Raw genomic sequence first — 42,335 nt, 5'->3', positions numbered from 1 at the left:
TTTTAAAACCCCCCCCGCCCCCCGCCGGCGTCGCCCCCCCGGCCCCCGGGGGGCCCCCGCCCGCCGCCCCGCCCCCCCACAGCGGCGGTGTCAGGCCAGTGGGCGGCAGAGCAGCGCGTCCGGGACGCCGGCGTGCAGCCAGCGCCAGGTGAAGGCGACCCCCGCGACGTACTCGTTCGAGGCGCACTGTCCCTTGTAGGCCCCGGGCGCCCAGTCGCTGGCCGCCGAGTCGGCGCCGGTGGCGGCCGGGGGCCGGTTGTCGCCGTGGTCGAACCAGAGCACCCGGTCGGCCGCGGCGGGCGGCGCGGCCGCGGCCGGGGCGCAGAGCAGGGCGGCCATCGCATCGGCGCGGACGCTGTAGCCGACCGCGAACCGGCCGTCCGGGCACTGGAGTTTGTTGTAGCCGGGCGCCCAGTCGCCGCCGGTGACGTAGCGCTCGTCCGTGACGGTCGTCCAGGCGTCCGGCCCGGTGGCGGGCTGCCCGGCGTCGGTGCACAGGCCGCGGCCGTCACCGCGGCCGAGGCCGATCAGGCGCTGGCCGTCCGGGCAGTTCCCCTTGCGGTTGCCGCTGCTCCAGTCGGGCAGGGCCAGCATCCGCCGGGAGGCGTTCTGGTCGGCGTGGTCGAGGTCGAGCAGGTTCCAGCGGGCGGCGGCCGGCACCGGGCCGGTGTACCCGGGGGCGGCGACCAGCCGGTTCCAGTCCGCGGCGCGCCAGTCGCCCGGGTCCTCGACGCTCAGCCGCCGGCCGGCCCGGTCGTAGTGGAGGAGCGCCCAACTGTCCTGCGGTACACCGTCGTTGTGCCACCCGACCAGCGGCCAGACGGCGAAGTCGGTGTCGTGTTCGGCCAGGATCGCGGTGAAGCGGTCGAACCAGGCCTGCTCCTTGGCGTCGGTCGGGCCCCGCCCGCCCGCGCCGAACTCGCTGATCCAGACCGGGGCGGTGAAGTGCTGCCCGGCGCGGGTGACGAAGAGCGCCTCCTCGTCGACCACGGCAGCGAGTTGACTGGGCGTCAAGTCCTGGTAGCGGGGATCGCCGGTGGCGCCCGGACCGCTGCCCGCGCCGGTGTTGGCCGAGCCGGTGTACCCGTAGAAGTGCGCCGAGTAGACCAGTTTGCCCGAGTCGATCAGGGTGTGGGAGAGCGTGGCCACCGGCTTGAGCATCGGACGGCCGTGCGGCAGGCCCGCCAGCGGGACGCCCTGCCAGTTGATGCCCTCCATGATGATCAGCAGGTCGGGGTCGGCCTGGAGGATCCGGTTGCCCGCCTCCTCGAAGGCGGCGTACGCGTCGTGGCCGTCGCCCAGGCCCCAGTTGGGGTCGTCCCAGGTGTCGCGGCGGACCTCGTTGCGCAGGTCGGCGCCGACCACGCGCTTGTTGGCCCGGTACCGGTTCACCATGAACAGCCAGTCCTGCTCCCACGTCTCGGTGGACTGGCCGCTGTTCCACCGCTCGTTGCCGTCCAGGCCGCAGCAGAACCGGTACCCGGTGGTGTGGTTGTTGAGGATCACCGCGAACCCGTCGGCGGTGAGCGCCGCCACCACCGCGTCGTACACCTGCAGCGGGGTGCTGCCGCGCAGCCCGGGGTTGGCGGCGACGGCGGCGTCCGGGACGGCGGCGGTGTCCCGGATCATCGCGTCCGCGAACGGCAGTCGGACGCTGTTGAGCCCGAGGCTGTGGAAGCCCGCCATGATCTCGGACAGCGGCGCCCGGTCGAGGCCGAGCGGCAGGTTGTACGAGACCTGGCCGGCCTGGTTGTTCGCCGGATCGGTGGTCGAGCCGCTGCCCTGCCACGTGCCCTGCGCGCCGGACCAGTTGCCGGACTTCAACTTGAACCGGTCGCCCGACGCGTCGACGACGTACCGCCCCCGGGTGCTGAGCGGTCCCGCCCAGGAGGCCGCCAACCGCGCGCCGCTGAGTGGCACCGGGGCGGCGGTGGTGGCGCTTTCGGTGGCGATGACCGGGGCGGCGGTAGCGGCAGTGGCCGCCGGCACAACGAGCAGCGCGGACAGCGCCGTTGCCGCGGACAGCGCGCGGAGCGCGAGTCTTCTCATGAGGGTTCCCAGCGGTGAGGGTGGGCGGGTGTCCGTACACGGTCACCCGGGATCCTGGCACAGCCGCGCCCCGCCCGGCAGTCCTCCGGTCCACCCCGTCCGCCCTCTGGACGAATACCTCTCACTGAGAGCTAAAATCGGAGGTATGAGTGCGACACCGGAAACGCTCACCCCCGCACCGGCCGTCGACCTTCCGACGACCCCCGATCCCGACGTGGCCGACGAACTCTCCGCCCTGCTGGTCGGCATCCAGCGCCTGGTCCGCCGCCGGCTGCGGCAGGGACTCACCGAGCCGAGGCTGCGCGGGGCCCAGATCGAACTGCTCCGCCTGGTGATGGACACCCCCGGGCTGCGGGTGTCCGACGCGGCCGAGGAGCTGTGCCTCGCCGGAAACTCGGTCTCCACCCTGGTCAACCAGCTGGTCGCGTTGCGGCTGCTGCGCCGCGAGGTGGACCCGGCCGACCGCCGGGCGGCCCTGCTGTACGCCACCGACGAGGCCGTCGAACGCCTCGCGGTCTGGCGGGCCCGGCGCGCCGCGCTGGTGGGGGAGGTGGTGGCCGGGCTGCCTGCCGACTCCCGGGCGGCCCTGGCCGCCGCGGTGCCCGCGCTGCGCGAGGTGGCGACGGGCCTGCGCACCCGACCGGGCGAGCCGGGGGAGGAGGAGCGATGACTTTCCCGGAGAACGGCGGTGACGAGGCGGTGGTCTGCCGCGGCCTGGAGTACACCTTCCACCACGGGCGCGGGAAGGGCAGCAGCACCAAGGCCGTCGACGGTGTCGACCTGACCGTGCGCACCGGCGAGGTGTTCGGCCTGCTCGGCCCCAACGGCGCGGGCAAGACCACCACGATCCGGGCGATCACCACCCTGCTCCCGGTCCGCGCCGGCATGGTGCGGGTCTTCGGCCACGACCCCGCCCGGCAGCGGATGGACGTCCGCCGGCTGCTCGGCTACGTGCCGCAGCAGCTCTCCGCGGACGGCGGGCTGACCGGTCGGGAGAACGTCGCGCTGTTCGCCCGCGTCTTCGACGTGCCGCACGGCGAGCGCCGCGAGCGGGTCGCCCAGGCGCTGGCCGCCGTCGGCCTCGCCGGAGCGGCCGACCGGATGGCCGGCACCTACTCCGGCGGCATGGTCCGCCGGCTGGAGCTCGCCCAGGCCCTGGTCAGCGCCCCGCGCCTGCTGGTGATGGACGAGCCCACCATCGGCCTGGACCCGATCGCCCGCACCGGCGTCTGGGAGTGCGTCGAGGCGGTCAGCCAGGCCACCGGGATGACGGTGCTGGTCACCACCCACTACATGGACGAGGCCGACCGCTACTGCGACCGGATCGCCCTGATGGACCGCGGCCGGATCCGCGCGCTCGGCACCACCGAGGAGCTGAAGACCGTGGTCCGCGCGCAGGATCCGCAGCTCGCCGACCCCAGTCTGGACGACGTGTTCCGCCACTTCGCGGGCCGCGAGCTGGCCCCCGGCGAGGCCCCGGAAGGAGAGTTCAGCGATGTCCGCCGTACCCGCCGCACCGCTTCCCGCGTCGGCTGAGCCCCCGGGCCCCGCCGCCGCTGCCGCCGCTGCCGCCACTGCCGCCGCGACCGCGACCGCCGCCCGTCCCGACCTCGGCCTGCTGCTGGTCCCCCCGCGCGCCCGCACCGGCTGGCGGCTGGTGCCCGCCCGGACGCTGGCGATGTGCACCGTCGAGCTGCAGAAGCTGCGCCACGACCGCACCGAGCTCTACACCCGGGCCGTGCAGCCCGCGCTGTGGCTGCTGATCTTCGGGGAGACCTTCACCCGGCTCAAGGCCATCCCCACCGGCGGCATCCCCTACCTGGACTTCCTGGCCCCCGGGATCATCGCCCAGTCCGCCATGTTCATCGCGATCTTCTACGGCATCATGATCATCTGGGAGCGGGACTCCGGGGTACTCACCAAACTGCTGGTCACCCCCACCCCGCGCGCCGCGCTGGTGACCGGCAAGGCCTTCGCCGCCGGGGTGAAGGCGGTGATCCAGGCCGTCGTCGTGGTGGTGATCGCCGCCCTGCTCGGAGTCGCGATGACCTGGAACCCGCTGCGGCTGCTCGGGGTCGTGGTCGCCGTGCTGCTCGGCTCGGCGTTCTTCTCCTGCCTCTCGATGACCATCGCCGGCATCGTGCTCACCCGCGACCGCCTGATGGGCATCGGCCAGGCGATCACCATGCCGCTCTTCTTCGGCTCCAACGCCCTCTACCCGGTGGACCTGATGCCGGGCTGGCTCCAGGTGGTCAGCCGGGCCAACCCGCTCAGCTACCAGGTCGACGCCCTGCGCGGCCTGCTGATCGGTACCCGCGCCCACCTCCCGCTCGACTTCGCCGTCCTGACCGTGGCCACCGTGCTCGGCATCACCGCGGCCTCCGCGCTCCTCGGCCGCCTGGCCCGCTGACGCCCGCGCCGCTGCGCCGCTGCGCCGCTGCGCCGCTGCGCCGCTGCGCGGCCGCCGGCCCGTGCGGGGTCAGCCGCGCGGCTGGCGGGGCAGGGCGAGGGTGAGGGCCTCGGGGGAGGCGGGCGGGAGGGCGAGGGCGGAGACGGTCTCGGCGGGGAGCGGGCGCAGACCGAGCAGGGCGGTGGCCAGGCGGGTGGTGGCCCGGTGCCAGTCGGGGATGCGCTGGAGCATGGCGTGGCCGCTGCCGGTGACGGTGTAGCCGCAGACGCGGGCGCCGGCGGCCCGGCTGCGGGCGGCGAAGGCCCGGGTCTCGGCGGGCGGGGTGACCTTGTCGCGGTCGCCGTGCAGCAGGAGCACGTCCCGTCCGGCCAGTTGCTCGCACGGGTCCTCGGCCGGGCACCAGGGGGCGAGGGCGACCAGGCCGGTGACGGCCGGGTGGCCGCCGGCCCGCAGGGCCGCGCGCCCGCCCATCGAGTGCCCGATCAGGACGGTCGGCACCTCGCCCAGCTCCCGGGCCAGCTCGTCGAGGGCGGCGAGGGCGTCCAGCGCGGCGTCGGCGCGCTGCCCGTTCCAGCCCCGGTGGCGGTAGCGGACGGTGCCGACGGCCACGTCGGCGCCGGCGGTGTCCTTGGCGAGGGAGCGCAGGAAGCCGCGCATCCGCAGCAGCGGCAGGTTGACCGGGCCGGGCCGGGCGAGGTTGTGCTCCTCGCCGCCGTGCAGCACCAGGACGGCGGCGCGCGGCGCCTCGGGCCGCACCCGCCAGCGCAGTGCCGGGTGCCCGGCGGTGCTGCCGGCCGTGCTGCCGGTCGTCGTGCCGCCGTCCACCCTGTCGCTGCTCACACCCGCACCGTCCTGTCCCGTCCCGCCCCCGTCCCGTGCCCTTGAACATCACTTTACGCGGGGCGTCTACGGGCCCGTTTCACCCGGGGGGAGCAGCCCGGGGACCAGGCGCGCGCGGGCCGGGCGGGGTGCTGCTATCCACGAAGGGTGGGGGGCCGCACGCGCCGCTCGTGGCGCCGTGTCACCGAGTGGAGGACTCCGTGGCTCAGCAGCTCGCACTCTCCGTGGACTTCGGATCGGGTTTCACCGACGCCTGGTCCAAGATCGCGAAATTCGTCCCGCAGTTCATCGCCTTCCTGGCGATCCTGGTCATCGGCTGGATCGTGGCGAAGGCGATCGCCAAGGTCCTGGACCGCGTGCTGCGCAAGGTCGGCTCGGAGCGGGTCGCCGAGCGGGCCGGGATGGCCCGCCACCTGAGCGGGTCGAACTACGACATGACCGGCATCATCTGCAAGATCGTCTACTACGCGATCCTGCTGATGGTGCTGCAGCTGGCGTTCGGCGTCTTCGGCCCGAACCCGATCAGCGTGATGATCCACAGCATCGTCGCCTGGCTGCCCCGGGGCATCGTGGCGGTCGCGATCGTGGTGGTCGCGATGGCCATCGCCAACGGCGTCCGCGACATCGTGCGCAACGCGCTCGCCGGCGCCTCGTACGGCCGGACGGTCGCCACGATCGTCTGGGCGTTCATCGTCGCGCTGGGCGTGATCGCGGCGCTCGGCCAGGCCGGGATCGCCACCGCGATCACCGGACCGGTGCTGATCGCGGTGCTCGCCACGATCGCCGGTGTGCTGGTGGTGGGTGTCGGCGGCGGCCTGATCCTGCCGATGCGCCAGCGCTGGGAGCGCTGGCTGGACCACGCCGAGCAGGAGAGCGCCAAACTGCGCGGCAGCGCCTACCAGGCGGGCCGGGCGGACGTGCTGGCCAACCAGCCGGCCCGGCCGACCACCCAGGCCGCCCCGGGCACCACCCCGCCGCCGCCCGGCATCGACCCGGGCCGCCCGGGTGACCAGCCGAGCTAGGGCGGGCGTGTCCTGGGTCGTAGCGACCCGCAGCGGGTTCAGGCCCGCAGCAGGCCCTGCTCGCGCACCAGCCAGCAGATCGCGGTCAGCCGGTGCACCGCGTAGTCGTACCCCACCGGTTCCCGCCAGCCGATCTCGGTGAGCGCGTCCAGGAAGCCGAGCGCGTAGTCCGACAGTTCCTCACGGTCCAGGGGCCGGGGCGCCAGCTCCGGCCCCTGCGCGTACAGCAGCTCGCGCAGCATCGCGACGTGCTGGTCGACCATCGCGACGAAGCCGGGCTCGAAGGCGAACTCGGACAGCCGGGGCGTGAACGCGGCGACGATGCCGGGCAGCGGGCAGCCGGCCGGATCGTCGGGGGAGCGCCGGAAGGACTCGTCGGGGGTGGCGAACATCCGTCCACCGTAGGCGAGCGGGTCGGCCGGACCGGCGGCTCGTGACGGTTCCGTGCTGAGACCTTGGCCACCTTCGGGAGCTTCGGCGGCTTGGCCGGTTCTCTGCACCGATCCACGGGTGGTCTGTACCAGAATGGTCCGCATGGATCTCCGCATCTTCACCGAACCGCAGCAGGGCGCGAGCTACGACACCCTCCTGACGGTCGCCCGGGCCGCCGAGGACCTGGGCGTCTTCAGTGCCTTCTTCCGCTCCGACCACTACCTGAAGATGGGCGACGTCGACGGCCTGCCCGGGCCGACCGACGCCTGGATCACCCTGGCCGGCCTCGCCCGCGACACCCGCACCATCCGCCTCGGCACCCTGATGACGGCCGCGACCTTCCGCCTGCCCGGCGTCACCGCGATCCAGGTCGCCCAGGTGGACGCGATGAGCGGCGGCCGGGTCGAGTTCGGCCTCGGCGCCGGCTGGTACGAGGCCGAGCACGCCGCCTACGGCATCCCCTTCCCGAAGGAGAAGTTCGGGCGGCTGGAGGAGCAGCTGGCGATCATCACCGGCCTGTGGAACACCAAGCTCGGCGACACCTTCGACTTCGCCGGCGAGTACTACACGCTGACCGGCTCGCCGGCCCTGCCCAAGCCGGCCCAGGACCGGATCCCGGTGCTGGTCGGCGGCCTCGGCCCGAAGCGGACCCCGGCGCTGGCCGCCCGCTTCGCCGACGAGTTCAACCTGCCGTTCGCCTCGGTGGAGGACAGCGCCGCCCAGTTCGGCCGGGTCAAGGCCGCCGTCGAGCAGGCCGGGCGCTCGGTCGGCGACCTGGTGTACTCCAACGCCCTGGTCGCCTGCGTCGGCCGCGACGACGCCGAGGTGGCCCGCCGGGCGGCCGTGATCGGCCGGGACGTGGACGAGCTGAAGGCCAACGGCCTGGCCGGCACCCCGGACGAGGTCGCCGAGAGGATCGGCCGGTACGCGGCCGTCGGCAGCGAGCGGGTCTACCTGCAGATCCTGGACCTGGACGACCTCGACCACCTGGAGCTCATCGCCTCCCGGGTCGCCCCCCAGCTCGGCTGACCCGCCCGCACGGCACGCCCTGATCCGGCACCGGCCGGCCGGGCCCGGCGATCACCGCTCTTTACTCGCTCTTGGGAATGCGTAATGCTCCAAGGGAGGGAACGGCGCGGGGAGGACCGGTGACCAGGACGAGAACGGCGGAGGCGGCGGCACCCCGGGTGCCGTCGCCTCCTGGACAGGGCCCCGCCGGCGCCCCGCAGGCCTTACGGGTGCAGCCCGGCCTGCACGACCTGCGGACCGGCCCCGCTCCGGTGGCGCTGCACTACCCCGCCGGCGACCTGCTGGTCGTCTCCGGGCTGCCCGGCAGCGGCAAGAGCACCCTGATGCGCCGCTGCGTGCGCGCCCCGCTGGTCGACTCCCAGCTGGTCCGCGAGGAGTACGCGGCCAGGCTGCCCGGCCGCCTCCCGTACGCCCTCTACCGCCCGCTGGCGCGGATCGCGCACTACCGGCGGCTGCGGCGCGCGGTGCTGGCCGGCGGGCCGCTCGCCGTCCACGACTGCGGATCGCTGTCCTGGGTGCGGCTCTGGCTGACCCGCACCGCCGCCCGGCAGGGCCGCCGGGTGCACCTGCTGCTGCTGGACGCCGAACCGGCCGAGGCGCGGGAGGGTCAGCAGAGCCGGGGGCAGAGCGTCTCCCGCTACGCCTTCCTCCGGCACCGGGCCGCCGTCGACAGGCTGCGGCGCCGGCTCACCGGGGCCGGACGGGCGCCGGAGGGCTGTGCGTCGGCCGTGGTACTCGACCGGGCCGCCGCGCGCGCCCTGCGGGAGATCGTCTTCGCCGCGTCGTAGTCTCGGCGGGTCCGCGCCGAGCCGGGCGGGCCCGGGGCGCGGCCGACAATCCGCCAACTCCCTTGTCAGGAGCGCAGATGCGCCGTACTGCCCGGGTGCGCTCGCGTACCCCCCGTCTGTTCCCCTGGGCCGCCGTGCTGGTCGCGGCCGCCGGTCTCAGCCAGCTCGCCGCCCCGGCTCCGCACTCCGCCGCCGTGACCGCCGCGGCCGCCGTGACCGCGGCCTGTGCGGGGTCCGACGCCGACGCCGCCGACGCCGACGCCGCCGCCGTCGATGCCGTCGCCGTCGATGCCGCCGCCCGCAAGCCGGCCGGCAGTCAGGCCGGGCAGGACCCGAACGCCGTCACCGCCGCCGAGGCCCGGGCGATGCAGGCGGACCTCGACGACCGGCTCGCCCAGCTCTCCTCCGCACACGCCCGGGTCGGCGCCCCGACGACGGTGCCGGTGTTCGTCCACGTGATCCACGCCGGTGACGCCGGCCGGCTCGACGGGGGCGTCGTCGCCGCCCAGATCGACCACCTCAACGCGACCTACGGCGGCCAGGGCGACGGCAACACCCCCAGCCCGTTCCACTTCGAGCTGGCCGGCACCGACTACACCGACAACGCCTCCTGGTACGACGGCATGACCCCCGGCTCCGGGACCGAGACGGGGATGAAGAACGCGCTGCGCAAGGGCGACGCGGGCACCCTCAACCTCTACACCGCCAAGCTCGGCCAGTCCCTGCTCGGTTGGTCGACCTTCCCGGGCGCCTACCGCTCGAACCCCGCCGACGACGGCGTGGTCGTCCTCGACGCCTCCCTGCCGGGCGGCGCCGCCTCCCACTACAACGAGGGCAGCAGCGCCACCCACGAGATCGGCCACTGGCTCGGCCTCTTCCACACCTTCCAGGGCGGCTGCCTGCCCCCGGGCGACTACGTGGACGACACCCCGCCCGAGCGCACCCCCGCCTACGGCTGCCCCGAGGGCCGCCGCACCTGCACCGGGCCCGGCCTGGACCCGATCCACAACTTCATGGACTACAGCTACGACTCCTGCATGAGCCAGTTCACCCCCGGCCAGGTCCAGCGGATGGCCGACTCCTGGGCCGCTTACCGGAGTTGAGTCGTCGGGGCTGGTCCGATACCCGGGCATCCTCGCAGAACCGCGGGAGCACAGAACCGTAGAACCACAGAACCGCAGAACCACAGATCGGCCAGGCCATGTGTCATCGATCTGAAGGCAAAACGCCGATCACGGCGTGGCAAATACCGACCACACGCCCGATTTGATCTATGTTCGGGGTGTCGGGACCGAGCAGGAACTGAGCGCCAAGGAGTAACGCCATGAGTGCCAACCCCCGGATCGTCGTCGGCGTGGACGGCTCGCCCGCCTCGGAGCAGGCGCTGCGCTGGGCGGTCGACTACGCACGGGCCGTCGGCGGGACCATCACCGCGATCGCCGCCTGGGAGTACCCGGCGTTCTACGGCTGGGCCGCGCCGAGCGTGCCGTCCGCCGAGGTCTTCAACCCCGAGGAACTGGCCGGCAAGACCCTCTCCGACACCGTCGTCAGGGTCGTCGGCGACGACCCGGGCGTGCGGATCAGCGAGAGCGTGATGCCCGGCAACGCCGCCCAGGCCCTGCTGGAGGCCGCCAGGGGCGCCGCGCTGCTCGTCGTCGGCAGCCGCGGCCTCGGCGGCTTCTCCGGCGTGCTGCTCGGTTCGGTCAGCCGCCACCTCACCGAGCACGCGCCCTGCCCGGTCGTCGTCGTCCGAGAGGGCCAGGTGGCCGAGGGCGAGTAGCGCGCCGCCCCGCCGGGCCGCCGCGCGGTGGAGGATGGAGACATGCCAGAAGGTGACTCCGTCTACCGCGCGGCGGCCCGGCTGCACGAGGCCCTCGCCGGGCAGGTGCTGACCAGCGCCGACCTGCGGGTGCCCGCGCACGCCACCGCCGTACTCGCCGGCCGCCGGGTGCTGGAGGTCGCCCCGCGCGGCAAGCACCTGCTCACCCGCCTCGAAGGCGGCCTCACCCTGCACACCCATTTGCGGATGGACGGCCGCTGGGAGGTCTACCGGCCCGGCGAGCGCTGGTCCGGCGGCCCCGCCTGGCAGATCCGCGCCGTCCTCGGCACCGAGCGGGGCACCGCCGTCGGCTACCGGCTGCCCGTCGTCGACCTGCTGCGCACCGCCGACGAGCAACGCGCCGTCGGCCACCTCGGCCCCGACCTGCTCGGCCCCGACTGGGACCCGGTGGAGGCCGTCCGCCGGCTGCTCGCCCACCCCGGCCGCCCGCTCGCCGAGGCGCTGCTCGACCAGCGCAACCTCGCCGGCATCGGCAACGTCTACGCCGCCGAGCTCTGCTACCTGGCCGGCGTCACCCCGTGGACCGAGGTGCGCCAACTCCCGCGCCCCGACCGGCTGGTGGAGCGGGCCCGGGAGCTCCTCGACGCCAACCGGCTGCGCCCCGGCCACGTCACCACCGGCGACACCCGGCGCGGCCACCAGCACTGGGTCTACGGCCGGGCCGGCCGCCCCTGCCCGCGCTGCGGCACCCTCGTCCGGACCGCCCGCCAGGGCGCGCCCCCGCAGGACCGGGTGGCGTACTGGTGCCCCTACTGCCAGCGCGGCCCGGCCCCGGCCGGTACGGGCGTCAGCTCCGCTCGACCAGGGCCGGGTGACGAGGGTCGTCCACCCGGACGGTGACGTCGGCGGCCTCGGTCGGGCCGGTCTCCGCCTCGTAGCGGGCGAAGGCGGGCAGCGTCCACTGCTGGTCGGCGGGCGTGCGGCGGGCCAGGGCGGTCGGGGTGAGCGCGAGGTGGACGGCCAGCTCCAGCGGCAGCCAGCGGCCGAGCAGCAGCGCGCCGTCCAGCAACAGCACGCCGCCGGGCGGCAGTTCGGCGTACGGGGCGCGGGTCGAGCGGTCCGTCGCCGGGTCGCGCAGCGAGGGCAGGACGCGGCCGCTGGCACCGGGCTCCAGCGGGTCCAGCACCTCGCGCAGCAGGGCGCCGTCGTCCAGCCAGAGGTCGTGGAAGGCGTCCGCGTCCTGGTGGCCGTACTCCAGCCGGATCGAGGCCGGGCGCAGGAAGCCCGCCGCCGACACCCGCAGCGCGGGGCGGCCGCGCAGCCGCAGCGGCTCCACCAGGGCGTCGGCGAGCAGGTCGGGGCGGGCGGCGGGCGCGCCGTCCACCGCGACCCGCAGCCACCGGCCGCCGGGGTCGGACAGCGCGGCGATGCGGTCGGCGAGCATTTCGGCCAGCCGGTCGGGGGAGATCGGGTGTACCTGCATCGGGCCATCCTGTCGTGCCGTGGTGGCTGTGGTGCCGGGCGGTCAGGTGAGCGGGAGGGCGTGCAGGACGTCGTCGTGGCCGGCGTAGAGGTGGTTCGCGTCGACGGCGAGTGACCAGACGTCCTTGCCGGGGCCCGAGTCGAGGAACGTCCAGCGCGGTGTGCCGCTCGCGGTGTCGATCGCGCACACCCCGGCGGCCGCCGGTCCGGGGACGAACAGCGTGCCGCCGGCCACCAGCGGATGGCTGCGGCGGTCCAGCAGGAACGGCAGCCGGTAGGACCACTGCAGTGCGCCGGTGACCGCGTCGTGCCCGGTGACCAGGCCGTTGTCGCGGGCCAGGTAGACCCGTGGGCCGTCGGAGACCGCGGGCATCGCCCGCCACGACTCGCCCCGGCCGGGGGAGACCGTCCAGGCCGGCTCGCCGCCGGGGCGCAGCGCGCGGACGCCGCCGGCCCCGTCGGGGACGTAGACGTGCACCGGGCCGCCGACGCACCAGCCCAGGTCCCCGGCGCCGGGGGCCGTCCACAGCTCCCGGCCGTCGGCGGTGTCCCGGACCACCAGCTCGCTGCCGTTGCCCAGGTTGCGCAGGCACGGGAGGCGGCCGCCGGGCGCGGTGACCGGGGTGAACGGCTGCTCGTTGCGGTCGGTGGGGAGGTGCCACAGCATCGAGCGGTCCGCGACCCGGACGGCGAAGAGCCGGCCGTTCGGCGTCGAGCTCTCCCGCGACCAGTCCCAGACGTAGCCGTACAGGGTGCCGTCGTCGAAGCCGGACAGCTGGACGGAGCCTTGCAGGTCGTCGGGCAGCGGCAGGCTCCAGTCGGCGGCGGGGTCGCCGAGGTGGCGGGCGTCCAGGTGGCCAGGGGAGGTGGTGAAGAGCCGGTCCGGCCCGAGCACCACCTTGCCCAGCACCTCCAGGTCGCTCGGCCAGTTCCCGCGCGGCGGGTCGATGGTGAGCAGCCGCGCCGCCTCGCCGGTGGCCGGGTCCAGGACCTGGAGCCCGGCCCGGGACAGGAACACCGGCCGGGTCGGCGGGCCGGTCAGCCGCTCCGGGGTCATCGCCTCCGGCCCCCGGTACGTCCACAGCGGGGTCGGCCCGGACAGCGCGGTCGGCTGCGGCCTCGGCGGCGGAGCCGGCTGGTCCGCACCCGAACGGCCGAACGCCCACAGCGCCGCGCCCGCCGCCAGCGCCCCGGCCCCCGCCAGCAGCCCGCGCCGGCTCAGCCGCGGCCCGTCACCGCCCCCGCCGACCACGTCCGCGGGCTCCCGCGCGGCGCCGTCCGCCTCCCCGTCCCACTGCCACGACGTCTCGCGCACGGGCCCCTCGGACGACGGCGACTGCATACCGGCTCCCACCTCCCCCGCGGCGCCCCACGCGCCACCACTCGCCCGGAGGATATCGAACAGCCCCCGAACCGCCCGAAACCCCGACCCGGGGCGTACTAGGCTGAGGCACAGCACAGGCCCGCCCAGCAGCCCCGGGGGAGGTACGGCGTGACGGCCGAGATGATCGCACCCGAGTGGATGCACCGGCAGATCAGCAGCGAGCAGTACGACTCCTGGACCGTGGAGCAGTGCGCGGGTATCGAGATCGTCGACGGGATGGTGGCCGTGAGCCCGAGCGCCTCCAAACGGCACAACCGGCTCGCACGGTTCCTGGCGAACGCCCTGGACGCGGCCGGCGGCGCCGAGTGGAACGCCGACACGGACTTCGACGTCAGGCTCCAGGACGTGCCGCTGAACAACCGCCGCCCGGACGTGGTGGTCTACCGGGCGGACACGATCGACGAGTCGCCCACCAGACCCGCGGACGTGCTGCTGCTCGTCGAGGTCGTCTCACCGGGTTCGGAGACCACCGACCGGGTGGTCAAGCTGGACCAGTACGCCAAGGCGGGCATCCCGTTCTACTGGCGGGTCGAGCAGGTCGCCGACGGCGTCCCGATCGTCCATACCTACGTGCTGGACGCGGCGAGCCGTTCGTACCGGGCGGGCGAGCTGTTCACCGGCCGGGTCAAGGCCGTGGTGCCGTACGCGGTGGAGGCCGACCTCTCCGGGCTGTGAGGCGCCCGCCCGTCAGTGCTGCGGGGGGTGGTCGGCGAGGTCGGCGAGGACGTCGGCGTGGCAGGGGAGCGGGGCGCACCAGCAGCCGAGGCGGTGGCCGCGCAGGGGCGGGACGAGGGCGAGCAGGTCGGGGCGGGCGAGGAGGTAGGCGCGGTAGTCGGCGACCATCTGCTCGCGGGTGAGGCCGGGGCCGGGGCGGTAGGGGCAGTGCAGCGGGGACTCGGACAGGTGCCAGCCGCCGCGGTGCATGGCGCGGCCGACGTAGACGACGTCGGCGCAGGAGGGGTCGTCGCGGTGGCCCTTGAGGTTGACCACGGTGGTGCGGCCGGAGGTGGTCGGCATGCCGTCCATGCTGGCGCAACCGGGGCCGACGGGCATCCGGGGCCCCGGGGGGCTCGCCTTGACACGCCCCGGGGCCCGGCGTAGCAAAAGAGCATGCGCCATCCGCACGCGGGCGGCCGTGACCGGGCGGCGCCGCCCGGCCCGCACCGGCCGCAGGAGCTTGACGCCGCCCCGGCGGCGGTCGAGCGGGACGACCTGCTGGCGGGCGCCGTCCGCCGGGCGCTCGGCGGCACCGGGGCGTACGGGGCGATGGTGTACCTGCGCTCGCGGGACGGCCGCTCGCTGGTGCTCTGCACGATCGCGGGCGTACCGCTGTCGATCATGAGCCCGTTCCGGCGGATCGCCGCCGCCGGCCCGCTGCCCGTCGCCGTCAGCTTCCGCACCGGGCGGACCATCACCCTCGCCGACACCGAGGACACCATGCGGCGCTTCCCGCAGCTCGCGGTCGGCATGCCGTACGACTTCGCCTCCGCCTGCGTGCCGGTGGCGGGCGGCGGGGAGCGGTTCGGGGTGCTCAGCGTGTTCTGGCCGGCCTCCGACGACGGCGTCCCGGAGGACGCCCAGCCGCGGCTGGCGGAGGTGGCCGGGCGGCTGGCCGCCGGGCTGGCGGGCCTGGCGGCGGCCGGGCACCCCGTGGAGCCGGGCGGCGACGCTGCCGTGGTCGAGCTGCCGCCGCCGTCCGCGCCGACCTGCCGGGTCGGGATGTTCGACTGGAACGTCGCCACCGGGGCGCTGGCCGCCGACGAGCAGTTCCTCGCGATCTTCGGCCTCGCACCCGACGAGTTCGACGGCACGGCGGCCGCCCTCGGCAGCCGGATCGCCCCCGGCGACCTGCCCGAGTTCCGGGCCGCCGCCCGGACCGCCCTGGCCCTGGGCGAGGTGCTGGCGGCCAGGGTCCGGGTGCTCGGGCCGGACGGCCACCCGTACCCGGTGGAGCTCTGGGCGCGGGTGCCCTCGGCGATCTCGGCGGACGGCCGCACCCATCTGGTCGGCGCCGTGCTGGACGCCCGCACCCTCACCGCGGCCGCGGCCGCCGTCGAGCGACTGCGCGAGGGCGTCTTCTCACTCGACCCGGACGGCCGGGTCGGCTACGCCAACCGCGCCACCGAGCCACTGCTCCAGGCGCGCCGCGAGGACCTGGTCGGCCACCACCTGTGGGACGTGCTGCCCTGGCTCGCCGACCCCTTCTTCGAGAACCGCTACCGGGCCGCCCTGCTCTCCCAGCAGCCCACCGCCTTCCTGGCCGCCCGCCCGCCGGACGGCTGGCTCGCCTTCTCGCTCTACCCCGACACGCACGGCGTCACCGGCCGGGTGGTGGCCGCCGAAGCCCCGCCGGGCGCGGCCGAACCGCGGGCCGCGCCCCCGCCGCCCGCGGCCCGCGGCGCCACCCGGACCGACGCCCCCGCCGGCATCGGCGGCACCTACCACCTGCTCCAGCTCGCCAGCGCGCTCACCGAGGCCGTCAGTGTGCGCGAGGTCTGCCGGGCCGTGGCCGAGGAGATCCTGCCGGCCTTCGGCGGCCAGGAGCTCGCCATCTACGGGGTGCGCGACAAGAACCTGCACCTGATCTCGCAGACCGGCTACCCGGACGGCTTCCTGGACGGCTTCGAGGGCACCCCCGTCGCCGCCCGCATCCCCGGCGCGGAGACGCTCAGCACCGGCACCCCGATCTTCTTCGAATCGGTCCGCGAACTCGCCGCCGCCTACCCCGGCATCGCGCTCGACGAGATGGGCGCCTGGGCCTTCCTGCCGCTGATCGCCTCCGGCCACCCCGTCGGCAGCTGCATCCTCGGCTTCGACCGGCCGCGCCCGTTCACCGCCGAGGACCGCGGCCTGCTCACCGCCCTCGGCGGCTTCATCGCCCAGGCCCTGGAACGGGCCCGGCTGTACGACGCCGAGTTCACCCTGGCCCGCGGCCTCCAGCAGGCGCTGCTGCCGCACCGCCTCCCGGACGTGCCCGGCATCCGGATCGCCGCCCGCTACCTGCCCGGCACCCAGGGCATGGAGATCGGCGGCGACTGGTACGACGCGATCGTCACCGGCGGGGACGTCACCCTGGTGATCGGCGACGTCGAGGGCCACAGCGTCGGCGCGGCCGCCACCATGGGCCAGCTGCGCAGCGCCGTCCGCGCCTTCGCCACCGGTGGCGACCCGCCCGACCAGGTGCTCGCCCGCACCAACCGGCTCCTCCTCGACCTCGACCCCGGACTGCTCGCCAGCTGCTGCCTCGTCCGCCTCACCCCCGCCGACGGCCGCGCCCGGATCGCCCGGGCCGGGCACCTGCCGCCGGTGCTGCGCTTCCCGGACGGGTGGGCCGAGGCGCTGTACGTGCCGGGCGGGCCGCTGCTGGGCGTGGAGGACCTGGCCGAGTACCCGGTCAGCGAGCTGCGCCTGGCGCCCGGCACGGTGGTCGCGCTGTACACGGACGGGCTGGTGGAGGATCCGGCGGTGGCGATCGACCAGGGGGTGGACCTGCTGCGGGCCGCGCTCGGGCGCGGCGAGGAGCAGGGGCCGGACGGCCTGGAGCTGCTGGCGGAACGGATCCTGCGCGAGGTCGGCTCCTCGCACCGGGTGGACGACGTGGCGCTGCTGCTCACGGCCTTCGACGAGGACGTGCCCACGGGCGCGTCCACGGAGGTGCCCACGGAGGTGCCCCGAACGCCGTGAGCGGCGACTTTCGTCGGGGGCGGGGGCGACGAACGGTGGCGGCGGACGGGTGGCGCGGCCCGATAGCCTCGACGGGTGGATGCGATGGCGCGGGCCTGGAAGAAGGCGGTACGGACGGCGTTTCCCGGGCCCTGGCCGCCCCGGCGGGTGGTGGGCCAGGGTGCGCTGGCCCTGCTGATGGGCGGGGTCGCGGTCCTGCTGGAGGTGGCCTCCGGTGTCGGCCACCCGGTCCTGGTGGGGCTGGGGGTCGCGCTGCTGTGGGTGCTGCGGCCGGCCTTCCCGGCGACCGTGCTGGTGCTCACCTCGGCCGCGGCCGGCTGGGCCGTCGGCCCGATGCCGCTGCTGGTCTGCGCGGGCTGGTCGGCCGGGGCGAGGCTGCGCCGGGTCACCGCGCTGGTCGGCACCTTCGTGCTGAGCTGGGTGCTGTTCATGGTGACCGGGGTGCTGAAGGACGCCGGCTCGGCCTCGCCCAAGCTGATCGTCGGGCTCTCGCTCGGCGGCTTCCTGCTGGTCGCCGTGCTGCCCGCGCTGTGGGGCCGCTACCGGGCGCAGCGCCGCGCCCTGCTGGACGCGCTGCGCGAGCGCAACGACCAGCTGGTGCGCGAGCGGGTCATGGTGGTGCACCAGGCCCGGCTGCGCGAGCGGCACCGGATCGCCCAGGACATGCACGACAGCCTGGGCCACCAGCTCGCGCTGATCTCCGTGCACTCCGGCGCGCTGGAGGTGGACCGTACGCTCAACGACCGGCAGCGCGAGGCGGTCGGGGTGCTGCGGCAGGCGGCGGTCGCGGCGATGCGCGAGCTGCGCGAGGTGGTCGGCGTCCTGCACGACGAGTCGACGGTGGTGCGGCCGGCGACGGCCGCGGCACCGGCCCGGGGCGGGGTGGACGGGATCGAGGGGCTGGTCGACTCCTCGCGGGCGGCCGGGGCGCTGGTCTCCTTCTCCCGGGAGGGCGAGCCGCGCCCGCTGGCCGCCGCGGTGGACCACGCGGCGTACCGGATGGTGCAGGAGGCGCTCACCAACGCGCACAAGCACGCCCCCGGCGCGCCGATCACCGTCGCGCTCCGGTACGAGCCGGACGCGCTGGTGGTGGAGGTGGTCAATCCGTGCACGCCGGAGCCGGTGGGCGTGCGCGCCGGCGCGGGCCCGGCGGTCAGCGGCGGCCAGGGGCTGACCGGCCTGCGCGAGCGGGCCCGGCTGGTCGGCGGCATGGTGCACGCCGGGCCGACGCCGGATCAGGGGTTCCGGCTGGCCGGCGTGCTGCCGTACGAGGGGGCGGAGGGCACGGGCGACGGGGCCGCGGCGATCGCCGGGGTCGACGACTGGGTGCTGGACGGCCTGCCGCCGGTCGTCGGGGCGGAGGACGGGCGGCGCAGTCCGGCGATCGGCTGCGCGGTCGGGGTGGGGGCGGTCGGCCTGATCGTGCTGGGGCTGCTGGTCTGGGGCGTGGTGGCCTTCGTTCAGGGCACCGGCGACGCGACGGTGCCGAAGTCGGTGTACGACGGGCTGGAGGTCGGCACGCCGGAGGCCGACGTGCTGCACCGGCTGCCGCCGGGGAACACCTTCTTCACCGACGACTACCAGGGCAGCGGGCCCAAGCCCCCGGAGGGCGCGCACTGCCGCTGGTACCTGTCCGGTGACCTCAGCGACGCCTGGGGCCAGGACAACGTGATGCGGTTCTGCTTCAAGGACGGGCTGCTGGTGGAGAAGGAGCACTACCTCACGAAGTCCTGACCGCCGTGACCGCCCTGACCGCCCTGACCGCGCTGACTGCTCTGACCGTCCTGACCGGGTGGGACGCGGGGTTCGGCCGGATGTGAGGATGGTGTTCCTGCCGCAGCACCGTTCGAGGGGAATGACCAGCCGTGATCCGAGTCCTCGTCGCCGACGACGAGCCGCTCATCCGCGCCGGGATCAGGATGATCCTGGGCTCTGCCGCCGACATCGAGGTGGTCGCCGAGGCCGCCGACGGGCGGGAGGCGCTGGAGCTGGCCCGGGCGCACCGGGTGGACGTGGTGCTGCTGGACATCCAGATGCCGGTCATGGACGGGCTGACGGCGCTCGGGGAGCTGCCGAGGGTCGCGCCCGGCGCGCGGGCGCTGATCCTCACCACCTTCGGGGAGCGCGAGAACGTCCTGCGCGCCGTGACCGAGGGCGGCGCCGGATTCCTGCTCAAGGACACGGCGCCGCACGAGCTGATCCAGGCGGTGCGCGCGGCGGCCGGCGGGTACGCCTTCCTGTCCCCGGCCGCCACCCGGCACATCGTCGACTCGCTGGCCTCCGGGCGCAGCGGTTCGGTGGCCGCCCGCAGCGCGGAGGCCCGGCGCCGGCTGGAGGTGCTGACGCCGCGCGAGCTGGAGGTGCTGGCCCTGCTCGGCGAGGGTCTGTCCAACGCGGACGCGGGGGCGCGGATCCACATGAGCGAGGCGACGGTGAAGACGTACGTCAGCCGGATCCTGGCCAAGTTGGGCTGTGAGAACCGGGTGCAGGCGGCGCTGTTGGCGCGGGACGCGGAGCTCGGCGCCCGGGACTGAGCGCGTCCGACCGGTCGCGGAGCGTGTCGGGTGTGGCGGATGCCACCTGATGGCCCGGCGGAACGGGGAACTCCGGCTTCACTGGTGACGGTGCGTCAACTCGTGGTCGCGGTGGGTGGATGGTGTGCTCGGGCTCACAGGTGGACAGAGGTGAAGGGGGGCGTGAAAGTTGATCAGTTGATCTTGAGAATGCGGTCAAACCTGGTCGAACTGGGCACGGCACCTTGATCAATACCGCCGGTAACAGTCAACTGACCTGCGGAGACCAAGAATTGCTTGCTGCACCCCGAGGTGGCCCGTAGCTTCATTGGCGGTGCAACGAGCACCACCCGGGTTCACCCCGACGCACGGCCCGCCGACCTGACCCCCGGCGCGAGGGCCGTGCCCGCCGACGCGACCAGCTCGAACAGGTCGTCGGCGAGTGGAGGTGGCCGGGGCGGCACGGCACGTCCCAGACGTGTCCGGCCGCCCGTCGAGCGAGGTGAGCGTGACTATCGGCCCGTCATGGGTCTGGTTCCGCCTGCCCGCCCGGGGCTTGCCGAGAGGACTTATATGACTTCCCGTCACGAGACCGCCGCTGCCACCGACACCACCGCCACCAAGCGCAACCGCGTGCGGATGGCGGTCGTCGCGGGCGCCGCTGTCGCGGCCCTGCCGGTGGCCGGCCTCGTCACGGCCACCTCGGCCTCCGCCGCGCCCACCTCCAGCTGGGACTCCGTCGCCCAGTGCGAGAGCGGCGGCAACTGGAGCATCAGCAACGGAAACGGCTTCTCCGGCGGACTGCAGTTCACCCCCAGCACCTGGAGGGCGTACGGCGGCACCGCCTACGCCCCCCAGGCCCACCAGGCGAGCAAGGCGCAGCAGATCACGGTCGCCGAGAAGGTCCTCGCCTCGCAGGGGCCCGGCGCGTGGCCGGTCTGCTCGGCCAAGGCGGGCCTGAGCAAGGGCGGCGCCCCGGCCGCCGTCGACACCACCGACACCGCACCCTCGAAGCCGGCCGCCAAGCCGGCGCCCAAGGCCCAGGCACCCAAGGCTCAGACGCCCAAGACCCAGGCGCCGCAGGCCCAGCAGGCGCCGAAGAGCAAGCCGGCGCCGAAGCAGCAGGAGACGTCGAAGCCGCAGCAGTCGGCCAAGCCGGCGCAGTCGGCGCCGTCCTCGGAGAAGAACACCTCCGGTGGCGGCTACACCGTCAGGAGCGGTGACACGCTGAGCGGGATCGCGGCCAAGTTCGGCACCGACACCGGCAACCTGTACGACAAGAACGCCCGCACCATCGGCGGCGACCCGGATCTCATCTTCCCGGGCCAGACCCTGACCGTCTGACACCTCCTCGCACCCGCGCCGAGCGGCCGCCCCACCCCGGGCCCGGCCGCTCGGTCCGGCGCGTTTCCGGGGCCGGGCGCGTTTCCGGGATCGGGTGCGAGGGAGGGAGCGTGCGAGCGGGCGTGAGGGCGTGCACGCAGGCGCTTCGGGAGATAGTTGAAGGTTGAACGCGACGTCTGAATACCGCCGGAGGTTTCCGGCGCCGAGGCCCAGGATCGAGTCATGTCCGAGATCGGAACCGGGGGTTCTGATCGGAACGAGTCGGATCACATCCGAATGAGGAGTTCTGGAGATATGACGATGAACGGTGCGGCGAAGCTCGACGGCAAGGTGGCCCTGGTGACCGGCGGCAGCCGGGGGATCGGGGCGGCGGTCGCGCTGCGGCTGGCCGAGGACGGTGCCGACGTCGCCCTGACCTACCAGGGCGGGGCCGAGCGGGCCGAGGAGGTCGCGGCGAAGATCACCGCGATGGGGCGCCGCGGCTGGGCGGTCCGCGCGGACAGCGCCGACCCGCAGGCGGTGCAGGCCGTGGTCGCGGCGGTCGCGGAGCGGTTCGGGCGGCTGGACATCCTGGTGAACAACGCGGGCGTCGGTGTCCTCGGCCCGATCGGTGACCTGGCGCTCGACGACGTGGACCGGGTCCTGGAGGTGAACGTCCGGGCGCCGTTCCTGTTCGCCCAGGCCGCCTCCGCGCACCTGGCCGACGGCGGGCGGATCGTCACCATCGGCAGCTGCATCGCCAAGCGGGTCGCCTTCCCCGGCGCCACCATCTACTCGCTCAGCAAGGCGGCGATGATCGGCCTGACCAAGGCGCTGGCCAGGGAGCTCGGCCCGCGCGGGATCACCGCCAACGTGGTCCACCCCGGCCCGATCGACACCGACATGAACCCGGCGGACGGTGAGGCCGCCGAGTTCCAGAGCAGCCTGACCGCACTCGGCCGCTTCGGCGCGGGCGCGGACATCGCCGGCGCCGTCGCCTACCTGGCGGGCGAGGAGGGGCGGTACGTCACGGGCGCGGAGCTCGCGGTGGACGGCGGGTTCGCGGCCTGACGGTTCGGGCCTGACGGCTCGCAGCACGTCGCAGCACGTCGTCGTACGGAGACCGGCCCGGTGGTGCGACCACCGGGCCGGTGTCGTGGCGGGCGGTCGTCGACGGACGCGTTTACGATCGCCCGGTCCGAGCGGTGCCCCCGACCGGACCCGGCCACGCCGGCGACGCGCTCCCGACCGAGAGGTGTGCCATGACCGCAGCGGAAGACCCGATCGACCTGCTCGCCCGGGCCCTCGCGCAGACCGCCGGGCTGATCGACGGCGTCGGCGTCGAGCTGGCCGGGCATCCGACGGCCTGCCGCTCCTGGGACGTCGGCGACCTGGTCAGCCATCTGCTGTTCGACCTGCGGCAGTTCACCGTCCGGGCCGGGGGCGGGCAGCCGGACTGGTCGCAGCCCTTCGAGCGGGTGGAGGAGGACTGGCTGCACGCCTTCGAGGCCGGCGCCGAGGAGCTGGTCGACGCCTGGCGGGCGGCGGGCGACCTCACCGGCACGCTGGAGGTCCCCGGCGTCGGCGCCCTGCCGGCCCGCTTCCCGGTGGACCAGCAGATCGCCGAATTCGCCGTCCACGACTGGGACTTGGCCCATGCCACCGACCAGTCCACCGAGGGGCTGGACCATGAGGTGGCCCTCGCCGCCCTGGCCTGGGCCCGCGGCGCCCTCACGCCCGGGTACCGCGGCGCCGAGGAGGATCAGCACGCCTTCGGCCCCGAGGTCGCCGTGCCGGAGGACGCCCCGCCGTACGACCGGCTCGCCGGGTTCCTCGGTCGCGACCCGGAGGCCGTGCGGCCCTGAGCTCCACTGAGCCGGCGGGCTCCACAGGCTGCACTGGCTCCACTGGCTCCACCTCACCCGCCTAGCGGACCGCATCCGGGCAGGTCAGAGGCCCGGTCGGCGCGGCCGGACCGGGGTTGACGACGGTGTGCCCTTCCATCACCCTTCCACTAATCGAATAGTGAAAGGGTACTTTGCCGATGCGCCTGTTCCACCCGCCGCGTCGACCCGCCGTCCTGGCCTGGGGCCTGGCCGCGGGGTTCGCCGCGCTCTACACCTGCGTCGCCGTCAACCGCTACCGGCGCGGCCTGAGCAAGGCCTACGACCTGGGCATCTTCGAGCAGGCCATCCGCGCGTACGCGCACGGGCAGGCGCCGATCGTGCCGCTCAAGGGGCCCGGTTACCACCTGCTCGGGGACCACTTCCACCCGCTGATAGCCGTGCTCGCCCCGGTCTACCGGTTGTTCCCGGGGGCCGTCACCCTGCTGGTCGCCCAGGCGCTGCTGATGGCGCTGGCGGTCGTGCCGCTCACCCGGTGGGCGTACGAGGCGGGCGGGCCGCGGGTCGCCCTGGTGATCGGATGCGTGACCGGGGCGTCCTGGGGGATCGTCCGGGCCGTCAGCGACGACTTCCACGAAATCGCCTTCGCCGTACCGCTGTTGGCCTTCGCGGCCACCGCGCTCGGCCGGCGCCGCCACCTGGCCGCGGCGCTGTGGTCGCTGCCGCTGCTGCTGGTCAAGGAGGACCTCGGCCTGACCGTGGCCGCCTTCGGCCTGCTGATCGCCTGGCAGGCCCGCCGGGGCCGGCGCGGCCCGCTGCCGGGGCTCGTGCTCGCGGGCGTCGGGATCGCGGCCACCGTGCTCACCGTCACGGTGGTGCTGCCCTCGTTCAACCCGCACGGCGGGTTCGACTACTGGCAGCAGCTGGACGGCGGCGGGCAGCCCTCGCCCTGGTCGCTGGCGGCCCGGATCGGCTGGCCCCCGATCAAGTGGCTGCTGCTCCTCCTGCTCGCCGCGACCGCGGGCTTCCTCGGGCTGCGCTCGCCGCTGGTCCTGCTCTGCGTGCCCACCCTGGGCTGGCGGCTGCTCTCGGCCAACCCGCACTACTGGGGCGTCAGTTACCACTACAGCGCGGTGCTGATGCCGCTGGTGCTCGCCGCCCTGGTGGACGCCCTCACCCGCACCGACCCGCGCCGGGCGCGGCGCGCGCTCGCCGTCAGCGCCCTGGTGGCGGCCGTGACGGTGCCGGTCTATCCGCTGCACGAGGTGGTGATGCCCGAGGCGTGGCGCACCTCGCCCCGGCTCGCGTACACCCGGGCGCTGCTCGGCTCGATACCCGACGGCGCGACCGTCGCCGCCTCCAACCGCCTCGCCGCGCAGCTGACCGGCCGGGCCACCGTCACCCTGGTCTGCCAGGCGCCGACCGGGCCGGGGCCCGAGTGGGTGGTCGTGGACCGGACGGACCCGAGCGTGCAGGCCCCGTGCGCGACCGCCGACACCGCCCGGATGCTGGTCGAGTACGAGCGGCGCGGCTACCGGCGGGTCGCCGACCAGGACTCCCTCCTGTTGCTGCAGCGGCCCTGATCGTCCGCATCGCCCGGCACCCCCCGGCCTGGCTTGACCCGGGCGCCACAGTGGGTCACTATTCCACTATTGGACTAGTGAAAGGTCGAATCGCGTGTGATCGAGTACCGCATCGAGCGGCGCAGCGGCGTCTCCACCTACCAGCAGATCGTTCAGCAGACCAAGCAGGCCCTGCGGCTCGGGCTGCTCCAGCCCGGGGACAAGCTGCCGACCGCGCGGGAGGTCGTCGAGCTGACCGCGATCAACCCCAACACCGTGCTGAAGGCCTACCGCGAACTGGAACGCGAGGGCCTGGTCGAGCCCCGGCCGGGGCTCGGCACCTTCGTCCGGCGCTCGCTCGCCCGGCCGGAGGCCGCCGCCGACGGGCCGCTGCGCGCGGACCTGGTCGGCTGGGTGGACCGGGCCCGCGAGGTCGGACTGGAGCGTGAGGACATCGCCGCGCTGATGGCCTCCGTCCTGGAGCAGCGATTCGACACCGGGGTCTCCCCGGAAACACCGAGTTAGAGGACAGTGGGGGGACCGGGTGAACGACCCGATGAACACACCGCCGGCATCGGCGGCGCTCGCGGCCGAGGGCCTGGGCAAGCGCTACCGGGGCGATTGGGCGCTGCGCGACTGCACGTTCGCCGTCCCGGCCGGGCGGATCTGCGGGGTGGCCGGCCCCAACGGTGCGGGCAAGAGCACCCTGCTGGGCATCGCCGCCCGGCTGCTCACCCCCACCGAGGGTGAGCTGCGGGTGTTCGGTGAGCCCGCCACCACCGAGGACCTGCGCGCCCGGGTCGCGTACGTGGCCCAGGACAAGCCGCTCTACCCCGGCTTCACGGTGGCCGAGACCCTGCGGCTCGGTCGGGAGCTGAACCCGTCCTGGGACCAGGACCTCGCCCAACAGGTGATCGACCAGGGCGAATTGAGGACGAGGGCGAAGATCGGCTCGCTCTCCGGCGGCCAGCGCACCCGGGTCGCCCTGGCGCTCGCCCTCGGCAAGCGCCCCGACCTGCTGCTGCTCGACGAGCCGATGTCCGACCTCGACCCGCTCGCCCGGCACCAGCTGATGGGCACCCTGATGGTCGAGGCCGCCGAGCGCGGCACCACCATCGTGGTCTCCTCGCACATCATCCCCGAGCTGGACGGCGTCATCGACTACCTGCTGCTGGTGCAGTCCGGGCGGATCCGGCTCTGCGGCGACGTGGAGGACCTGCTGGACGGACACCAACTGCTCACCGGCCCGGCCGGCAGCGCGCTCCCCGAGGACGCCCTGGTCGAACAGCGCTCCACCGGCCGCCGGATCGACGCGCTGGTCCGCACCGGCGATCCGGTGGACGGCCCGTGGGAGAGTGGCCGGCCGAGCCTGGAGGAGCTGCTGCTCGGCTACCTCCGGACCCCGGCCGGCACCGCCCGGGCCGCCACCGGACCGGGCCCGCAGGCCCAGACGACCGAGAACGGGATCGCCGCATGAGTACCAACGTCCTGGCCGACCGCGCCACCACCGAGGCGCCACCGCGCGAGCCGCGGACCGCGCCCCGCCCGGGCGGCCTGCTCTGGCTGAGCTGGCGCCAGAGCCGCACCGCGCTGTGGGCGATCGCCGCCCTGGTCGTCACCGCGTCGGCCACCCTGCTCTGGCTGCACTTCTCCGTCCAGCCGCTGATGGCGGATCTGCGCCGGGCCGGGTGCTCCGACGGGGCCAGCTGGTCCGACGCCGGCTGCCAGGGCATGGTCTCGCCCATCACCCGCCGCGCCTACCTGTACACCACGTGGCTCCAGCCGGCCCTGGTCGCCGTCCCCCTGCTGATCGGCATGTTCCTCGGCGCCCCGATGCTCGCCCAGGAGTACGAGCGCGGAACCGTCCGCCTCGCCTGGACCCAGTCCGTCAGCCCGCTGCGCTGGCTCACCGCGCGGATCGCCCTGCCCGGGCTGGCGGTGCTGGCCGCCGGTGGGGTGCTCGCCGTCCTGGCGACGTGGGTGTGGAACGCGGACATCGCGCACAGCCCGTTCGCCTTCGATCCGCCGTTCCAGGGCCTCACCTACCCCGTCCTCGGGGTGGTGCCGGTCGCCTGGTCGCTGTTCGCGCTGGCGCTGGGCCTGCTGGTCGGGCAGCTGCTGCGCCGCACGGTGGCCTCGGTCCTGGCCACCGGCGTCCTGGTGGCGGTCGTCCACGGCCTGCTCCGGTGGGGCCGCGCCTCCTTCTATCCGTCGGTCAAGGAGATGGTCCCGCGCGGCGTCTACTTCGGGCAGCCCACCAACGCGTGGCTGGTCGACCGCGGGGTCGTGCTCCAGGACGGCCGGTGGGCCTCGGACCAGTTCTGCTGGGACGGCGACCGGACGAGGGGCTGCGAAGGCGCCACGAGCAACTGGATCGAGTACCACCCCGTCGGGCACTTCGTGCCGATCCAGCTCGTCGAGACCGGGATCCTGGTGGCGCTCACCGTCGTGGCGCTGGCGGTGCTCTTCCTCCGGGTGCGGCGGGACGGCAACTCGCTGCGGGCGACCCGGCGGGCCTGACGCCCGAGGACGCGGCCCCGGGCGGGCGTCAGTCGCGGCTCCAGCGGAGTTCGACCTCCGGGAAGCGCGGTGACGGGCCGTCGAGGAGGGGCGCGGGGCGGCCGCGGAGGAAGTGGTCGGCGAACGCCCGGGTGTAGGCGCGGGTGAGCGCGGTCGCCCGGGCGGGAGCGATGGTGCCGAGCAGCGCGGCGTAGGTGTCGGCGGGGAGGTGGCCCGGCAGGTTGCCGGGGAGGGCGGCGTGCGGCAGGTCGGTGAAGCTGAGGTGGCCGGCGCCGAGGGTGTGCAACTGGCGTCCCCAGGCGTGCTGGTGGCTGCGCCAGCGCTGCCAGGTCTCGTGGTCGGCGAGCGAGGTGAGCAGGAGGAAGGGCCGGTCCAGGCCGAGGTCCGGAACGGGTGAGCCGAACAGGCCGCCGTCCAGGTTGAGGCCGATCCGGAACCGCTCGTCCTGGCGCATCGCCTCGGCGGCCGCCGAGCCGCCCATCGAGTGGCCGAGCGCGCCGATCCGGCCGCCGTCGACGTGGAAACGGTCCTGGTGCTCGGTCAGTTCGGTCGTGACGAAGCGGAGGTCGGCGACCCGGGCGGCGATCTCGCGGCGCTCGGCGGCCTCCCAGTCGGCCGGCTCGTCCTCCAGCACGGTGCGCACCAGCCGGCCGTCCGGGAACTCGACGGCGAGGGCGTCGTAGGTGTGGTCGACCGACGCGACGAGGTAGCCGTGGGCGGCCAACTCCTCGGCCAGCGCCGTGCAGTTGCTGCGCAGGCCGGTGCGGCCGTGGCCGAGCAGCAGCAGGGGGAGCGGGCCGGGGAGCGCGGGTGCGTCGGCGCGGGCGGTGGGGCGGACGGCCGCGATGGTGCCCGGATCCAGCGGCAGGCGCTGATCGACGGCGGCGGCGACCCGGGGTGTGGTGTACGGCGCGCGGGGGCGGCCGGCGGTGGCGCGGGCCGGGTACCAGAGCTGCACCATCAACTCGCGCGGGCCGGCGGCGGGCACGAACGGGTCCGGGCGGTCGTGGTCGACCAGGTGCAGGGTGGTCGTGCCGACCGGGCGGCCGGTGGTGGGGGCGGGCAGGTCGATGGTGCGCGGCCGGGCGGCCTGAGCTGCCTGGGCGGGCCCGGCGGGCAGCAGGGCTGCGGCGCCGCCCAGGCCCGCGAGTGCCAGCAGTGAACGGCGCCTGATCATCCAGTATCCCTCGGTGGCAGGGTGGTTGAGGTGCGGTCAGCCTAAATGGTCTGGACCGGTCGAGCCAGGGGTGGTGGAGCGGTGTGGACGCTCAGCGCAGGACGGCGAGGACGGCGCCCCACTGCGAGGTGGTCTGGCCGGTGGCGGCGCAGTGGTCCGGATCCGTCGCGATCCGGTGGGCGGTGGTGAGGCGGTAGGAGGAGAGCCGCAGAGCGGGCAGGCTGGTCCAGCTGGTGCCGAATTCGGGGGCGCTGCCGCTGTTGCTGCCGACCGTGCTCACCAGGAGGTCGCCCGGCGCGCAGGCGGCGGCGTTGGCCGCGGTGGAGAAGGTCGTCCCGCCGGCGTCACCGGAGGCGCGGCCGACGGCCCGGACGGCGGAGACGCCGCGGAACTCGTCGACGGCGACGTGGTACTTGCTCGCCCGCGGGTGGGCGACGCGGATCGAGTCCTCCGCGGTCAGCGCGGCCGCCCCGAAGGCCGCGAGGAGCAGCACCCGGTGCCGGAGCGAGTCGGTGACGTCCCCGACGATCCGGAAGCGGTCGCCCCGGCTGTCGGTGACCGTGACCGCCCCGGGACAGGTGCTGGTCAGCATCATCGTGACCACCAGGGCGTCACCCGGGGTGACGGGGGAGAGCACCGGAAGGACGACCTCGGTACTGGAGACGGCCTGCTGGTCGAAGGCGACCCGGGAGGCCCAGGACGGTGCGCTGTCGTCGGCGGCCGTGCGCGCCGCCGCCGGCCGCGGGCCCGGCGCGGGGCGGGCGGCCGCCGCGGCGGGTGCGGACTCGGTGTCCCCGGACGGGCAGCCGTGCGCGGACGGGGGTGGGGCGTCCGGCGTGCGGAAGCCGACCACGGCGAGCGTGCTGCCGACGCCGAGCGCCACGCCGAGGAGCAGGCAGAACGCGTGGGTCCAGATCCGGCGGCGGCCCCGGCCCGGTCCGGCCGGGGGCTCGGCGGCGGCGGAGGCAGCCGTGCTGTCGGCCCTGGTGACGGTCGTGGTGTCGGCGGTGGTGTCGGCCGTGGTGTTCGCGGCGACCGGCGGTCCCGAGGGCTCGACCGGTGGGGCAGACGGGGCCGGTAGGGCTGGTGGGGCCGACCCCGCGTCGGCGGCGGAGGTCCACCGGCGGTGCCACTCGGCCTCGTCGCCGCCGCAGGCCCGGACGTAGGCCCTGGTCGTGGTCCAGGACGGGAGGCGCGAGCCGGAGGCCGCCTCGTAGAGCGTGGTGTGGGAGATGGAGCCGGCGGTCTTCGCCATCGTGCGGAACGAGGGCTGGCCCGCCTCCAGGCGCAACCGGCGCAGCTCGGCGGCGAGGGCCTCGACCGCGCTCGGCGCCGGGTCTCTCTCCGCGGGTTGCGACTCCTGCTCCGCCATGGCGTCCCCCTGTTGTCAGATGTCAGATCCAGCGGCGACCGGTGTTGCTTGTCGCGTACGGATCATAGTGACGCGTGACCGCGGCGTTACGTGATCGACGGACTCCGGTTGGGTGGACGGGGTGTTCGGCGCGGGCGGCGGCCGGTGTCAGCTGTTGTCAGTTTCCGTCAGGCGGTACCGAACACGGTGGGATGTCGGGTCAGCTGTCCCAGTCGCCGCAGCCATTGGGGCGGCGCAACGGTCCGACCGAAAAGGGGAATTGAGATGACCAAGGGCATCCTCAAGAAGATCGGCCGCCGTGGTGCGACCGCGGCGGCCGTGGTGGCGGTGGCCGCCGGCGCGGTGGGCGTCTCGGCGGGCAGCGCGTTCGCCGACGGCTGGTACCAGCTCCGCTACCACGCGAGCGGCCACGGCGTGGGCGTCTACTCGCAGCAGTACTCCTGGGCGTCCAAGACCGTCGGCGACCTGGGGTCGTACTCGTGGTCGTCGGACGAGATCTACATCCAGTGCTGGACCAGGGGCGAGGACATCAACAACCAGGGCAACGTCTGGTACCAGGTGGCCGGCACGAACGGCAACTTCATCCCGACGTCCTACGTCTACGGCGCGTACGCCGACGGCAACTGGTACTTCCACAACGGCCTGCGGGAGTGCTGACGACCCGCTGACCCCGTCCACCCCGCCCGTGCCCCGGGCGGGGTGGCGTGCCGTCAGCCGGAGGACTGCCGGGCCGCCGCCTGCTTGATGGCCTCGCGGATGCGCGGGTAGCTGCCGCAGCGGCAGATGTTCTGGATCTGGTCGATGTCCGCGTCGGTCGGGTTCGGGGTGCGGCGCAGCAGGGCGACGGCGGTCATGATCTGGCCCGGCTGGCAGAAGCCGCACTGGGCGACGTCGCAGCCGAGCCAGGCCTCCTGGACGGGGTGCAGGGTGTCGCCGTCGGCCAGGCCTTCGATGGTGGTGACGCGGTGGCCCTCGCAGTCCTTGACGGAGCGGGTGCAGGGCTGGAACTCCTCGCCGTCCAGGTGGCTGGTGCAGGCGCGGCAGACGCCCACCCCGCAGCCGTACTTGGGGCCGGTGACGCCGAGCTTGTCGCGCAGCACCCAGAGCAGCGGCATGTCGTCCGGGGCCTCGACGGTGACGGGGTGCCCGTTGAGGACGAAGGTGTGGGTGGGCATGGGGTGGTGGGGTTCCTTGGCTGGGGGAGTCAGAAGTTGATCGGGAAGGAGCGCGGGCTGGTGCCGGTCGCGCGCGCGTAGGCGTTGGCGACCGCGGCGGAGGCCGCCGGGACGCCCAACTCGCCGGCGCCGCCGGGGGCTCCGCTCGGCGGCATGAGGTGGATCTCGACGGCCGGCGGGGTGTGCCGCTGCCGGGCGTACCGGAAGTCGGCGTAACTGCCCTCGCGCACGGCCCCGTTGTCGATGTGGTTGCCGGCTTGCAGGATGACCGAGATGCCGTCGATCAGGGCGCCGGTCAGTTGGGCCTCCAGGCCCCGGGGGTTGATGACCCGGCCGACGTCGGCGGCGATCACGGCCTTGGTGACCCTGGGGTCGGCCGGGTCGGTGGCGTCCAGCTCGACGAGGTAGGCGGCGCACCCGCTGTTCTCGTCGTGGTAGCCGATGCCCTGGGCGTGGCCGGGGGGCATCGGGCGGCCCCAGTCGCCGGCCTTGGCGACGGTGTCGAGGACGGCCCGGCCGGCGGCGCTGCGCAGTCGGGCGCGGCGGAACGCGACGGCGTCCTGGCCCATCCGGCGGGCGAGTTCGTCCATCATGATCTCGTCGGCGACCCGGACGGTGCCGGAGTAGACCGACCGCCAGCTGCCGGTGTGCATGTCCAGCGGCACTTCGGCGAGCAGCTGGGTGGGGATGCCGACGTTGTACGGGTTCTTCTCGCTGAGCAGGAAGAAGACCTGGGCGAGGCTGAGCCCGGCGAGCGAGAGGTTGAAGCCGGCGGCGGTGAGCATCTCGCCGAGGCCGTGCCGGAAGTCGGTCTTGACGGTGGCGGCGCGGTGCTCGTAGCTGAGCACCTGGCCGAGCGCGTAGGTGGCCCGGATCCGGTGGTGGCTGGCCGGGCGCATCCGGCCGTGGCGCATGTCGTCGTTGCGCGTCCACATGAGTTTGACCGGTCGGCCCGCGGCCTTGGAGATCTGGGCGGCCTCCAGGGCGGCGTCGAAGAACAGGCGCCGGCCGAACGAGCCGCCGCCGCGCACCACGTGGACGGTCACGGCGTTCTGCGGGAGGCCGAGTTCGGCGGCGATGGCCTGCTGGGCGACGATCGGCGCCTGCGCGGCGAACCACAGCTCGGCCCGGTTCGGCCGCACGTCGGCGACGGCGGTCAGCACCTCCATCGGCGCGTGGTTGACGAAGGCGAAGTCGAATTCGCCGTCCACGTACTGGGTGAGCAGCGGGGGGATGAGGAACGGCGCGTGGGCGGCGCGCAGTTGGCCGCGGATGTCGGAGGTGGACAGGTTGGCGACCGGGCCCGGGTTCCAGGAGGTGCGCAGCGCGTCGCGGGCCTTGAGCGCCTGGTCGAAGGTCTCGGCGAGGACGGCGACGCCGCTGGGGATCCGGACCACGCCGAGCACGCCGGGCATGGCGCGGGCGGCGGAGGCGTCCAGGGTCCTGAGCGTGCCGTTGATGGTGGTCGGGCGGGCGACCACGGTGGGGACGGCGCCCGGGATCGCGAGGTCCCCGGCGTACTTGGCGCGGCCGGTGACGATGTCGCGGGCGTCGATCCGGCCGGTGGGCCGGCCGACCAGGCGCAACTGGTCGGCGCTCTTGGGGGAGCTGGACACGGCGGGGAGGGCGACGGCGGCGGCCTCGGCGGCGAGGTCGCCGTAGCCGGCGCGGCGGCCGTCGGGGGCGAGGACGGCGGAGTCGGCGGTGCGCAGGGTGTCTGCCGGAACGTTCCAGCGCCGCGCTGCGGCGGTCACCAGCCGGGCGCGGGCGGCGGCGGCCGCGGCGCGCACCGGGTCGTACAGCGAGCGCACCGAGTTGGAGGCGCCGGTCAGCTGGTTGAAGAGCAGTTCGGGGCGGCCGTCGGAGAGCGGCACGTCCACGTCGCCGATCCGGGCGTCGAGTTCCTCGGCGACGAGCATCGCGATGGCCGTGGTGAGGCCCTGGCCGACCTCCAGCCGGGGCAGGTGCAGTACGGCGCGCCCGGCGGCGGTGAGTTCCAGGACGAGCAGGTGCGAGGTCGGCAGGCCAGCGACGATCAGCGCGTCGCCGAGGTCGAGGATGTCAGGGATGCCGGGCAGGCCGATCAGCTGCGAGGGGGCGGCGGCGTCCTGGGCGGCCGCGGCGGCGCGGACGGCGGCCCGCGCGGTGGCGGGCGCGGCGGCGTCGAGGCCGAGCCGGGCGCCGACGGTGAGGGTCGGGGCGGCCAGCAGGTAGGTGAGGAACCGGCGGCGGCGGGTGCCGGCGTCGTCCCGTGCGGTGCCCGGGTGGCCGGTGTCGTCCGAGCGGGCGATGGAGGTGCTGATGGGAAGAGCCCTTCGAGCCGATGACGGCGGCGGATCGGGCGGGCACGGCGGCGCCGGGCCCGGTGCCGGATCGCGAATGCCGTTGAGCATAGGAGGGCGTTACTGACCGGTCAATACGGCAAAACTTGGCCCTTCGGCGGGGTCGGTGATGCCCGAAGGCCGCTGGGCGAGGCGGATTCGGAGCGGGTACGGAGGGGGCGGCGGCGGTACGGCCGGGGCCGGTTCCGGGCCCGCGGGAGGAGCGATTCGCCGCCGTCGTACGGGGGTTCAGGGCTCGCCCGCCGGTGCGGTGGGGCCCGGAAGTGGACCAAGGAGTTCCGTGATCACTGGACCTTACCGCCGGTCCGCCTCCTGCCTAGGCTGGGCCGCGAACCGTTGCGAACACCCGGCGCGCGCGCCGCCCCCAGCCAGGAGACCCGTGTCGACCAGCAGCGCCCCGGCGCCCGCCCTCATCCCGCCCGCAGGGCCCCAACGGACCATCGCCGCGGCCCAGTTGGCCAGCGCCGTCGGCGACGGCGCCTACTACACCTGCTCCACGCTCTACTTCACCCACATCGTCGGCATGTCGGCGACCGCCCTCGGCGCCGGCCTCGCCGTGGCCTGGGCGCTCGGCTCGCTGGCGGGCGTCCCGCTCGGCGCCCTCGCCGACCGCCGCGGCCCGCGCCGGACGGCCGTGGCGCTCGCCCTGGCCACGGCGGTGGTGGTCGCCGCCTTCCTGGTGATCCGCTCCTACGGGCCGTTCCTGGTCGCGGTCTGCCTCTACGCCACGACGCAGTCCGGGCTCACCGCCGCCCGGCAGGCGCTGGTCGCCACCCTGGTGCCGCCCGCCCAGCGCACCGGGCTGCTCGCCCACCTCCAGTCGACCCTCAACGGGGGGCTGGCCGTCGGCGCCGCCATCGGCGGCATCGCGCTCACCGTCGGCACCCGGGCCGCGTTCCTCTGCGCCTTCGTGGTGACGGCGCTCGGCTTCCTGGCCGGTGCGCTGATCCTGCTGCGGCTGCCCGAAGCCCCGCCCGCCCCGGCCCGGTCGGCCGCCGGGCCCCGGCTGGCCGTCCTACGCGACCGCCGGTACGCCGCCGTCGCGCTGGTCAACACCGTGCTGCTGCTGCGGATGCCGCTGCTCAGCCTGGTCATCCCGCTCTGGATCGCCGACCGGGCGCCCGGGATCAGCTGGCTCGGCTCGGCCCTGTTCGTCCTCAACACCCTGGCCGTGCTGGGCTTCCAGGTCCGGGCGGCACGCGGCGTCACCGGCCTGGACTCGGCCGCGCGGGCCGTCCGCTCGGCCGGGGTGGTGCTGCTCGCCTCCTGCGCGGTGTTCGGCCTGTCGGCCCTGGACGTCCCGGTGTGGGCGGTCGCCGCGCTGCTGGTGGCGGCCTCCGTCCTCCAGGTGATCGGCGAGATGCGGCAGTCGGCGGGCTCCTGGCAGATCAGCTTCGACCTCGCCCCGCCCGAGCGGATCGGCCAGTACCAGGGCTTCTTCGGCACCGGCGTGGCCGTCGCCCGCACCCTCGGGCCGCTGCTGCTGACCACCCTGCTGCTGGACGGCGGGCTCGCGGGCTGGCTCGTCCTGGGCGGCCTCTTCCTGGCGGCCGGGTACGCGATGGGGCCGGTCGTCCGCTGGGCCGAGCGGGACCGCGACCGGGGCCGCCCGACACCGGTCGCCTCCGCCGTCGCGGTCCCGTAGCGGCCGCCCGCGCCGGCCGGGTGCCCTTCTCACCGGCCTTCCCCGCCGCCCCGGCGCCCTCCTCGCCGCCCCGCCCACCAGGCCCCGCCCCAGTCGCCCGCCGCCCCCACCGCGAGCCCGCCCGAGAATGCTCCGACGGCTGACCGGAAACCGGTGGCCCGGGCCGCCGCCCGCTGGCATGCTGGCCGCGTGGACCGACCCCAGATCTGGCTCGACTTCGCCCCCGAGCTGCACCTCTTCGTCTCCGGGCCCCGGCGGGCCGGCCGCTCGGCGCTGCGCACCGACGGCACCTCGACGCTCGGCCACGTCGTCGAGTCCCTGGGCGTCCCGCTCACCGAGGTCGGCACCCTGCTGGTGGACGGCCGGCCGGTGCCCGGGTCGTACGTGCCGCTCGACGAGGAACACGTCACCGTCCGGGCCGTGGACCGGCCGCAGCCCTCGCCCACCCCGCCGCGCTTCCTGCTGGACGTCCACCTCGGCACCCTCACCCGCCGGCTGCGCCTGCTCGGCGTCGACGCCGCCTACGAGAACCCGGACATCGGCGACGCCGCGCTCGCCGCCCGCTCCGCCGCCGAGCAGCGCGTCCTGCTCTCGCGCGACCGGGGGCTGCTGCGCCGCCGCGAACTGTGGGCCGGCGCCTACGTCTACAGCCACCGCCCCAACGAGCAGCTGCGCGACGTGCTCTCCCGCTTCGCGCCCCCGCTCGATCCGTGGAGCCGCTGCACCACCTGCAACGGCACGCTGCGCGAGGCCGACAAGACCTCGGTGCGCGAGCAGCTGCGGGACGGCACCGAGCGCTCCTACGACGTCTTCGCCCAGTGCGTCGACTGCGGCCAGGCCTACTGGCGCGGCGCCCACCACGCCCGACTGGACGCGATCGTCACCGACGCCCTGCGCGAGTTCGGCACACCCGCCGGGGGCTGAGACCGGCCCGAGGCCGGTGCGAGAGCGGCGCGAGGCCGGCGCGTCGAACTACGGGACATCTCAGGGTGGCGGCCGGGCGCAGAGGCGTGTTCTCATCGGCGGTGGGGGACGAGACCAAGGTACTCCGTGACGCGAGAGAGGCCGGGTCGGATGAGCAGTCAGCCAGTGCAACAACCGTTCCAGACAACGGACGTCGATGACGTCGAGGTGGTGCGCGCACCGGACGGGGCCGCGGTGTTCCCGCTGCTGGTCCTGGACGGACAGGGGAGCCTCGCGGTGTTCGAGCTCGCCCCCGGGCAGGTGTCGCACGCGGTGTCGCACGCCACCGTGCAGGAGCTGTGGCAGGTCGTCGAGGGCGCCGGGGAGCTGTGGCGCCGCCAGGGCGGGCGGGAGGAGACCGTCCGGCTCGTGCCCGGGACGGCGGCCTCGATCCCGCTCGGCACGGCGTTCCAGTTCCGGGCCGACGAGGACGCCGACCGGCCGCTGCGGATCGCCGCCGTCACCATGCCGCCCTGGCCCGGCACCGACACCGAGGCCAGGCCCGAGGAAGGCCCCTGGAAGGCGACCTCCCGGTGAGCCGGGCAGGGGGGATCCTGCGCCGCCCGCTGGCGGCGCTCGTCGCGGCCACGGCCGTGCTCGGACTCTCGGTGGCGCCCGCCGCGGCCGCCCCGGCCGCCGAGCCGCACCTCCAGTCGCGCTACGTCACGATGCCCGACGGCGTCCGCCTCGCCGTCGACGTCTGGCTGCCCGAGGGCACCACGGCCGGCGCGAACCTGCCCACCGTCCTGGTCACCCAGCGCTACTGGCGGGCCCGGGTCTACCCCGGCGCACCTGGCAACGGCGGCCGCAGCAGCGACGCCGACGGCTGGAACGCCCACGGCTACGCCTACGTGGTCGCCGACCTGCGCGGCACCGGCGCCTCCTTCGGCACCCTGAGCTCCGAACTCGGCGCCGACACCGTCGCCGACAGCGGCCCGCTCAGCGACTGGATCGCCGCCCAGCCCTGGTCCAACGGCCGGGTCGGCACCACCGGCGTCTCCTACGGCGGCGACACCGCGATGCTCGCCACCGCCCTCGGCAACCACCACATCACTGCCGCCGCCCCGATCTCCTACGACTTCGACCCGTACGAGGACCTGGTACGCCCCGGCGGCCTGCTCATCGAGCCCCGGATCGCCCCGTACGCGCTGCTGCTGCGCATCCTCGACCAGGCCGGCGGCACCACCTGCGACACCGACGAGCAGACCCGGCAGGTCTGCGCGGCCACCGGCCTGACCGGCGCCGTGCCCCGGCCGGTCGACGGCCCGGACGGACCGGCCCTGCTGGCCGCCGCGCGCGCCGAGCACGCGGGCAACGCCAACCTGGTCGACATGGCCGAGGCCGGCGTCTACCGCGACTACCAGGACGGCCCGAAGAGCTGGACGGTCGGCAGCGTCGGCGAGAAGGCCGACGCCGTCGAGGCCGGCGGCGTCCCCGTGCTCACCGACGCCGGCTGGCTCGACGCGGGCACCGCCAACGGCGTGCTCTCCCAGTTCACCGGCCTCTCCAACACCCAGGACGCCTGGATCGGCCCGTGGAGCCACGGCCAGGGCTACCTCGCCGACCCCTTCCAACCCGCCCGCCACCTCACCGACCAGGAACGCGCCCAGATCGCCCAGCGGACGTTCGACTTCTTCGACCGCTACGTACGGGCCGACGGCCGCCCCGACGGCACCCGGCAACTGCACTACTACACCTTCAACGAGGGCGTCTGGCGCACCACCACCCGCTGGCCGCTGCCCGGCACCCGCCCGCAGCGGCTCTACCTCGGCGAGGACACCACGCTCAGCCGCCGGCGGCCCGAGCCGGACGACCGCCCCGGCGCCGACCTGCTGCGCCTCGACCCCACCGCCGGCACCGGCCCACTGGACCGCTGGAACACCAACCTCACCGGCAACCAGGTCAGTTACCCCGACCGGGCCGCCGTGGACGCCAAACTCCTCAGCTACACCACCCCGCCGCTGACCGGCGACACCCGGGTGACCGGCAACGGCCGCGTCACGCTCGACGTCACCGGCCTCGACGGCACCGCCCAGGGCGCCCTGCACGTCTACCTGGAGGACGTCGCCCCCGACGGCCGGGTCACCTACCTGACCGAGGGCCAACTCGCCCTCGCCGACCGGGCCGTGGCCGACCGGGACGACAACCCCGACTGGCGCCGGCTGCGCACGCCCCGCAGCTACGCGGCCACCGACGCGGCGCCCTTCCCGCAGGGCCGGGCCCGGCAGGTCACCATCGACCTGCAACCCGTCGCGGTGCTCTTCCGGGCCGGCGAGCGGATCCGGCTCACCGTCGCCGCCGCCAACCCGGACTCCTTCCAGCTGCTCCCGGCCGACGGCCGGGCGAGCTACCGGATCGGGCACGGCGGAGCCGACCCGTCCTTCCTGGAGCTGCCGGTGGTGCGCAGCACCCCGTAGGCCCTGTCCGGCCGTCGCCGAACGCGCCCGGGCCCGGGAGGCCGACGCCGCCTCCCGGGCCCGGGCTGCTCAGTCCCTGACCCCGGAGAGCGCGAGCGGCAGGTGCCGGGGCCCGCGCAGGACGGGGCTGCGCCGGTACTCGGGCGGGTCCTGGAGCAGCCGGGGGCCGTCCAGGCGGTGGATGAGCGCGGTGAGCGCGAGCTGCGCCTCGACCCTGGCGAGCGGTGCGCCGAAGCAGCTGTGCACGCCGCTGCCGAAGCCGAGGTGCTGGTTGTCCGGGCGGGTCGGGTCGAAGCGGTCGGGCTCGTGGAACCGGAGAGGGTCCCGGTTGGCGGCGGCGAGCACCAGGATCAGCGGCGCGCCCTTGGCGATGGTGACCCCGGCGACCTCGATGTCGGTGAGCGCGGTGCGCTGCGGCAACAGCTGGACCGGGGGTTCGTAGCGCAGCAGCTCCTCCACCGCGCGCGGCATCAACTCCGGCTTGTCGCGCAGCAGTTCCAGTCTCTCGGGGTGGCGCAGCAGGGTGAGCGCGCCGTTGGTGATCAGGTTGACGGTCGTCTCGTGCCCGGCGATGAGCAGCAGGACCGCGGTGGCCATCAGTTCCGTCTGGGTGAAGCCGCCCGACGGGCCGGGGTCGTTGACGAAGGCGGAGAGCAGGTCGTCGGACGGCTTGCCCCGGCGGCTCTCGGCGAGCTCGCCGAGGTACAGCCCCATCTCCATCCGGGCCTGCGTGGCCGCCTGCTGGCGCTCGGACGGATCGCTGTCGGGAGTGGGGTCGAAGCCCGCGATCAGCGTCTCGGACCAGGCGTGGAACCGCGGCTCGTCCTCGCGCGGCACGCCGAGCAGCCGGCAGATGACGGTGACCGGCAGCGGGTAGGCGAAGTCCTCGACCAGGTCGATCCGGTCGCGGCCCCGGAGGCCGTCGACCAGTTCCCCGGTGATCCGCGCGATCTCGTCGTGCATGGCGTCGACCCGGTCGGGCGCGTGGGGCGGGCCGAAGGGCCGCATGGCGATGGTGCGCAGCCGTTCGTGCTCGGGGTCGTCCCGGCCGATGAAGGCGACCGGGACGCTGCCCTGCAGCTCGTCCGGGACGGTGCGGTTGCGGCGGTCCGAGCTGATCCTCGGGTCGTGCAGCAGCGCGGCGACCTCGTGGTAGGTGCCGACCAGGTAGCTGCCGTCGTCCTGGCGGGCCACGCCGTGGTCGCGGAGCTCGGCGTACAGGGGGTAGGGGTCGGCGCGGTTGGCGTAGTCGGTGATCCGGCGGAACAGGGTGTCGGCGGCGGCCATGCGCGGTGGCTCCTCGGGGGGTGGCGGCGGTGGTGGTCCTCGACGGGCGGCGGGGCCCGGTGGGCGTGCGCCCGTCGAGCGGTGGCGGGTGGGCTCAGCCGCCCCAGCGCCGCAGGGTCAGCCGCCGGTCGGGCAGGTGGCCGGTGAGGGCGACGGTCGGGCCGTGCGAGAGCACCTTCGGGTCGGGCACGTCGGAGGGGACCGGGATGCGGGAGGCGGGCGGCTCGACGCCGTCCCAGTCGGGCGGGAACGGCGCGGCGGCCTCGATCAGCCGCTGGTAGTGCTCCAGCCACTTGGCCCGGTTCACGCTGACGGCGGCCGTGATCCGGCCCCGGTACCCGTAGACCGCGACGAGCCGGCGCTCCTCGACCGAGCCCTGGGCGAGGACCACGTGGTCGGAGAAGGTGGGCACGCCGACGGACTTGATGTTGAGCCCGAACTGGCTGGACCAGAAGGACGGCACGCTCAGGTGCGGCCGCCGTTGCGGCCCCGGGCTGACCATGTTGTGCGCCGCCACCTCGGCCTGCGCGACCGCGTTGCCCCAGTGTTCGAGGGAGAGCAGCTGGTACTCGAAGAGGGGGTGCGGGAAGCGGGCGACGTCGCCCGCGACGAAGACGTCGTCGGTGACGATCCCGTACATGTTGAAGGCGCGGCAGCCCGCGTCGCAGGCCACCCCGCGCGGACCGGCGGCGAGACCCGACTCGGCCAGCCATTCGGTGTTGCGGACGGCGCCCAGGGCGACCACGGCGATGTCCGCCTCGATCCGGCTGCCGTCGGAGAGCTCGGCGCCGGTGAGCCGGCCGGCGCGGCCGGTCAGCGCCGAGACGGTCACCCCGCAGCGCAGGTCGACCCCGTGGGCGAGCTGGACCTTGGCCGCGAGGGCACCGAAGGCCCCGCCGAGGGCCCCGACCAGCGGGGCGGGGCCGCGCTCGGCGACGGTCACCGCCAGGCCGCGCTCCCGGCAGGCGGAGGCGATCTCGGAGCCGGTGAACCCGGCGCCGATCACCAGCACCCGCTTCGGGCCGGCGTCCAGCCGCTCGGCCAGGCCGGCCGCGTCCTCGGCGGTGCGCAGGGTGAACACCCCGTCGAGTGCGGCCTGCTCGGCCTTCGGCCAGGGCCTGGCCCGGGTGCCGGTGGCGATCAGCAGCCGGTCGTAGGGCAGCTGCTCGCCGTTCGCGAGCAGGACCTGCTTGCCGTCCCCGTCCACACCGGTGGCGCGGACGCCGAGCTTCCACTGCGCGTCCACCTCGCGGCGCCGGGGCAGCGCGGTCTCCTCGGCGCGCACCCGCCCGAGCAGCACCTGCTTGGACAGGGGCGGCCGGTCGTACGGGGGGAGGCGTTCCTCGCCGACCACGGTCAGCTGCCCGGCGAAGCCCTCGTCCCGTAGCGTCTCGGCGGCGCGCAGACCGGCCAGCGAGGCGCCGACGATGACGATCCGGCCGTTCTTGAGGTCATCGGACATCGGACCGGTCCTCCTCCTCGACCAGGATGGCCTGCACCGGGCAGGCCGCGACGGCCCGCCGGACGCGGTCACGCTGGTCCTCGGGGGCCTGCGGGGTGTAGAGCAGGGCCTCCTCCCCGTGCAGCTCGAACACTCGGGGAGCGAGGAACGCGCACTGCGCGTAGCCCTGGCAGCGGTTGAGGTCGACGACGATCTTCACGGTCTCTCCTCCCGGGCACGTCTGTGTCCGTCCTACCGCCGCCGGAGCGGCCGCGCGCCCGGTGCTGCTCCGTGGGAGCGGTCGCGGAGAGTGGCCGCCGAGGAACGCCGGGGGCCCGGGGACCAGCCCGGCGCGCTAGTTCGGCGACTCCAGCCCGAGGGTCCAGCGGTGGGTGGTGTAGCCGCCCATCCGGGTCGGGTGGCGCTCCACGAGCGTCACGGCCAGGCCGTCGGCCGTGCGGCGCAGCGTGCCGGTGAACCGGTGCAGGTCGTCGCCGGACAGCGGGAGCAACTCGGCGAGCACGGTGGCGTCGAGGTCGCGCCCGACGGCGCGCAGCACCCCCGCGTCCAGTACCAGGACGGTGCCGTCGGCCAGCACCACCGGCGCGGGGGCCTGCGGGTCGGCGAGCAGCGGGCCGCTCTCGATCCCCCCGCCGGGCAGCAGCCGCACCACCCGGCTCCCGGTCGGGCGGCGGCGGTCGGTCTCGACGACGCGCAGGCCGTCGCCGACCACGTAGTGGCCGTAGCTGCGCCAGGAGTCGACCAGGGTGGCGTCCCGGTCGTAGGCCCAGGTGTCGAAGGTGCCGTAGCCCTCCAGGCCGAGCACGAAGCGGCCGTCGCCCAGGGCCGTGCCGCGCTCGCCGCGCAGTTCGGCGACCAGGGCGCCGTCGTCGAGGTCCAGCAGCAGGGCCGGGCCGAGGTGGCCCCAGGCGGTGTACTCGAAGGAGTCGGTGGTGACCAGCGCCCGGCCGCCGGAGAGGTGGGCCGCGTTCGGGCGCCCCGCGCAGGGGCGGCGCCAGCGGACCAGGCCTTCGGCGTCGACACAGCTGATCTCGCCGTTCCGGCCGTACAGCGCCAGGTCGCCGCGGCGGGCCAGCGGCCCCTCCGGGCGCCCCTGGGGCCGCCCGCCGCTGCGCCGGTGGTGGTTCTGGACGGTGACACGCCAACTCCCCATGATCCGGATGCTAACGGACCCCGCCGGGCCGCGGAGGGCGTTTGCGGAGGGTGCCCGGACGGCCGGGACGGCGGACAATCTCCCCAGGCGCAGAGGAGGAGGCCGCGGTGGAGTTCGAGGTGTTGATCGAGACCCCGCAGGGGTCGCGGAACAAGTACGTGATGGACTTCGCGGCGGGCCGGATCCGCCTCGACCGCACCCTGTTCACCGCCACCCGCTACCCCGTGGACTACGGCTACGTCGAGGGCACCCTCGGCGGCGACGCGGAGCCGCTGGACGCGCTGGTTCTCGGCGGCGAGCCGGCCGTGCCGGGGTGCGTGATCACCTGCCGGGCGGTCGGCATGTGGGTGATGCGGGACGAACGCGGGCCGGACCAGAAGGTGCTGTGCGTCCCCGCCCACGACCCGCGCTACGGCGACCTGCGGGACATCGGCGACCTGCGCGAGTTCGACCTGCTGGAGATCACCCACTTCTTCCAGGTCTACAAGGACCTGGAGCGCGGCAAGTCGGTCGAGGGCTCGCACTGGGCGGACCGGGAGGCCGCGTACGCGCAGATCGCCGAGTCCCGGGCGCGCGCGGCGGGGACGCGCTTCGCCCGGCCGGGGTTTCCGGCCCCCCGCGCGGGCCCGGGGCGCGGTACCCGGGGGGGCGCCGGGGCGCCGAAACGGGCGTGGGGCAGG

39 protein-coding genes and 1 pseudogene are annotated in these 42,335 nt (G+C 74.9%); 26 read left to right on the top strand and 14 right to left on the bottom strand.

What is annotated here, in order from left to right:
- Positions 1–90: 90 nt before the first annotated feature.
- A complete protein-coding gene (locus ACFV61_RS02060) occupies positions 91–2,049 on the bottom strand; it encodes a glycoside hydrolase family 5 protein (protein ID WP_380489544.1) in 1,959 nt (652 codons plus the stop codon).
- Between the two features lie 145 nt (positions 2,050–2,194).
- On the opposite strand from ACFV61_RS02060, the gene ACFV61_RS02055 reads away from it, so the two are divergent.
- The 3 genes from ACFV61_RS02055 to ACFV61_RS02045 are packed head-to-tail and all read left to right on the top strand — an operon-like array spanning position 2,195 to position 4,459.
- Positions 2,195–2,719: a MarR family winged helix-turn-helix transcriptional regulator gene (locus ACFV61_RS02055; RefSeq protein ID WP_079136105.1), complete on the top strand. Its 525-nt coding sequence runs from the start codon at positions 2,195–2,197 to the stop codon at positions 2,717–2,719.
- Positions 2,716–3,585: an ATP-binding cassette domain-containing protein gene (locus ACFV61_RS02050; RefSeq protein WP_380489542.1), complete on the top strand. Its 870-nt coding sequence runs from the start codon at positions 2,716–2,718 to the stop codon at positions 3,583–3,585. The genes ACFV61_RS02055 and ACFV61_RS02050 overlap by 4 nt, the downstream gene beginning before the upstream one ends.
- On the top strand, positions 3,545–4,459 hold the full coding sequence (locus ACFV61_RS02045; protein ID WP_380489540.1) for an ABC transporter permease: 915 nt from the start codon (positions 3,545–3,547) through the stop codon (positions 4,457–4,459). Before ACFV61_RS02050 ends, ACFV61_RS02045 begins: the two co-directional genes overlap by 41 nt.
- 69 nt (positions 4,460–4,528) lie before the next feature.
- Here the strand turns inward: ACFV61_RS02045 and ACFV61_RS02040 are convergent, their stop codons facing one another.
- The gene (locus tag ACFV61_RS02040; protein WP_380489538.1) at positions 4,529–5,299 is read right to left on the bottom strand and encodes an alpha/beta hydrolase; all 771 of its coding nucleotides are present in this window, start codon (positions 5,297–5,299) and stop codon (positions 4,529–4,531) included.
- A 200-nt stretch (positions 5,300–5,499) separates the two neighbouring features.
- Here ACFV61_RS02040 and ACFV61_RS02035 point away from each other — a divergent pair, with 200 nt between their 5' ends.
- Entirely contained in the window at positions 5,500–6,321 is an 822-nt protein-coding gene (locus tag ACFV61_RS02035) for a hypothetical protein (protein ID WP_380375314.1), read from the top strand.
- Positions 6,322–6,359: 38 nt separating this feature from the next.
- Here ACFV61_RS02035 and ACFV61_RS02030 read toward each other — a convergent pair whose 3' ends face one another.
- Positions 6,360–6,713 carry a DUF6401 family natural product biosynthesis protein gene (locus ACFV61_RS02030; RefSeq protein WP_063350470.1) on the bottom strand — a complete coding sequence of 118 codons (354 nt, stop codon included), beginning with the start codon at positions 6,711–6,713 and terminating at the stop codon, positions 6,360–6,362.
- A gap of 142 nt (positions 6,714–6,855) precedes the next feature.
- Here ACFV61_RS02030 and ACFV61_RS02025 point away from each other — a divergent pair, with 142 nt between their 5' ends.
- From ACFV61_RS02025 to ACFV61_RS02005, 5 genes are all read left to right on the top strand, one after another.
- The gene (locus ACFV61_RS02025; RefSeq protein ID WP_063350471.1) at positions 6,856–7,782 is read left to right on the top strand and encodes an LLM class F420-dependent oxidoreductase; all 927 of its coding nucleotides are present in this window, start codon (positions 6,856–6,858) and stop codon (positions 7,780–7,782) included.
- A gap of 77 nt (positions 7,783–7,859) precedes the next feature.
- On the top strand, positions 7,860–8,570 hold the full coding sequence (locus tag ACFV61_RS02020) for an AAA family ATPase (RefSeq protein WP_063350472.1): 711 nt from the start codon (positions 7,860–7,862) through the stop codon (positions 8,568–8,570).
- Positions 8,571–8,647: 77 nt separating this feature from the next.
- On the top strand, positions 8,648–9,673 hold the full coding sequence (locus tag ACFV61_RS02015) for a zinc metalloprotease (RefSeq protein WP_380489536.1): 1,026 nt from the start codon (positions 8,648–8,650) through the stop codon (positions 9,671–9,673).
- 221 nt (positions 9,674–9,894) lie between these two features.
- The gene (locus ACFV61_RS02010; RefSeq protein WP_380375316.1) at positions 9,895–10,350 is read left to right on the top strand and encodes a universal stress protein; all 456 of its coding nucleotides are present in this window, start codon (positions 9,895–9,897) and stop codon (positions 10,348–10,350) included.
- Between the two features lie 42 nt (positions 10,351–10,392).
- Positions 10,393–11,250, top strand: a complete 858-nt coding sequence (locus ACFV61_RS02005; RefSeq protein ID WP_380489534.1) for a DNA-formamidopyrimidine glycosylase family protein — start codon at positions 10,393–10,395, stop codon at positions 11,248–11,250.
- On the opposite strand, the gene ACFV61_RS02000 is transcribed toward ACFV61_RS02005, so the two are convergent.
- Positions 11,198–11,833 carry a hypothetical protein gene (locus tag ACFV61_RS02000; RefSeq protein WP_063350476.1) on the bottom strand — a complete coding sequence of 212 codons (636 nt, stop codon included), beginning with the start codon at positions 11,831–11,833 and terminating at the stop codon, positions 11,198–11,200. The genes ACFV61_RS02005 and ACFV61_RS02000 overlap by 53 nt on opposite strands.
- Positions 11,834–11,875: 42 nt before the next feature.
- The gene (locus tag ACFV61_RS01995; RefSeq protein ID WP_380489532.1) at positions 11,876–13,174 is read right to left on the bottom strand and encodes a PQQ-binding-like beta-propeller repeat protein; all 1,299 of its coding nucleotides are present in this window, start codon (positions 13,172–13,174) and stop codon (positions 11,876–11,878) included.
- 150 nt (positions 13,175–13,324) lie between these two features.
- On the opposite strand from ACFV61_RS01995, the gene ACFV61_RS01990 reads away from it, so the two are divergent.
- Positions 13,325–13,891, top strand: coding sequence for a Uma2 family endonuclease (locus ACFV61_RS01990; protein ID WP_363374503.1), 567 nt, complete (start codon positions 13,325–13,327; stop codon positions 13,889–13,891).
- 12 nt (positions 13,892–13,903) lie between these two features.
- Here the strand turns inward: ACFV61_RS01990 and ACFV61_RS01985 are convergent, their stop codons facing one another.
- Positions 13,904–14,233 carry a DUF4326 domain-containing protein gene (locus ACFV61_RS01985; protein WP_380489530.1) on the bottom strand — a complete coding sequence of 110 codons (330 nt, stop codon included), beginning with the start codon at positions 14,231–14,233 and terminating at the stop codon, positions 13,904–13,906.
- A 93-nt stretch (positions 14,234–14,326) separates the two neighbouring features.
- Here ACFV61_RS01985 and ACFV61_RS01980 point away from each other — a divergent pair, with 93 nt between their 5' ends.
- The 10 genes from ACFV61_RS01980 (at position 14,327) to ACFV61_RS01935 (ending at position 26,662) form a co-directional block, all read left to right on the top strand.
- The gene (locus ACFV61_RS01980) at positions 14,327–16,900 is read left to right on the top strand and encodes a SpoIIE family protein phosphatase (RefSeq protein ID WP_380489528.1); all 2,574 of its coding nucleotides are present in this window, start codon (positions 14,327–14,329) and stop codon (positions 16,898–16,900) included.
- A gap of 84 nt (positions 16,901–16,984) precedes the next feature.
- Complete coding sequence (locus tag ACFV61_RS01975; protein ID WP_380489568.1) at positions 16,985–18,634, top strand: sensor histidine kinase; 1,650 nt, start codon at positions 16,985–16,987, stop codon at positions 18,632–18,634.
- A 131-nt stretch (positions 18,635–18,765) separates the two neighbouring features.
- Complete coding sequence (locus ACFV61_RS01970; protein ID WP_380489526.1) at positions 18,766–19,434, top strand: response regulator; 669 nt, start codon at positions 18,766–18,768, stop codon at positions 19,432–19,434.
- A 552-nt stretch (positions 19,435–19,986) separates the two neighbouring features.
- Entirely contained in the window at positions 19,987–20,757 is a 771-nt protein-coding gene (locus tag ACFV61_RS01965; protein WP_380489524.1) for a transglycosylase family protein, read from the top strand.
- A gap of 294 nt (positions 20,758–21,051) precedes the next feature.
- Entirely contained in the window at positions 21,052–21,807 is a 756-nt protein-coding gene (locus ACFV61_RS01960; RefSeq protein ID WP_380489522.1) for an SDR family NAD(P)-dependent oxidoreductase, read from the top strand.
- A 191-nt stretch (positions 21,808–21,998) separates the two neighbouring features.
- Entirely contained in the window at positions 21,999–22,601 is a 603-nt protein-coding gene (locus ACFV61_RS01955) for a TIGR03086 family metal-binding protein (RefSeq protein WP_380489520.1), read from the top strand.
- A gap of 179 nt (positions 22,602–22,780) precedes the next feature.
- Complete coding sequence (locus ACFV61_RS01950) at positions 22,781–24,163, top strand: DUF2079 domain-containing protein (protein WP_380489518.1); 1,383 nt, start codon at positions 22,781–22,783, stop codon at positions 24,161–24,163.
- Positions 24,164–24,259: 96 nt separating this feature from the next.
- Entirely contained in the window at positions 24,260–24,667 is a 408-nt protein-coding gene (locus tag ACFV61_RS01945; RefSeq protein ID WP_063350485.1) for a GntR family transcriptional regulator, read from the top strand.
- Positions 24,668–24,698: 31 nt separating this feature from the next.
- Positions 24,699–25,619, top strand: a complete 921-nt coding sequence (locus tag ACFV61_RS01940) for an ABC transporter ATP-binding protein (RefSeq protein WP_380489516.1) — start codon at positions 24,699–24,701, stop codon at positions 25,617–25,619.
- Positions 25,616–26,662 (top strand): hypothetical protein, encoded by a 1,047-nt coding sequence (locus tag ACFV61_RS01935; protein ID WP_380485598.1) that lies wholly within the window; start codon positions 25,616–25,618, stop codon positions 26,660–26,662. Before ACFV61_RS01940 ends, ACFV61_RS01935 begins: the two co-directional genes overlap by 4 nt.
- A 28-nt stretch (positions 26,663–26,690) precedes the next feature.
- Here ACFV61_RS01935 and ACFV61_RS01930 read toward each other — a convergent pair whose 3' ends face one another.
- Together ACFV61_RS01930 and ACFV61_RS01925 are read right to left on the bottom strand one after the other, a co-directional pair.
- On the bottom strand, positions 26,691–27,839 hold the full coding sequence (locus tag ACFV61_RS01930) for an alpha/beta hydrolase (RefSeq protein WP_380489513.1): 1,149 nt from the start codon (positions 27,837–27,839) through the stop codon (positions 26,691–26,693).
- Between the two features lie 91 nt (positions 27,840–27,930).
- Positions 27,931–29,211: a helix-turn-helix domain-containing protein gene (locus ACFV61_RS01925; protein ID WP_380489511.1), complete on the bottom strand. Its 1,281-nt coding sequence runs from the start codon at positions 29,209–29,211 to the stop codon at positions 27,931–27,933.
- Positions 29,212–29,475: 264 nt separating this feature from the next.
- On the opposite strand from ACFV61_RS01925, the gene ACFV61_RS01920 reads away from it, so the two are divergent.
- Positions 29,476–29,868: a hypothetical protein gene (locus tag ACFV61_RS01920; RefSeq protein WP_380375341.1), complete on the top strand. Its 393-nt coding sequence runs from the start codon at positions 29,476–29,478 to the stop codon at positions 29,866–29,868.
- Between the two features lie 53 nt (positions 29,869–29,921).
- On the opposite strand, the gene ACFV61_RS01915 is transcribed toward ACFV61_RS01920, so the two are convergent.
- Together ACFV61_RS01915 and ACFV61_RS01910 are read right to left on the bottom strand one after the other, a co-directional pair.
- Positions 29,922–30,386, bottom strand: coding sequence for a (2Fe-2S)-binding protein (locus ACFV61_RS01915; protein ID WP_063350491.1), 465 nt, complete (start codon positions 30,384–30,386; stop codon positions 29,922–29,924).
- A gap of 29 nt (positions 30,387–30,415) precedes the next feature.
- Positions 30,416–32,779 carry a xanthine dehydrogenase family protein molybdopterin-binding subunit gene (locus ACFV61_RS01910; RefSeq protein WP_079136108.1) on the bottom strand — a complete coding sequence of 788 codons (2,364 nt, stop codon included), beginning with the start codon at positions 32,777–32,779 and terminating at the stop codon, positions 30,416–30,418.
- Between the two features lie 328 nt (positions 32,780–33,107).
- On the opposite strand from ACFV61_RS01910, the gene ACFV61_RS01905 reads away from it, so the two are divergent.
- From ACFV61_RS01905 to ACFV61_RS01890, 4 genes are all read left to right on the top strand, one after another.
- Positions 33,108–34,373 carry an MFS transporter gene (locus ACFV61_RS01905; protein ID WP_380489509.1) on the top strand — a complete coding sequence of 422 codons (1,266 nt, stop codon included), beginning with the start codon at positions 33,108–33,110 and terminating at the stop codon, positions 34,371–34,373.
- Between the two features lie 189 nt (positions 34,374–34,562).
- Positions 34,563–35,297 (top strand): Mut7-C RNAse domain-containing protein, encoded by a 735-nt coding sequence (locus tag ACFV61_RS01900; protein ID WP_063351639.1) that lies wholly within the window; start codon positions 34,563–34,565, stop codon positions 35,295–35,297.
- Between the two features lie 150 nt (positions 35,298–35,447).
- Positions 35,448–35,873: a cupin domain-containing protein gene (locus tag ACFV61_RS01895; RefSeq protein ID WP_363374536.1), complete on the top strand. Its 426-nt coding sequence runs from the start codon at positions 35,448–35,450 to the stop codon at positions 35,871–35,873.
- Complete coding sequence (locus tag ACFV61_RS01890; protein ID WP_380489505.1) at positions 35,870–37,753, top strand: CocE/NonD family hydrolase; 1,884 nt, start codon at positions 35,870–35,872, stop codon at positions 37,751–37,753. The genes ACFV61_RS01895 and ACFV61_RS01890 overlap by 4 nt, the downstream gene beginning before the upstream one ends.
- Positions 37,754–37,822: 69 nt before the next feature.
- Here the strand turns inward: ACFV61_RS01890 and ACFV61_RS01885 are convergent, their stop codons facing one another.
- The 4 genes from ACFV61_RS01885 to ACFV61_RS01870 form a co-directional block, all read right to left on the bottom strand.
- Entirely contained in the window at positions 37,823–39,040 is a 1,218-nt protein-coding gene (locus ACFV61_RS01885) for a cytochrome P450 (protein WP_380489503.1), read from the bottom strand.
- 94 nt (positions 39,041–39,134) lie between these two features.
- Positions 39,135–40,502, bottom strand: a complete 1,368-nt coding sequence (locus ACFV61_RS01880) for an NAD(P)/FAD-dependent oxidoreductase (protein ID WP_380489500.1) — start codon at positions 40,500–40,502, stop codon at positions 39,135–39,137.
- Positions 40,492–40,701: a ferredoxin gene (locus ACFV61_RS01875; RefSeq protein ID WP_063350495.1), complete on the bottom strand. Its 210-nt coding sequence runs from the start codon at positions 40,699–40,701 to the stop codon at positions 40,492–40,494. Before ACFV61_RS01875 ends, ACFV61_RS01880 begins: the two co-directional genes overlap by 11 nt.
- A gap of 135 nt (positions 40,702–40,836) precedes the next feature.
- Entirely contained in the window at positions 40,837–41,655 is an 819-nt protein-coding gene (locus ACFV61_RS01870) for a hypothetical protein (RefSeq protein ID WP_063350496.1), read from the bottom strand.
- A gap of 107 nt (positions 41,656–41,762) precedes the next feature.
- Between ACFV61_RS01870 and ACFV61_RS01865 the strand changes: the two are divergent.
- Positions 41,763–42,236: pseudogene (locus ACFV61_RS01865) on the top strand (inorganic diphosphatase); the annotation flags it as partial.
- Positions 42,237–42,335 lie beyond the last annotated feature (99 nt).

Source organism: Kitasatospora sp. NPDC059817, from assembly GCF_042731835.1.
Lineage (GTDB): Bacteria > Actinomycetota > Actinomycetes > Streptomycetales > Streptomycetaceae > Kitasatospora.
Note: the sequence above shows the minus strand (reverse complement) of the source record. Positions and strands in the feature narration are given on the sequence as shown.

Excerpts from the sequence above, each read along its gene's own strand:
- ACFV61_RS02030 (WP_063350470.1), bottom strand. The coding sequence starts at position 6,713 with ATGTTCGCCACCCCCGACGAGTCCTTCCGGCGCTCCCCCGACGATCCG.
- ACFV61_RS02005 (WP_380489534.1), top strand. The coding sequence starts at position 10,393 with ATGCCAGAAGGTGACTCCGTCTACCGCGCGGCGGCCCGGCTGCACGAG.
- ACFV61_RS01895 (WP_363374536.1), top strand. The coding sequence starts at position 35,448 with ATGAGCAGTCAGCCAGTGCAACAACCGTTCCAGACAACGGACGTCGAT.
- ACFV61_RS01965 (WP_380489524.1), top strand. The coding sequence starts at position 19,987 with ATGACTTCCCGTCACGAGACCGCCGCTGCCACCGACACCACCGCCACC.
- ACFV61_RS01870 (WP_063350496.1), bottom strand. The coding sequence starts at position 41,655 with ATGGGGAGTTGGCGTGTCACCGTCCAGAACCACCACCGGCGCAGCGGC.
- ACFV61_RS01985 (WP_380489530.1), bottom strand. The coding sequence starts at position 14,233 with ATGCCGACCACCTCCGGCCGCACCACCGTGGTCAACCTCAAGGGCCAC.
- ACFV61_RS01950 (WP_380489518.1), top strand. The coding sequence starts at position 22,781 with ATGCGCCTGTTCCACCCGCCGCGTCGACCCGCCGTCCTGGCCTGGGGC.
- ACFV61_RS01980 (WP_380489528.1), top strand. The coding sequence starts at position 14,327 with ATGCGCCATCCGCACGCGGGCGGCCGTGACCGGGCGGCGCCGCCCGGC.
- ACFV61_RS01940 (WP_380489516.1), top strand. The coding sequence starts at position 24,699 with ATGAACACACCGCCGGCATCGGCGGCGCTCGCGGCCGAGGGCCTGGGC.
- ACFV61_RS02055 (WP_079136105.1), top strand. The coding sequence starts at position 2,195 with ATGAGTGCGACACCGGAAACGCTCACCCCCGCACCGGCCGTCGACCTT.
- ACFV61_RS01885 (WP_380489503.1), bottom strand. The coding sequence starts at position 39,040 with ATGGCCGCCGCCGACACCCTGTTCCGCCGGATCACCGACTACGCCAAC.
- ACFV61_RS01955 (WP_380489520.1), top strand. The coding sequence starts at position 21,999 with ATGACCGCAGCGGAAGACCCGATCGACCTGCTCGCCCGGGCCCTCGCG.
- ACFV61_RS01935 (WP_380485598.1), top strand. The coding sequence starts at position 25,616 with ATGAGTACCAACGTCCTGGCCGACCGCGCCACCACCGAGGCGCCACCG.
- ACFV61_RS02000 (WP_063350476.1), bottom strand. The coding sequence starts at position 11,833 with ATGCAGGTACACCCGATCTCCCCCGACCGGCTGGCCGAAATGCTCGCC.
- ACFV61_RS02020 (WP_063350472.1), top strand. The coding sequence starts at position 7,860 with ATGCGTAATGCTCCAAGGGAGGGAACGGCGCGGGGAGGACCGGTGACC.
- ACFV61_RS01915 (WP_063350491.1), bottom strand. The coding sequence starts at position 30,386 with ATGCCCACCCACACCTTCGTCCTCAACGGGCACCCCGTCACCGTCGAG.
- ACFV61_RS01995 (WP_380489532.1), bottom strand. The coding sequence starts at position 13,174 with ATGCAGTCGCCGTCGTCCGAGGGGCCCGTGCGCGAGACGTCGTGGCAG.
- ACFV61_RS01960 (WP_380489522.1), top strand. The coding sequence starts at position 21,052 with ATGACGATGAACGGTGCGGCGAAGCTCGACGGCAAGGTGGCCCTGGTG.
- ACFV61_RS02060 (WP_380489544.1), bottom strand. The coding sequence starts at position 2,049 with ATGAGAAGACTCGCGCTCCGCGCGCTGTCCGCGGCAACGGCGCTGTCC.
- ACFV61_RS02045 (WP_380489540.1), top strand. The coding sequence starts at position 3,545 with ATGTCCGCCGTACCCGCCGCACCGCTTCCCGCGTCGGCTGAGCCCCCG.
- ACFV61_RS01920 (WP_380375341.1), top strand. The coding sequence starts at position 29,476 with ATGACCAAGGGCATCCTCAAGAAGATCGGCCGCCGTGGTGCGACCGCG.
- ACFV61_RS01925 (WP_380489511.1), bottom strand. The coding sequence starts at position 29,211 with ATGGCGGAGCAGGAGTCGCAACCCGCGGAGAGAGACCCGGCGCCGAGC.
- ACFV61_RS01975 (WP_380489568.1), top strand. The coding sequence starts at position 16,985 with ATGGCGCGGGCCTGGAAGAAGGCGGTACGGACGGCGTTTCCCGGGCCC.
- ACFV61_RS02010 (WP_380375316.1), top strand. The coding sequence starts at position 9,895 with ATGAGTGCCAACCCCCGGATCGTCGTCGGCGTGGACGGCTCGCCCGCC.
- ACFV61_RS01930 (WP_380489513.1), bottom strand. The coding sequence starts at position 27,839 with ATGATCAGGCGCCGTTCACTGCTGGCACTCGCGGGCCTGGGCGGCGCC.
- ACFV61_RS02050 (WP_380489542.1), top strand. The coding sequence starts at position 2,716 with ATGACTTTCCCGGAGAACGGCGGTGACGAGGCGGTGGTCTGCCGCGGC.
- ACFV61_RS01910 (WP_079136108.1), bottom strand. The coding sequence starts at position 32,779 with ATGCTCAACGGCATTCGCGATCCGGCACCGGGCCCGGCGCCGCCGTGC.
- ACFV61_RS01880 (WP_380489500.1), bottom strand. The coding sequence starts at position 40,502 with ATGTCCGATGACCTCAAGAACGGCCGGATCGTCATCGTCGGCGCCTCG.
- ACFV61_RS02015 (WP_380489536.1), top strand. The coding sequence starts at position 8,648 with ATGCGCCGTACTGCCCGGGTGCGCTCGCGTACCCCCCGTCTGTTCCCC.
- ACFV61_RS02025 (WP_063350471.1), top strand. The coding sequence starts at position 6,856 with ATGGATCTCCGCATCTTCACCGAACCGCAGCAGGGCGCGAGCTACGAC.